The 57,671-nt window shown below is 39.5% G+C and carries 60 protein-coding genes and 1 other annotated feature (1 of these 61 only partly in view); of the genes, 53 read left to right on the top strand and 7 right to left on the bottom strand.

What is annotated here, in order from left to right; translation table 11 throughout:
* Together CLV38_RS01845 and CLV38_RS01840 are read left to right on the top strand one after the other, a co-directional pair.
* Positions 1 to 572: the 3' portion of an NAD kinase gene (locus CLV38_RS01845; RefSeq protein ID WP_106190735.1), read on the top strand. It extends 241 nt beyond the left edge of the window; the window shows 572 of its 813 coding nt (coding positions 242-813); its start codon lies beyond the left edge, outside the window; the stop codon is at positions 570 to 572.
* Positions 562 to 1,461 (top strand): RluA family pseudouridine synthase, encoded by a 900-nt coding sequence (locus CLV38_RS01840; protein ID WP_106190733.1) that lies wholly within the window; start codon positions 562 to 564, stop codon positions 1,459 to 1,461. The genes CLV38_RS01845 and CLV38_RS01840 overlap by 11 nt, the downstream gene beginning before the upstream one ends.
* A gap of 9 nt (positions 1,462 to 1,470) precedes the next feature.
* Here the strand turns inward: CLV38_RS01840 and CLV38_RS01835 are convergent, their stop codons facing one another.
* Positions 1,471 to 1,914 (bottom strand): GNAT family N-acetyltransferase, encoded by a 444-nt coding sequence (locus tag CLV38_RS01835; RefSeq protein ID WP_106190731.1) that lies wholly within the window; start codon positions 1,912 to 1,914, stop codon positions 1,471 to 1,473.
* A gap of 143 nt (positions 1,915 to 2,057) precedes the next feature.
* Between CLV38_RS01835 and CLV38_RS01830 the strand changes: the two genes are divergently transcribed.
* Together CLV38_RS01830 and CLV38_RS01825 are read left to right on the top strand one after the other, a co-directional pair.
* Positions 2,058 to 3,158, top strand: coding sequence for an AI-2E family transporter (locus CLV38_RS01830; protein WP_146128981.1), 1,101 nt, complete (start codon positions 2,058 to 2,060; stop codon positions 3,156 to 3,158).
* 36 nt (positions 3,159 to 3,194) lie between these two features.
* Complete coding sequence (locus tag CLV38_RS01825) at positions 3,195 to 4,778, top strand: peptide chain release factor 3 (protein ID WP_106190824.1); 1,584 nt, start codon at positions 3,195 to 3,197, stop codon at positions 4,776 to 4,778.
* A 67-nt stretch (positions 4,779 to 4,845) separates the two neighbouring features.
* Here the strand turns inward: CLV38_RS01825 and CLV38_RS01820 are convergent, their stop codons facing one another.
* Positions 4,846 to 7,098, bottom strand: coding sequence for an ATP-dependent Clp protease ATP-binding subunit (locus CLV38_RS01820; protein WP_106190726.1), 2,253 nt, complete (start codon positions 7,096 to 7,098; stop codon positions 4,846 to 4,848).
* Positions 7,099 to 7,429: 331 nt separating this feature from the next.
* On the opposite strand from CLV38_RS01820, the gene CLV38_RS01815 reads away from it, so the two are divergent.
* The 3 genes from CLV38_RS01815 to CLV38_RS01805 all read left to right on the top strand — a co-directional run bounded on the left by CLV38_RS01815 (position 7,430) and on the right by CLV38_RS01805 (position 10,357).
* The gene (locus tag CLV38_RS01815) at positions 7,430 to 7,696 is read left to right on the top strand and encodes a phosphocarrier protein HPr (protein ID WP_106190724.1); all 267 of its coding nucleotides are present in this window, start codon (positions 7,430 to 7,432) and stop codon (positions 7,694 to 7,696) included.
* Positions 7,696 to 9,417, top strand: coding sequence for a phosphoenolpyruvate--protein phosphotransferase (gene ptsP, locus CLV38_RS01810; RefSeq protein ID WP_106190721.1), 1,722 nt, complete (start codon positions 7,696 to 7,698; stop codon positions 9,415 to 9,417). Before CLV38_RS01815 ends, ptsP begins: the two co-directional genes overlap by 1 nt.
* 70 nt (positions 9,418 to 9,487) lie before the next feature.
* Positions 9,488 to 10,357, top strand: a complete 870-nt coding sequence (locus tag CLV38_RS01805; RefSeq protein ID WP_281260030.1) for an NAD(P)-dependent oxidoreductase — start codon at positions 9,488 to 9,490, stop codon at positions 10,355 to 10,357.
* A 152-nt stretch (positions 10,358 to 10,509) separates the two neighbouring features.
* On the opposite strand, the gene CLV38_RS01800 is transcribed toward CLV38_RS01805, so the two are convergent.
* Positions 10,510 to 11,679, bottom strand: a complete 1,170-nt coding sequence (locus CLV38_RS01800; protein WP_342751963.1) for an aminotransferase class I/II-fold pyridoxal phosphate-dependent enzyme — start codon at positions 11,677 to 11,679, stop codon at positions 10,510 to 10,512.
* Positions 11,680 to 11,874: 195 nt separating this feature from the next.
* On the opposite strand from CLV38_RS01800, the gene CLV38_RS01795 reads away from it, so the two are divergent.
* From CLV38_RS01795 to CLV38_RS01660, 28 genes are all read left to right on the top strand, one after another.
* Complete coding sequence (locus tag CLV38_RS01795) at positions 11,875 to 12,126, top strand: YkuJ family protein (protein WP_106190713.1); 252 nt, start codon at positions 11,875 to 11,877, stop codon at positions 12,124 to 12,126.
* Positions 12,127 to 12,218: 92 nt separating this feature from the next.
* Positions 12,219 to 12,761 (top strand): YqeG family HAD IIIA-type phosphatase, encoded by a 543-nt coding sequence (locus CLV38_RS01790; protein ID WP_106190710.1) that lies wholly within the window; start codon positions 12,219 to 12,221, stop codon positions 12,759 to 12,761.
* Entirely contained in the window at positions 12,742 to 13,866 is a 1,125-nt protein-coding gene (gene yqeH, locus CLV38_RS01785) for a ribosome biogenesis GTPase YqeH (RefSeq protein WP_106190708.1), read from the top strand. Before CLV38_RS01790 ends, yqeH begins: the two co-directional genes overlap by 20 nt.
* A gap of 18 nt (positions 13,867 to 13,884) precedes the next feature.
* A complete protein-coding gene (gene yhbY / locus CLV38_RS01780) occupies positions 13,885 to 14,199 on the top strand; it encodes a ribosome assembly RNA-binding protein YhbY (RefSeq protein WP_106190706.1) in 315 nt (104 codons plus the stop codon).
* Between the two features lie 15 nt (positions 14,200 to 14,214).
* A complete protein-coding gene (locus CLV38_RS01775; protein WP_106190703.1) occupies positions 14,215 to 14,862 on the top strand; it encodes a nicotinate-nucleotide adenylyltransferase in 648 nt (215 codons plus the stop codon).
* Positions 14,852 to 15,484 (top strand): bis(5'-nucleosyl)-tetraphosphatase (symmetrical) YqeK, encoded by a 633-nt coding sequence (yqeK, locus tag CLV38_RS01770; protein ID WP_106190701.1) that lies wholly within the window; start codon positions 14,852 to 14,854, stop codon positions 15,482 to 15,484. Before CLV38_RS01775 ends, yqeK begins: the two co-directional genes overlap by 11 nt.
* On the top strand, positions 15,465 to 15,824 hold the full coding sequence (rsfS, locus tag CLV38_RS01765; RefSeq protein WP_106190698.1) for a ribosome silencing factor: 360 nt from the start codon (positions 15,465 to 15,467) through the stop codon (positions 15,822 to 15,824). Before yqeK ends, rsfS begins: the two co-directional genes overlap by 20 nt.
* A complete protein-coding gene (locus CLV38_RS01760) occupies positions 15,824 to 16,546 on the top strand; it encodes a class I SAM-dependent DNA methyltransferase (protein ID WP_106190696.1) in 723 nt (240 codons plus the stop codon). The genes rsfS and CLV38_RS01760 overlap by 1 nt, the downstream gene beginning before the upstream one ends.
* Positions 16,547 to 16,556: 10 nt before the next feature.
* Positions 16,557 to 17,762: a nucleotidyltransferase gene (locus tag CLV38_RS01755; protein WP_106190693.1), complete on the top strand. Its 1,206-nt coding sequence runs from the start codon at positions 16,557 to 16,559 to the stop codon at positions 17,760 to 17,762.
* A 106-nt stretch (positions 17,763 to 17,868) separates the two neighbouring features.
* Positions 17,869 to 18,432: a YceD family protein gene (locus CLV38_RS01750; protein ID WP_106190690.1), complete on the top strand. Its 564-nt coding sequence runs from the start codon at positions 17,869 to 17,871 to the stop codon at positions 18,430 to 18,432.
* 45 nt (positions 18,433 to 18,477) lie between these two features.
* A complete protein-coding gene (gene rpmF / locus CLV38_RS01745; RefSeq protein ID WP_106190688.1) occupies positions 18,478 to 18,657 on the top strand; it encodes a 50S ribosomal protein L32 in 180 nt (59 codons plus the stop codon).
* 110 nt (positions 18,658 to 18,767) lie between these two features.
* Positions 18,768 to 19,151 carry a DUF3397 family protein gene (locus CLV38_RS14165; protein ID WP_106190685.1) on the top strand — a complete coding sequence of 128 codons (384 nt, stop codon included), beginning with the start codon at positions 18,768 to 18,770 and terminating at the stop codon, positions 19,149 to 19,151.
* A 190-nt stretch (positions 19,152 to 19,341) separates the two neighbouring features.
* A complete protein-coding gene (mraZ, locus tag CLV38_RS01735) occupies positions 19,342 to 19,773 on the top strand; it encodes a division/cell wall cluster transcriptional repressor MraZ (protein ID WP_106190683.1) in 432 nt (143 codons plus the stop codon).
* Positions 19,774 to 19,788: 15 nt separating this feature from the next.
* Positions 19,789 to 20,739 carry a 16S rRNA (cytosine(1402)-N(4))-methyltransferase RsmH gene (gene rsmH / locus CLV38_RS01730; protein ID WP_106190681.1) on the top strand — a complete coding sequence of 317 codons (951 nt, stop codon included), beginning with the start codon at positions 19,789 to 19,791 and terminating at the stop codon, positions 20,737 to 20,739.
* Between the two features lie 36 nt (positions 20,740 to 20,775).
* Positions 20,776 to 21,156 carry a cell division protein FtsL gene (ftsL, locus tag CLV38_RS01725; protein WP_106190678.1) on the top strand — a complete coding sequence of 127 codons (381 nt, stop codon included), beginning with the start codon at positions 20,776 to 20,778 and terminating at the stop codon, positions 21,154 to 21,156.
* Positions 21,153 to 23,303 (top strand): penicillin-binding transpeptidase domain-containing protein, encoded by a 2,151-nt coding sequence (locus CLV38_RS01720; protein WP_106190675.1) that lies wholly within the window; start codon positions 21,153 to 21,155, stop codon positions 23,301 to 23,303. The genes ftsL and CLV38_RS01720 overlap by 4 nt, the downstream gene beginning before the upstream one ends.
* A 23-nt stretch (positions 23,304 to 23,326) precedes the next feature.
* Positions 23,327 to 24,289 carry a phospho-N-acetylmuramoyl-pentapeptide-transferase gene (mraY, locus tag CLV38_RS01715; RefSeq protein WP_106190673.1) on the top strand — a complete coding sequence of 321 codons (963 nt, stop codon included), beginning with the start codon at positions 23,327 to 23,329 and terminating at the stop codon, positions 24,287 to 24,289.
* A 94-nt stretch (positions 24,290 to 24,383) separates the two neighbouring features.
* Positions 24,384 to 25,769: a UDP-N-acetylmuramoyl-L-alanine--D-glutamate ligase gene (gene murD / locus CLV38_RS01710; protein WP_106190672.1), complete on the top strand. Its 1,386-nt coding sequence runs from the start codon at positions 24,384 to 24,386 to the stop codon at positions 25,767 to 25,769.
* Between the two features lie 18 nt (positions 25,770 to 25,787).
* Complete coding sequence (gene murG / locus CLV38_RS01705; RefSeq protein WP_106190670.1) at positions 25,788 to 26,918, top strand: undecaprenyldiphospho-muramoylpentapeptide beta-N-acetylglucosaminyltransferase; 1,131 nt, start codon at positions 25,788 to 25,790, stop codon at positions 26,916 to 26,918.
* A 16-nt stretch (positions 26,919 to 26,934) separates the two neighbouring features.
* Complete coding sequence (locus tag CLV38_RS01700) at positions 26,935 to 27,753, top strand: cell division protein FtsQ/DivIB (protein ID WP_106190668.1); 819 nt, start codon at positions 26,935 to 26,937, stop codon at positions 27,751 to 27,753.
* Between the two features lie 252 nt (positions 27,754 to 28,005).
* Complete coding sequence (gene ftsA, locus CLV38_RS01695; RefSeq protein ID WP_106190665.1) at positions 28,006 to 29,313, top strand: cell division protein FtsA; 1,308 nt, start codon at positions 28,006 to 28,008, stop codon at positions 29,311 to 29,313.
* 31 nt (positions 29,314 to 29,344) lie between these two features.
* Positions 29,345 to 30,562 (top strand): cell division protein FtsZ, encoded by a 1,218-nt coding sequence (gene ftsZ, locus CLV38_RS01690; RefSeq protein ID WP_106190663.1) that lies wholly within the window; start codon positions 29,345 to 29,347, stop codon positions 30,560 to 30,562.
* Between the two features lie 24 nt (positions 30,563 to 30,586).
* Positions 30,587 to 31,057, top strand: coding sequence for a cell division protein SepF (locus tag CLV38_RS01685; protein ID WP_106190660.1), 471 nt, complete (start codon positions 30,587 to 30,589; stop codon positions 31,055 to 31,057).
* 24 nt (positions 31,058 to 31,081) lie between these two features.
* Positions 31,082 to 31,381, top strand: coding sequence for a YggT family protein (locus tag CLV38_RS01680; protein WP_106190658.1), 300 nt, complete (start codon positions 31,082 to 31,084; stop codon positions 31,379 to 31,381).
* 7 nt (positions 31,382 to 31,388) lie between these two features.
* On the top strand, positions 31,389 to 32,174 hold the full coding sequence (locus tag CLV38_RS01675) for a YlmH family RNA-binding protein (protein WP_106190655.1): 786 nt from the start codon (positions 31,389 to 31,391) through the stop codon (positions 32,172 to 32,174).
* A gap of 76 nt (positions 32,175 to 32,250) precedes the next feature.
* Positions 32,251 to 32,913, top strand: coding sequence for a DivIVA domain-containing protein (locus CLV38_RS01670; protein WP_106190653.1), 663 nt, complete (start codon positions 32,251 to 32,253; stop codon positions 32,911 to 32,913).
* Positions 32,914 to 33,165: 252 nt separating this feature from the next.
* On the top strand, positions 33,166 to 35,943 hold the full coding sequence (ileS, locus tag CLV38_RS01665; protein WP_106190651.1) for an isoleucine--tRNA ligase: 2,778 nt from the start codon (positions 33,166 to 33,168) through the stop codon (positions 35,941 to 35,943).
* A gap of 212 nt (positions 35,944 to 36,155) precedes the next feature.
* On the top strand, positions 36,156 to 36,356 hold the full coding sequence (locus CLV38_RS01660) for a cold-shock protein (RefSeq protein ID WP_106190649.1): 201 nt from the start codon (positions 36,156 to 36,158) through the stop codon (positions 36,354 to 36,356).
* Positions 36,357 to 36,412: 56 nt separating this feature from the next.
* Here the strand turns inward: CLV38_RS01660 and CLV38_RS01655 are convergent, their stop codons facing one another.
* The 3 genes from CLV38_RS01655 to CLV38_RS01645 all read right to left on the bottom strand — a co-directional run bounded on the left by CLV38_RS01655 (position 36,413) and on the right by CLV38_RS01645 (position 38,664).
* Positions 36,413 to 36,655: a GlsB/YeaQ/YmgE family stress response membrane protein gene (locus CLV38_RS01655; protein ID WP_106190646.1), complete on the bottom strand. Its 243-nt coding sequence runs from the start codon at positions 36,653 to 36,655 to the stop codon at positions 36,413 to 36,415.
* A gap of 103 nt (positions 36,656 to 36,758) precedes the next feature.
* Positions 36,759 to 37,967 carry a toxic anion resistance protein gene (locus CLV38_RS01650; protein ID WP_106190644.1) on the bottom strand — a complete coding sequence of 403 codons (1,209 nt, stop codon included), beginning with the start codon at positions 37,965 to 37,967 and terminating at the stop codon, positions 36,759 to 36,761.
* Between the two features lie 28 nt (positions 37,968 to 37,995).
* Entirely contained in the window at positions 37,996 to 38,664 is a 669-nt protein-coding gene (locus tag CLV38_RS01645; RefSeq protein ID WP_106190641.1) for a 5-bromo-4-chloroindolyl phosphate hydrolysis family protein, read from the bottom strand.
* A 174-nt stretch (positions 38,665 to 38,838) separates the two neighbouring features.
* On the opposite strand from CLV38_RS01645, the gene CLV38_RS01640 reads away from it, so the two are divergent.
* From CLV38_RS01640 to rpsD, 11 genes are all read left to right on the top strand, one after another.
* Positions 38,839 to 39,393 carry an NUDIX hydrolase gene (locus CLV38_RS01640; RefSeq protein ID WP_106190639.1) on the top strand — a complete coding sequence of 185 codons (555 nt, stop codon included), beginning with the start codon at positions 38,839 to 38,841 and terminating at the stop codon, positions 39,391 to 39,393.
* Positions 39,394 to 39,403: 10 nt separating this feature from the next.
* A complete protein-coding gene (locus CLV38_RS01635; RefSeq protein ID WP_106190637.1) occupies positions 39,404 to 39,649 on the top strand; it encodes a hypothetical protein in 246 nt (81 codons plus the stop codon).
* A gap of 36 nt (positions 39,650 to 39,685) precedes the next feature.
* On the top strand, positions 39,686 to 40,384 hold the full coding sequence (locus CLV38_RS01630; protein WP_106190634.1) for a 5'-methylthioadenosine/adenosylhomocysteine nucleosidase: 699 nt from the start codon (positions 39,686 to 39,688) through the stop codon (positions 40,382 to 40,384).
* Positions 40,385 to 40,695: 311 nt separating this feature from the next.
* Entirely contained in the window at positions 40,696 to 41,643 is a 948-nt protein-coding gene (locus CLV38_RS01625) for an ABC transporter permease (RefSeq protein ID WP_106190822.1), read from the top strand.
* The gene (locus CLV38_RS01620; protein ID WP_106190632.1) at positions 41,640 to 42,599 is read left to right on the top strand and encodes an iron chelate uptake ABC transporter family permease subunit; all 960 of its coding nucleotides are present in this window, start codon (positions 41,640 to 41,642) and stop codon (positions 42,597 to 42,599) included. Before CLV38_RS01625 ends, CLV38_RS01620 begins: the two co-directional genes overlap by 4 nt.
* The gene (locus CLV38_RS01615) at positions 42,599 to 43,363 is read left to right on the top strand and encodes an iron ABC transporter ATP-binding protein (protein ID WP_106190629.1); all 765 of its coding nucleotides are present in this window, start codon (positions 42,599 to 42,601) and stop codon (positions 43,361 to 43,363) included. Before CLV38_RS01620 ends, CLV38_RS01615 begins: the two co-directional genes overlap by 1 nt.
* Positions 43,364 to 43,384: 21 nt before the next feature.
* Positions 43,385 to 44,353 (top strand): siderophore ABC transporter substrate-binding protein, encoded by a 969-nt coding sequence (locus CLV38_RS01610; protein WP_106190627.1) that lies wholly within the window; start codon positions 43,385 to 43,387, stop codon positions 44,351 to 44,353.
* Positions 44,354 to 44,441: 88 nt separating this feature from the next.
* Positions 44,442 to 45,074: a DUF1054 family protein gene (locus CLV38_RS01605; RefSeq protein ID WP_106190624.1), complete on the top strand. Its 633-nt coding sequence runs from the start codon at positions 44,442 to 44,444 to the stop codon at positions 45,072 to 45,074.
* 18 nt (positions 45,075 to 45,092) lie between these two features.
* Entirely contained in the window at positions 45,093 to 45,644 is a 552-nt protein-coding gene (locus CLV38_RS01600; RefSeq protein ID WP_106190622.1) for a sugar O-acetyltransferase, read from the top strand.
* Positions 45,645 to 45,813: 169 nt separating this feature from the next.
* A complete protein-coding gene (locus CLV38_RS01595) occupies positions 45,814 to 46,953 on the top strand; it encodes a baeRF6 domain-containing protein (protein WP_106190620.1) in 1,140 nt (379 codons plus the stop codon).
* Between the two features lie 315 nt (positions 46,954 to 47,268).
* The gene (gene rpsD, locus CLV38_RS01590) at positions 47,269 to 47,874 is read left to right on the top strand and encodes a 30S ribosomal protein S4 (RefSeq protein ID WP_106190617.1); all 606 of its coding nucleotides are present in this window, start codon (positions 47,269 to 47,271) and stop codon (positions 47,872 to 47,874) included.
* Between the two features lie 83 nt (positions 47,875 to 47,957).
* On the opposite strand, the gene CLV38_RS01585 is transcribed toward rpsD, so the two are convergent.
* A complete protein-coding gene (locus CLV38_RS01585) occupies positions 47,958 to 48,419 on the bottom strand; it encodes a GAF domain-containing protein (protein ID WP_106190614.1) in 462 nt (153 codons plus the stop codon).
* 131 nt (positions 48,420 to 48,550) lie between these two features.
* Between CLV38_RS01585 and CLV38_RS01580 the strand changes: the two genes are divergently transcribed.
* From CLV38_RS01580 to radC, 7 genes are all read left to right on the top strand, one after another.
* Positions 48,551 to 50,269, top strand: a complete 1,719-nt coding sequence (locus CLV38_RS01580; RefSeq protein WP_106190612.1) for a septation ring formation regulator EzrA — start codon at positions 48,551 to 48,553, stop codon at positions 50,267 to 50,269.
* 143 nt (positions 50,270 to 50,412) lie between these two features.
* The gene (locus tag CLV38_RS01575; RefSeq protein WP_106190609.1) at positions 50,413 to 51,549 is read left to right on the top strand and encodes a cysteine desulfurase family protein; all 1,137 of its coding nucleotides are present in this window, start codon (positions 50,413 to 50,415) and stop codon (positions 51,547 to 51,549) included.
* Between the two features lie 11 nt (positions 51,550 to 51,560).
* Positions 51,561 to 52,778: a tRNA uracil 4-sulfurtransferase ThiI gene (thiI, locus tag CLV38_RS01570; RefSeq protein ID WP_106190607.1), complete on the top strand. Its 1,218-nt coding sequence runs from the start codon at positions 51,561 to 51,563 to the stop codon at positions 52,776 to 52,778.
* 67 nt (positions 52,779 to 52,845) lie between these two features.
* Positions 52,846 to 53,349 (top strand): thiol peroxidase, encoded by a 504-nt coding sequence (locus CLV38_RS01565; protein ID WP_106190605.1) that lies wholly within the window; start codon positions 52,846 to 52,848, stop codon positions 53,347 to 53,349.
* 4 nt (positions 53,350 to 53,353) lie between these two features.
* Positions 53,354 to 53,585: a binding site (T-box leader), on the top strand.
* A 54-nt stretch (positions 53,586 to 53,639) separates the two neighbouring features.
* Positions 53,640 to 56,294: a valine--tRNA ligase gene (locus tag CLV38_RS01560; protein ID WP_106190603.1), complete on the top strand. Its 2,655-nt coding sequence runs from the start codon at positions 53,640 to 53,642 to the stop codon at positions 56,292 to 56,294.
* Entirely contained in the window at positions 56,291 to 56,947 is a 657-nt protein-coding gene (locus CLV38_RS01555) for an HAD family hydrolase (RefSeq protein ID WP_106190600.1), read from the top strand. Before CLV38_RS01560 ends, CLV38_RS01555 begins: the two co-directional genes overlap by 4 nt.
* A 66-nt stretch (positions 56,948 to 57,013) precedes the next feature.
* Complete coding sequence (gene radC / locus CLV38_RS01550) at positions 57,014 to 57,565, top strand: RadC family protein (protein WP_106190597.1); 552 nt, start codon at positions 57,014 to 57,016, stop codon at positions 57,563 to 57,565.
* Positions 57,566 to 57,671 lie beyond the last annotated feature (106 nt).

The raw sequence follows: 57,671 nt of genomic DNA, 5'->3' as shown, positions 1-57,671 counted from the left end.
ATAATATTGAAGAGCTGGTCACTAGTCTTGAAAATGATAATGGAGAATATATCCAGTATCCGCTGCTTGACGTAGAAGTTACTTATGAGAACGGTGAAAAGGCTAAACATTTTCTGGCGCTGAATGAATCGACGATCAAACGGGTAGATGGAACATTAGTCTGTGACGTCTATATAAAAAACGAACATTTTGAACGCTTCAGAGGGGATGGATTATGTATCTCTACACCAACGGGGTCTACTGGATACAATAAATCTGTAGGTGGAGCAGTTTTACACCCCCGCCTTGAAGCCTTGCAATTGACAGAGATGGCCTCACTAAATAACAGAGTATTTAGAACACTCAGTTCTCCTCTTGTGATAGCACCAGATGAATGGATCAAAATCAAACCGATTGAACCGACTAATTTCACATTGACTGTGGACCAGTTGGTATCAGATGAAGAAAAAATTGAGTTCCTGAAATTTCGCATAGCTGATGAACGGATCCGTTTTGCGCAGTATCAGCATACCCATTTCTGGAACAGGGTAGAAGACGCATTTCTGGGAGCTAAAAAGAATAATGGAAATTGAATGGACCGTAACTAAAGAAGAAAATGAAACACTTCTTTTGAAATCTTTTCTTAAACAGCAGCATATTTCTAAGCGAATTCTGAGCAAAGTTAAGTTTCAGGGTGGAAGCTTAAAAGTAAATGATCAAGCAGTTAGAGTGCGTGAAGAGTTGAACCAGGGGGATAGAGTATCCCTGGTTCTTCCTAAAGAAGATGGAAGCCAGCAGTTGAATTCATCTCATGAAAATTTAGATATCATCTACGAAGATGAGCACTATATTTTTATCAATAAGATAAGCAATGTTGCTTCTGTACCGTCTTCTCTTTATCCTGATCACACAGTTGCGAACAGGATTAAAGGCTACATTGAGAGAAAAGATTATTTTCATCAGACGATTCATACTGTCAGCAGGCTCGATAAAGACACATCAGGTGTGATGATTTTTGCCAAGCATACACTAGCTCATTCCTTTATGGATCAGCTGTTTAAAGAAAAGAAAGTCTACAAAGAATATATTGCTTTTGCTGAAGGCACCATAGAATCGCTGCATGGTTTAATAGATGAACCGATTACCAGAGCCGAGGATTCAATTATCAAACGGGAAGTTCATCCTGATGGTAAAGTTTCCAGAACAGAATACTGGGTGATGGACCGGTTTGAAAAAGCGACTAAAATTAAGATTCAGCTTCATACAGGGCGAACACATCAAATCAGAGTGCACTTCGCCCATATCGGTCACCCGCTTTTAGGTGATTCGCTTTATGGCAATGAAAAGCAGGAGCTGATAAAAAGACAGGCACTTCATTGTCACAAAATCAGATTTATGCATCCATTTTTTAAAAAAGAAGTAACGGTACATGCACCGCTGCCGCAGGACATGGAGCAATTACAGTTGACCTTAAAGAAATAGACAAGCGTTTTACCGCTTGTCTATTTCTTTTTGCATAAAGTGATGGGGAATGTTTGCATCTAGGAATCCATCACCTTGAACTGTGAACTGACACTTTTCATAAAAAGGAATAGCATGGTCTTGAGAATCCAGTACTAGTCTCTTGCCCTGAAGATCTGTTTTAGCAATCTGCTCAATCTTAGCCATAAGGAGGTGACCCGTGCCCTGATTCCGATAAGCTTTTAATACAGCAACGCGTTGAACCTTAATGTCACCGTCCTCTTTTTTATAGAGACGGGCTGTACAAGCTGGAGAATCATTCAGGTACCCGACGATATGTAAGGTGAATTCCTCCAGTTCATCTATTTCAAGAGATTCGTCTACATGCTGCTCTTCAATGAAAATAGTCTTTCTTATACTTAGTGCATCTGAGTAGATAGCGCTCGAAGTATCGGTAGTGGTTTTAAATATCATTGACAGTCAACTCCCTCTAAAAGTAGATTTAACTATATCAATTCTTAATAAATTCGTCAATTTAATGGTGAAACTAGCCTTTCATTATATAGAGGAGTAACCTATAATAAGAAGGAAAGCTAAATGAAAGGAAGAATAATGTGGTGGATTGGAAGAAATCTAAATTAATGTTCTGGACCATTTGGTTGCTAGCTGTTTCTGTACTGATATTTGTTCTTCAACAGATTGATTTTATTTTAAACTCACTAGTCGGTATTTTAACTGCTTTGTTTATGCCGCTGCTGATAGCTGGATTCCTTTATTATTTATTGAATCCTGTTGTCAAAGTTTTAGAGAAAATGAGAGTTAAACGCATAGTTGGAATAGCTATTGTCATGATTCTGCTTATGGGCGTGCTGGTTATAACTGTTCTGATGGGTATCCCGATGCTTATTGAACAGACTACGAACCTCGTTTCCGGCATACCTGATTTTGTGAGAGAATTAGAAACGTATTCTTTAAGGTTGGCGGAGGAACCATGGATGCAGCAAATTGATATCCAGGCAGCTCTAAACAATCTAGAAGTGTGGTTAAGGGAAATCACTTCTCAGTTTCTTACAGGTATAGTCTCCAGTGTCGGCGGAGCCATCGCAATGTTTACTGAAATTGCATTTATTTCAATTACAGTTCCTGTTATTCTATTTTATATGCTCTATGACGGAAAGAAATTCCTGCCATTTGTAGTGGATCTAACACCAGCGAAATTTAAAGAAAATGTCAGTGAAATGATCGTTCAGACAGATGCAACAATCTCGAGCTATGTCTCTGGAAAAGGGATGGCCTCACTTTTAGTCGGTATTTTATTGTTTATTCTGTATTCAATTGTTCGAATGCCATCTGCTTTTTTACTGTCAGTATTTGCTGCTATAACGAACTTTATACCCTACGTTGGACCGTTTATTGGGGCTGGGCCAGCTGTGATAGTTGGATTGATCGAATCACCTGGAAGGGCAGTCCTGGCTGCTGTTTTTGTGCTCATTGTCCAGCAGCTGGACAGCAATTTTTTTACGCCGTTTTTAGTCGGGAAATCTCTGTCAATCCATCCGCTAACGGTTATACTGGTCTTGCTGGCATCAGCTAACATAGCCGGACTGGTGGGGATGCTTATCGGGGTCCCATTGTTTGCCATAATCAAAACAATTGTCACTTACAGCATTAAAATGGTCAAACAGCATAAATTGACAAAAGTATCATTAGAAAAATAAAGAAATACTATATTAGAATAAGGAAGTATACGTGTGATAAATAAAAAAGATTTAGCAAAAGAAGTTAATAGAAGAAGAACATTTGCCATTATTTCCCATCCGGATGCCGGTAAAACAACCATCACTGAACAGTTGCTGTTATTTGGTGGGGCAATCAGACAGGCTGGGACAGTAAAAGCGAAGAAAAGTGGTAAATTTGCCAAGTCAGACTGGATGGAAATTGAAAAACAGAGAGGAATCTCTGTAACAAGTTCGGTTATGCAGTTCGAATATGATGATAAGCGAATCAATATATTGGATACGCCCGGGCACGAAGACTTCTCAGAAGATACCTATAGAACCCTTATGGCAGTGGATGCTGCAGTAATGGTTGTTGATAGTGCAAAGGGGATAGAAGAACAGACGAAAAAATTATTTAAAGTCTGTCGGATGAGAGGCATCCCTATCTTCACGTTCATGAATAAATTGGACAGAGACGGAAGAGAACCGCTTGAACTAATCGAAGAGCTGGAAGAAGTGCTTGAAATCGATGCTTATCCATTGAACTGGCCTATCGGTTCGGGTAAGAATTTAAAGGGACTTTACGATTTGTATCATAATCGTATCGAATTGTTCAGACCGGAAGAAATGAACAGTGGAGAGCGGTTCATTCACTTAAACGATGAAGGCGAAATAGAAGGCGAGCATGAACTGAAAAATGAAAGTTTATATGATCAGGTTCTGGAAGAAGCCCTGCTCCTTAAAGAAGCGGGTAATGAGTTCTCTGAAGAAGCAATCAGTAGAGGGAAACTGACTCCGGTATTTTTCGGATCTGCTTTGACGAATTTTGGGGTTCAGACATTCCTGGAAACGTTCCTCCAATTTGCTCCTGAACCTTCGACACAAGAAACGAAAGAGGATAAAATCATTCAGCCGACCGATGAAGAATTTTCTGGATTTATCTTCAAGATACAGGCTAATATGGATCCAAATCATAGAGACAGAATAGCTTTCCTTAGAATATGTTCAGGTAAGTTTGAGAAAGGGATAGATGTTACCCTCTCCAGATCAAACAAGAAAATGCGTCTATCCAATTCTACTCAGTTTTTGGCTGAAAGTAGAGAGGCCGTTACAGATGCTGTAGCCGGAGATATCATCGGACTTTATGACACAGGTAATTTTCAGATCGGAGATACAATTTATTCCGGTAAAACAGATGTTACATTTAAAGATCTTCCTCAGTTCACACCAGAACTATTTGTAAGAGTAGAAGCTAAAAATGTCATGAAACAGAAGTCGTTTCATAAAGGGATCAATCAGCTGGTACAAGAAGGTGCTATCCAATTGTATAAGTCTTATCATACCGAAACGTATATTATTGGCGCAGTGGGACAATTACAGTTTGAAGTGTTCCAGCACAGAATGAATAATGAATATAATTCAGAAGTAGTTATGACTTCAATAGGCAGTCGTATAGCAAGATGGGTCGACCCGAAACAATTGGATGAAAATATGGGCTCAAGCAGGAATATGCTAGTTAGAGATCGCTTTGATAACCCGTTGTTCTTATTCGAGAATCAGTTTGCAATGAGATGGTTCAGTGACAAATATCCTGAAGTTGAATTAACTGCATTACTATAAAAAAAGAAGCCTTCAATGCTGCACTTTCAGCATTGAAGGCTTGTTTTATGTGATCTGACGAATGGACTTAGTCGCCGTCTTCTGAAGAAGTGTCTTCATTTTTTGGTGAATTTCCTTCTTTTTCTGTTGTTTCTTCTCTTTGAATCTGTATTAAGCCATCATCATCTACTGTGGCAATAATATGACCAGGTTCAGGATTATTCAGATAGAATTCTGCGATCTTATCTTCAATCTGTTCTTCTATGACTCTTCGTAATGGACGAGCTCCCATTTTAGGGTCATACCCCAAATCTACCAGTTTTTCTTTAGCTGACTGATCCACTGTCAGACTGATGGAATGAAGATTTAGCGCCTCATTAACGTCTTTCAACATTAATTCGATAATATTCAGAAGATTTTCTTTAGTCAATGAGTGGAACTCAACAATCCCATCGAAACGATTCAGAAATTCAGGTTTGAAGTAGTCGCCTAAATGGTTCAAAATCGATTGCTGCTGACCGCTCATTTGAGCACCGAACCCAACACTCGCTTCCACATTAGTCGTGCCGGCGTTGCTGGTCATGATAATGATTGTTTCTTTAAAGTTGACTGTACGTCCTTGGGCATCTGTTAATCTACCGTCATCCAATATCTGAAGGAACATATGGAGAACGTCAGGGTGAGCTTTTTCAACTTCATCGACTAGAATCAGGCTATATGGATTTCTTCTCACTTTTTCAGTCAGCTGACCAGCTTCTTCGTATCCAACGTAGCCGGGAGGAGATCCAATCAGTTTTGACGTGCTGTGTTTTTCCATGTATTCACTCATATCTAATCGGACATAGGACTCTTTGCTTCCAAATAGTTCAAGAGCCAGTGTTTTAGCCAATTCTGTTTTCCCTACACCAGTAGGGCCGACAAACATGAAGGACCCTATTGGACGATTTTTCTGTCTCAGTCCAATTCTGTTTCTTCTGATGGCTTTAGCTACTTTGGTGACTGCCTCATCCTGACCAATAACATGCTGTCGGAGAGATTGATCGAGGTCTTTCAGCTGTTTCTGTTCTTTTTCTTTTAAATCTCCAACTGGAATCCCGGTTTTTATTTCGATTATATTAATTATATCCTGCTCAGTCACTTCAGGTTCTTCAGAATCTGAAGTCTGCTGTTCAATCATTTCCTTATATTTAACCGATTGATCGCGGTAAAAAGCAGCTTTTTCATAATCTTCCTCATCTAAAGCAGATTGTTTCATCTCTTCGACTTCTTTAATTTTTTCCTCCAGAGCGGCAGGGTCTACTGTCTGAATGGTCAGGTTTTTCTTGGACCCGGACTCATCTAACAGGTCTATTGCTTTATCCGGTAAAAAACGGTCCTGGATATAGCGATGCGACAATTCGACTGCTGCATTGATTGCCGCTTCAGTGAAATGGACATGGTGATAATTTTCATACTGCTTTTGGATTCCTTTTAAAATAGTCAAGGTTTCTTCAAGTGTGGGTTCGTCTACACGGACTGGTTGAAGTCGTCTTTCCAGTGCGGGATCTTTTTCAATTTTTCTGTACTCATTTATAGTAGTCGCACCAACCATTTGCAGTTCGCCTCTAGCCAATGCGGGTTTCAAAATATTCCCTGCATCCATACTGCTTCCTTCGGCAGTGCCTGCTCCGACCAGTTCGTGCACCTCATCAATGAAGAGGATAATGTCTCTGTTGTCTTTCAGTTCATTCATCAACTGCTGCATTCTTTCTTCAAACTGCCCGCGAATACCGGTGCCCTGAACCAGTGAAGCAACGTCCAGGCGAATGACTTCTTTGTCTTGAAGTTTCTGCGGTACATTTCCTTCGATAATCTTCAAGGCAAGTCCTTCAACTATTGCAGTCTTACCCACACCGGCTTCACCTGTAAGGACGGGGTTATTCTTTTTACGCCTGTTTAAGATTTCGATGACGCGTTCAATTTCTTTATCTCGACCTATGACTGGATCGATTTTACCTTCTTTAGCCATTAGTGTCAGATCTACTCCATATTCACCTAAGAGGCCTCCACGTTTGCCACCGTTGTGAGGGGGTTGGTTTCCGCCAGCCACATTCTGATTTCTATTAGGATTCTGCTGTGTGCCTTGAGGAGTCATTCCTTGAGACAGTGCTTTGAAAAAATCATCAAATTGATTAAAGCCAAATGGATCTGGCTGGTTTGCCTGATTGGAAAGGCCTCTTTGTTCCTGAAGTTTGATTTCTCGGTAACATTTTTGACATAGATTGATTTCTCGTCGTTGACCATTCACACTAGTGGTTAAGTGAATGGTAGCATTTCGTTCCATACATCGTTGACATATCATAAATAGAACCTACCTTTCGTTTATCTATACGTTTATTATACAAAGTAATTAGCAAAAGGTCAGTTGAAACACTTACCTGATTACAGCAAGTTTTTGACCAATACTGACTATTACATCTAACAGTATACTCTGACCTATTTTGACTTTCAAGTATGAAATCATTAATTAGTAAAAAATAGTTGTAGCTATAGGAAAAAAATGGTAATCTGTATAGGAAGAAAGGGCAGTGTGTTGAGCTATGAACATTTTGGTGCAGCGATCTGATGTTCATGAAGCGCTTACGCATTATTGTTTTCTACCATATTAACTTTTATCAAAAGGAGAATTCATAATGGAAAAAAGAGATTACAGCGTAACAGCAGAAACAGGAATTCACGCAAGACCAGCTACACTATTGGTGCAGACTGCAAGCAAATACAACTCAGATATTACACTGGAATATAAAGGTAAATCTGTTAACTTGAAATCAATCATGGGTGTTATGTCACTTGGTGTTGGTAAAGGTGCAGACGTTTCTATCACTGCTGAAGGCGCAGACGAAGCTGAAGCAATCGAAGGAATCGAACAGACTATTAAAAACGAGGGAATGGCTGAATAATGACCTCTAAAGTATCTGGAATTGCAGCGAGCGACGGAATTGCTCAAGCTAAGGCCTACTTACTTATCGAGCCAGACTTAACTGTTGAAAAAACTAGCGTTACAGATACAGATGTTGAAAAAAAGCGTCTGTCTAAAGCAATCGATGAATCTAAAGAACAGTTAGCTAAGATTCGTGCTATTGCAGCTGAATCATTAGGTGAAGAAGAAGCACAAGTATTTGATGCACATACCATGGTACTGTCAGACCCTGATCTGATTGACCAGACTCATGCCGTTATCGACAATGAAAAGGTTAACGCCGACTTTGCTTTTAAACAAGTAACGGATACATTTATTGCGATGTTTGAAGGCATGGAAGATAATGCGTATATGCAGGAACGTGCAGCAGATATCAGAGATGTCAGAAAACGTGTATTAGCGCGTTTACTGAATGTAACTCTTCCCTCACCAGCTACCATTGAAGAAGAAGTCATCATCATTGCTGAAGATTTGACACCTAGTGATACTGCACAGTTGAACAAAAAATATGTTAAAGCATTTGTAACTAACATTGGGGGAAGAACATCTCATTCTGCTATCATGGCACGGTCTCTTGAGATTCCTGCAATCGTTGGAACAAAGAACATTACTGAGCTCGTGACTGAAGAGGACTATTTAATTGTTGACGGTATAGAAGGAGAAGTATTCATCAATCCTTCAGAACAGGATACTGCAGCATTTAATAAAAAAGCTGAGGAATTTTCACAGTTAAAACAGGAATGGGATCGTCTGAAAGACGAACCAAGTGTTACTAAAGATGGTAAACATGTTGAATTGGCTGCCAATATTGGAACGCCCAAAGATTTAGAGGGTGTGAACAGTAATGGTGGAGAAGCTGTCGGGTTGTACCGTACAGAGTTCTTGTACATGGACTCAAGCGAGTTGCCTTCTGAAGATGATCAGTATGAAGCATATAAAAAAGTTCTTGAAGGAATGGGAGAAAGACCTGTAGTTGTTCGTACAATGGATATTGGTGGAGATAAAGAGCTGCCATATCTGGAACTGCCAAAGGAAATGAATCCTTTCCTGGGATACCGTGCTATTCGTGTCAGTCTGGATCAGGATGGTATTTTCAGGACGCAGTTAAGAGCTTTATTAAGAGCATCTGTTCACGGAACCCTACGTATCATGTTCCCGATGATTGCTACTTTACCTGAATTCAGAGAAGCAAAAGCGATACTGGAAGAAGAGAAAGCAAAATTGATCGAAGAAGGAACAGCTGTTTCTGATTCTATTCAAGTGGGGATCATGATCGAAATACCAGCAGCAGCGGTATTAGCTGATCAGTTCGCCAAAGAAGTAGATTTCTTCAGTATTGGAACAAATGACTTGATTCAATACACAATGGCTGCAGATCGTATGAATGAGAGAGTTTCCTATCTGTATCAACCATATAACCCATCTATTTTACGCCTGATCAAAGGTGTAATTGATGCTGCACATAACGAAGGCAAATGGGCTGGAATGTGTGGAGAAATGGCAGGCGATCAAATTGCCGTTCCATTACTTGTTGGTCTGGGACTGGATGAATTCTCAATGAGTGCGACAAGCATCCTTAAAACAAGAAGTTTACTGAAAACATTGGATTCAAACAAAATGAAAGAATTATCGGCCAAAGCTCTTTCGGAGTGTTCAACTTCAGAAGAAGTAGTTGACTTGGTCAATCAATACCTAGCTTAATATCAAACAGACTGGACTGGTAACTTAGGTTCAGTCTGTTTTTAATATATAAGCATATAATACGAGGAGGATCACTATGAAACGCGTCGGGTTTATAGGAACGGGTGTAATGGGTAGCTCTATCGTTGAGCATTTGCTTCAAAATGACTATGAAGTGACTGTCTTCAATCGGACAAAAAAGAAAACGGATCACTTGGTTCAATTGGGGGCTGAATGGAAAGAGTCGCCAAAAGAGGTAGCAAGGGACTCTGATGTGATCTTTACGATGGTTGGGTACCCTTCGGATGTGGAAGAAGTTTATTATGGTGAAAGAGGCGTATTTCAAAATGACATGAAAGGCAAAATTCTGATAGACTTGACTACGAGCACCCCCTCACTGGCTGAAAAGATATACAATACCGCCGCTGAAAAAGGGGGGAGTGCATTGGATGCTCCTGTTTCAGGGGGAGATTTAGGAGCCAGGAATGGGACCTTGACTATAATGGTCGGGGGAGACGAGCAGACATTCACTGAAGCTGAAAAAATCATGTCTCTTTTTTCGAAAACGCTCGAACGACATGGGCCTGCTGGTAGTGGACAGCATACTAAAATGGCCAACCAGATAATGGTAGCCGGTACAATGACTGGAATGACAGAAATGCTGGTCTATGCACAAAAAGCTGGACTGGATTTGGAAAAAGTCATCAGGACATTAAATGGTGGTGCTGCCGCTAACTGGTCTCTGGCTAATTACAGGCCGAGAATTTTAAAAGAAGAGTATTCTCCAGGATTCTTTGTAAAGCATTTCATAAAAGATTTGAAAATTGTTCTGGAAGAAGCAGAGAAAATGGCTATTGATTTGCCAGGAACTAAAAAAGCCAAAGCGCTATATGATCAACTTCAGGATAATGGATTTGAGAATGACGGAACCCAGGCCTTGATCAGGTTATGGTGGGAATGAAAAAGAGGTTGTGGAAATAGAATAGTTTAGCAAATTTTATACCCACATACACTAAAAAAATAATTAAAAAATGCATTCCCCACTATATTCCTATAAATAGGAAATGGAAAGGGAATGCATTTTTATTGGAGACTTTTGTCTCATCCTCTTTTTTATCTTTTACTGTTTACGTAATGGGTTATTCGATCCATAGCTTCAGTAATGTTTTCCAGACTGGCAGCATAACTTATTCTGACATACCCTTCTCCAGCTGCACCGAAAGCACTACCGGGAATGATGGCTACTTTTGTTTCTTTAGCTAGGGCGTAACAAAAGTCAAAACTAGTTTGAGCGAATGCTTCTGGAATTTTAGCAAATATATAGAAGGCGCCGGTTGGTTCAGCAATCTCAAAATCCAGGGACCGCAATGCTTTAATCACAACGTCTCTTCTTATCTGATACTGTTCCTTCATAGGAAGTGCGTCATCTTTACCAACCGTCAATGCCTCTATACCCGCGAACTGCGTAATACTGGAGGCGCTCGTGACGAGTGACTGGTGGGTTTTGACGATCTGCTCTGTGAGGTAACGAGGAGCAAATATCAGTCCCAATCTCCAGCCAGTCATGGCGTGTGACTTAGACAATCCATTAATGACGATGGTCTGTTCTCTCAAGTGCTCTCCAAGAGAAACGAATGGCTGATCATAAACGATTTCGCTATAAATTTCATCACTGATGGCAATTGTCTCAGGGTACTTTTCAAAGATAGTGGAAATGCGTTCAACAGTCTCTTTATTCCACGTCGTACCTGTAGGGTTATTCGGGTAATTGAAAATAACGGCCTTCAGGTTATCCCTATGTTCATGCATAGTGGCGTCCAAAACGTCAGGATCTACTATAAACCCACTATCCGATGTGTCAATGAATATGGGTTCGGCTTTTGCATAGCGGACTAGTGACTCATACAGTGAGAAAAAGGGAGATGGAATAATGACTTTATCTCCAGGATTAAGTAACGTTAATAAAACAGCAGCCAGTGCTTCGGTAGCACCAACCGTTGCGAGAATTTCGTCTTTCGGATCATAAGATAAATTGTATTTTTCTTTGACAAAATCGGCAGCAGCTTCTCTCAGCAGCATATAACCCGCGGTCTGGGTGTAAAATGAAAAATCATCATCTATGGCACGTTTGGCAGCTTCTTTAACGTGATAAGGCGTTGGGAAATCTGGTTGTCCCAAGGTAAGTCTGATTAAATCACCGAATTCAGACACTTGTTCGTCAAATTGTCTGATCTGCGAGATTTCAGATTTTAGTACTTCAGTATTGAAAAGCGATTTGCTCATAGTCATCATCCTTTTTTCGATTTGTTCCAGTTTATCATAAATTCTTAACAGATTTTAATAAAACTTCGCTTTTTTCTCTGTGAGTATACTAGGGCTCCTCTAATTTTCGAAACCCTAACACAATTACTGTAATTCGCGGTGAATTCTGGTAAAATAGGGAAGTAAAGATTAAAAGAAGCAGGAAGGGGAAAGCATATGAAACCATCCCAATTAATACCTATAATTCGTAGATTAGAAGCGATGCGTGAAGATCAGTCGGATGAGGTACAAGTACGCCGGTTTGAAAAAGATGGAAAAGAACAGTGTATCGTGCGTTATGATGCAAAATCAAAGATGTATGAACTGGAAGATCGCACAGCTCAGCAGACATATGAATTTGACAACATTGACTATGTTGCTGTAGAAATATTAGAACTTGTTCAACCTGCTACATCTACTGAAGATTAAGAAGTGCACAAAAGGAAGTGCTTTGTGTGCTTCCTTTTTTTTAGAATAGAACACCGGCTAATATATCAAGGCTCAGGGACAGGAGGAAGTGAATGCTAAAAAGCTTTAAACCGACATGGATGGTTGAATCCATATACCAGATATCGCCAGAACAGCTTAGACAGGAAAATATTAAAGCCGTTTTGACAGATTTGGATAATACATTGATAGCCTGGAATAATCCGCAGGCAACTGAAGAAACGATCGAGTGGATTGAGTTAATGAAGGAGAATAATATTAAAGTCATTATCCTTTCAAACAATACGAGAAAACGTGTAGGTAAAGTAGCCAGCATTTTAGAATTGGAGTTTGTTCCTAATGCAGTAAAGCCATTCCAGAGAGGGTTTAATAAAGCTCTGGATGAATTCGGTCTAAAAAAAGACGAAGTGCTGATGGTCGGAGATCAGATCATTACTGATATAAAAGGCGCTAATCATGCAGGGATCGCAAGTGTCCTTGTGAAACCTATCCTTGATTCAGATGCATGGAATACCCGTCTGAACCGGTTTGTTGAATTGAAGATAATGAATTATCTGATTAAAAAAAATCCCGATATGAAGTGGAGAGGGAGCTTACATGACAGAGAAACAACATGATGAAGCGTTGCAATGCATCGGATGCGGAGCAGTGCTTCAAGACATTGATGAAAAAAAATCAGGTTTTGCACCCGCAAAGACCCTGGAAAAAGCTGCAAATGAAGAAGCCGTCTACTGCAAGAGATGTTTTCGTCTAAGGCACTACAATGAAGTGCAGGATGTTGAACTGACAGATGCGGACTTTTTGAATATGCTGCATGAGCTGAGTCATAAAGATGCATTGATCGTTAATATGGTCGATATTTTTGATTTCAATGGAAGTATTATCTCGGGTATTCAGCGATTTGCTGGAAGTAATCCGTTAGTGATCGTGGGGAATAAAGTCGATTTACTGCCCAAATCACTAAAGCAATCAAAAATGAAGCAGTGGATTACTGAGCAAGCCCATTTAGTAGGGTTAAGACCAAAAAGTGTTTACCTGATCAGTGCGCTTGATAAAGAAGCAGTCAGTAATCTGATGACTGAACTTGAAAAAGAGAGAAAAGGGAAAGACATTTATATTGTCGGTACGACGAATGTGGGGAAATCGACACTTGTCAACCAGATTATCAGTATTGCAACAGATGAAGAAAATGTAGTGACAACGTCCTACTTCCCGGGCACAACATTAGGTAAAATTGAAATACCGTTAGATGACAAACGTGTGCTTGTCGATACCCCAGGAGTGATCCAGCCGGCACAATTGTCCTATTATCTGTCTCCTGAAGACATTAAGAAAGTCACACCGAAAAAAGAAATCAAGCCTAAAACGTATCAGCTGAATGAACAGCAGACCTTATTCCTTGGAGGGTTGGCAAGATTTGATTATTTAGCAGGAAGCGGTAATCAGTCTTTTGTGTCATATGTATCAAATGACATTTACATTCACCGTACTAAAACAGATAAAGCTGACGAGCTTTATGCGAATCAAAAAGGGGAATTGCTGTCTCCACCATCTCACAGCAGTGATCTGCAGGAATTAAGAAGAGTTGAATTTTCAACTTCTGGACCTGCTGATATCGTCTTCTCAGGATTAGGATGGATATCAGTCGACGAAGCGAATACTAAAATAGCGGCATGGGCACCTAAGGGTGTAGATGTACTAATGAGAAAAAGACTAATTTAATCTGGAAAGAGGGAAATTATGAAATTAACAGGTAAACAAAAGCGATTCTTAAGAGCTAGTGCTAATGAGATGTCACCACTTTTCCAAATAGGAAAAAATGGGTTGACGGTAGAAATGGTCAAAGAATTTGAAGAATCTTTAGAAAATAAAGAGCTGATGAAAGTTCAGCTGCTGCAAAACACTGAATGGACAACTGCTGAAGCAAAAGAATTTATTGAAGAACACTCTGACATCACTGTTGTTCAGACAATCGGGAAAGTACTGGTTCTCTTTATGCCGGCAGATGAAGAAAAGTATCAGTATTATTCCTCAAAACTACCTAAATCAAATTAAAGGCAGGTGTTTATAGTGAGTAACCTTGTTTCCAAGACAATTGAACCTGAACTGCTCACTGAAGCTGAGGTATTGCAAGCCAATCCATCTGAGAAAGTGGGTCTGTTAGGAGGGACGTTCAATCCTCCGCATATAGGCCATCTAATCATAGCCGAACATGTGAGGGATCAGCTTGGCCTTGAGAAGATTGTCTTTTTACCTTCACACACCCCCCCTCACAAGACTAAGAAAAACACGCTCGACTCTAAACATCGTGTTGCTATGCTGAAAGGTACCCTGGATGGGAATAGGCATTTTGAAATCGACTTGAGGGAGATTGAGCGTAAAGGAAAAAGCTACACTTATGATACCATTAAGCAGTTAAAAGAAACTGACCCGGATACAGAGTTCTATTTTATAATTGGTGCCGATATGGTTGAAGATCTGCCCAACTGGTATAAGATCGATGAGCTGGTTAAGCTGGTTCAATTTGTTGCTGTAAACAGACCAGGATACAGTAACATTACACATTATCCTGTTATCATGATCGATGTGCCTGATATTAACATCAGTTCCAGTCTGATAAGACAGAAAGTTGCAGATGGATGCTCCATCAGGTATCTAGTGACTTCAGAAACTGAGAAGTATATTGAAAGCGAAGGTCTTTATAAGAATGAAGAATAATAAACTTATTTACTCTCAAAATTACAGTGAACTTACAAGAAGTCAACTCATTGATATTATGGAGCAGACGCTTAGTAAGAGGCGGTTCAAACACATTTTAAGAGTTGAAAAAACGGCGCTCAAACTGGCGGAACGATATGAAGCAGATTATGAGAAGGTCAGCATCGCTGCACTTGCTCATGATTATGCGAAAGAAAAGCCGGATGAAGAAATGCGTGATCTTATTATCAGTGAGAATCTGGACCTGGACATGCTTCAATATGGAAGCAATATATGGCATGGACCTCTCGGAGCTGTACTAATGAAAAATGAATACAATATTGAAGATGATGAGATTTTAGAAGCAATCAGATACCATACGGTTGGTTCCCCGCGGATGAGCAAAGTGGCACAGATCATTTACGTCGCTGATTTTATAGAACCCAATCGGTCATTCAAGGGAGTAGAGGATGCTCGTGAACTGGCTGAAACTGATATAAAGAGTGCAGTCGCCTATATATCACGACACACGATAAGTAGTTTAGTTAAACGAAATACTAGAATATACCCCAAGTCTATTGAAACTTACAATGCCTGGGCTGTAAAAAACAAGGAGGACCAAGATGACTCGTTCGTCAATTGAAGTATTAGAATACGTAGTAAAAGCAGCAGATGCAAAATTTGCAGAAGATATTTTGGCACTGGATATGAAAGATGTATCGTTATTAGCGGATTATTTTGTCATTATGCACGCCAATAACAACCGACAATTAGATGCTATCGCCAAAGGCATACTTGATGCTGCAGGAGAAAATGGTCAGCCAATCAAGCGTATAGAAGGTAAAGATGATTCAAAATGGATATTGATCGATTTAGGGGATGTAATCATCCATCTGTTTAGTCAGGAAGAAAGAGATTTCTACAGACTCGAACGTCTATGGTCAGATGCTGAGCAAGTCGATGTCAGTGAATGGATCAGCTAATGAGTTATAATTGGTTTGCAAAAGTGTATGATCAGTTGATGGATGATACTCTGTACGATAATTGGCTGGATTATACGGTGAAAAATGTTCCAACGGATAAATCTCTGCTGGAACTGGGCTGTGGGACTGGGATACTGGGAATCATGTTGAAAGAAAAAGGGTATCCCATTACAGGCCTGGATCTTTCTGAAGAAATGCTCAGTCTCGCTTATGACAGGCAGCTGCAGAGTGATGTTGTGTTTCCATTAATTCAAAGGGACATGATGGATTTAAGTGATTTACCTGAGTATGACTCAGTCGTCTGTTACAGTGATGCTCTTTGCTATATGAAGGATAAAGAAGCGCTGTTGAAGGTGTTTAAAGAAGTCCATAGTGTTTTAAGCGCTGAAGGTGTCTTCTTGTTTGACGTGCACGCTCCTGCCCAAATAGATGTGTTCATGGACACCTCTTATCATGCTGAAGTGGATACTATTGTATTTCTTTGGGATAGTTATGAGGGAGAACACGATTTGTCAATTGAGCACCATTTGACTTTTTTTGTAGAAACTGAAGAAAATAAATATGAACGGTTTGAGGAAGTTCATAAAGAACGTACGTATCCTCTGGAAGACTATACCGATCTGCTTCAACTGGCCGGATTTGAATCGGTTAATGTAACGGGTGATTTCCAGGACAATTTACCTGCAGACAGCAGACGCTGGTTCTTTGAAGTGCGAAAATAGGGAGATAACCATGAAAATATGCGGTGTAATAGCTGAATACAATCCTTTTCATAATGGTCATTTATATCACCTTAAGGAAGCACGAAAACAAACAGGCGCTGATGTCATTATAGTAGTAATGAGCGGCAATTTCCTTCAGAGAGGGGAACCGGCTATTTCAGATAAATGGTCGAGAGCTAAAGTTGCTCTGCAAAATGGAGCTGATATCGTTATTGAGCTTCCTGTGGATTTCAGTGTACAGCCGGCAGACTATTTTGCTGAAGGAGCTGTTTCAATACTGAACAGCCTCAATTGTGATGTGCTGTGTTTTGGGAGTGAGGATGGCGATAGTCAAGCCTTTGAAAAAGCAGCCGATCTGTATGTTAAACATGAAAGTGAATTGGATAAATTGTTTAAAACGACTCACCAGAAGAATCAGACATATGCACATAACTTTAATGAGGTACTTAGCACTTACTTCAGTAATTTCCCATTGGATCTTTCATTACCTAATAATATACTCGGCTTCGCTTATGCAAAGGAAATCAGAAAACATAAGTATCCTATGGCAATCAAAACGGTATCACGCTTAAACAGTCAGTATCATGACAGGGATCTTGATTCTCAGCAGTCTATTGCCAGTGCCACAGCCATTCGGGCAGCCTTAATCAAACAGGACAGCACTGTGCAGGAACTGAAGCGATTCGCTCCAGCAGGGACGATAGACTCTCTTGAGAGCCGTCCAGTAGTGTCATGGAATGATTTCTTTCCCTATTTAAATTATCAGATTACACTGTTGCCCACCGAAGAGCTCAGGAATATGTATATGATGGAAACAGGTCTGGAATACCGGTTCAAAGAAAAAATAAGTACGGCATTTAATATGGAAGAACTGCTTGAGAAAGTGAAGACAAAACAGTTGACCTGGGTCAGTCTGCAGCGGATATGTTTTCATATACTGATGAATAACTCCAGGGAAAGCATGTCTGTTAGAATGGGTAAAATCGATGCGGTCAGGTTATTGGGGTTCACCAGCGCAGGACAAGCCTATATCAACCAGTCCAAAAGTAAATTTACTGTGCAGTTGATATCAAATGTAAATAAGAAAACAGCAACTATGCTGGCTCAAGATATCAGAGCTGGAAATCTATACCGGCTGGCGGAAAAAAGCAGAATTGATGATCAAGACTTTTATACAAAACCTATTAATTTTATTGACATTAAAGACTTAAACTAGTATAATTATTTTTGTTGTCCAAGTATCAGGATGAACCTTTGGTTTATGAGCAGTTACTCTGATGAAAGTCAGCAGAAATTACCGACAAACACTGAGGTGAAAGTCAATGAAAACCAAATGGGCACTAAACGAATTAAAAAAATATCAGGATCATCCACTACAATTGGATGGATCGGTTGATTTTGAACAGTCATTGAAAAATAGAGATAAAGAAATTCTTTCAGTGGAGTCTATTCAAGTAAAAGGATCGCTTGCAAACGAAAAAAATGAAGTGTTTTACGTTGATTTGGTACTTACCGCTTTATTAACGCTTCCTTCATCCCGTTCGCTGGAACCTGTCGATGTTACATTGACCATTCCTTTTTCTGAAATTTACTTACCACAGGATTCACCAGTTTCTATTGAATCATTCACAGAGGGTGAAATAGTCGAAGAATTGACTACTGACACTCTTGACTTACAGAAACCAATCGAAGATGCTATTTTAACTAATAAACCTACTCAGGTTTATACTGAAGAAGAACGTCAGTCAGATACAATGCCTAGTGGTAAGGACTGGGATGTTCTAGGCGAAGAACAATATCACAATCAGCCACATAGTGGAAACGATAGTGAAGGAGACCCTAGATTTGCTGCATTGAAAGATCTTTTTAAAGATAAAGATGAGTAGAATTTGAATCTAGAAATGAAACCTTTTAAGGAGGTGTGTTGGAAAATGGCAGTACCTAAAAGAAGAACATCTACTAGCAGAAAAGCAAAAAGACGTACTCATATCAAATTGGATCTTCCAAACATGAGCGATTGTCCAAATTGTGGTGAAGTTAAACGTAACCACCATGTATGCTCATCTTGCGGATTTTACGCAGGCAAAGAGGTTATTAGTAAAGACGCATAATCTTTATCACTAATTTCAGATAAGAATAGAAGAGTATAGGAAAAAGCGTTTATGAGAATACTCATGAGCGCTTTTTCTGATATCGTCTTCAATCAATCTAATGAGGGGAAGTGAGCGCTATAGGTTCTGTGACAATTGATACATCGTTGATTCTTTTTTATATCTCGCCATTTGCAGTACTTTTTTTCTCGAGAAGATTAAATGCGCAGTTCAAACTAGTCAGTATCCCGATTAAGGTAGTCGATTTGTTGATACCCTATCTCGTCATACTTATTTATGCGTTTGGAAGAATGGTACTGCAGTTCAACATTGTTCCCTACATTATAATCCTTGTTTCTGTTCTGGGTATTGCATTAGTTACACAACAGACATTTGTTAAGCGCTCTTTGAGCGTTTATCTCTTTTTCAGGTTGTGGTGGAGATATGTCTTTCTCATCTTAATGGTCACACATGTAGCTGTTGGCCTCATAGCTCTTTATCAGATAACTGTGTAGTGTCTTCATACTACCTCAATAAAGCTCCAATCAGTAGGGATGCCCTGCTGATGGGGCTTTTTTTATTTTGTCTAAAATGAAAGGGATTTTATGCTCAGATTACAATTGTGTATTTTTTTTTAAATGAGGTGGTGGAAAGTGGGGCATTGTGGTAGACTTAGCCTTATAAGTGGGGAGAGGGGGTAATGAAATGTTATTAGGCGAATACAAGCACAATGTCGATGCGAAAGGTCGTTTGATAATTCCATCCAAATTCCGAGAGGATCTGGGGGAACGTTTCATTGTTACCCGGGGCTTAGATGGGTGTTTATTTGGCTATCCTATGGCTGAATGGACTACTTTGGAGTCTAAGCTGAAACAATTGCCACTTGCAAAAAAAGAATCAAGAGCATTTACGCGGTTTTTATACTCCGCAGCTACTGAATGTTCATTAGATAAGCAAGGACGCATTAATCTCCCTAATCCTTTGATAAATCATGCTTCACTGGAAAAAGCCTGCTACGTAATTGGTGTTTCAGATAGGATAGAAATCTGGAGCGAAGAAAGATGGGATGCTTTTTCTCAAGAAGCCAATGAATCGTTTGAAGAGATTGCTGAGGTAATGATCGATTTTGGGTTTTAATAATGGGGGATCAACATGACAGAATTTAAACACGATACAGTATTACTTAAAGAAACAGTTGAGGGACTAAATATAAAGCCTGACGGAATATATGTGGATTGCACACTAGGTGGGGCCGGTCACACTCGTTTGATTTTAGACCAGTTAAATGACCAGGGTCACTTATTTGCTTTTGATCAGGATCAGACGGCTATCGCACATGCTGAAGATGTATTAAGTGATGAGATCAGCCAGGGGAAAATTACATTTATTCACTCGAATTTCAGAAATATTAAAGCAGCACTTGAAGCTAAAGGCGTAAACAAAGTTGACGGCATTCTGTACGATTTGGGTGTATCGTCTCCACAGTTAGATGTGACGGAAAGAGGTTTTAGTTACCATAATGATGCTCAACTGGACATGAGAATGGATCAGACACAAGAGTTGACGGCTCATGAGATTGTCAACCATTGGGACTTTAATGATCTAGTCAGGATATTTTTCAGATATGGAGAAGAAAAATTTTCTAAACAGATTGCCCGTAAAATAGAAGCAGCGCGCGAAGAAAGAACAATTAATACCACACAGGAACTCGTAGATATTATTAAAGAGGGGATACCTGCTCCTGCACGAAGAAAAGGAGGGCATCCTGCAAAACGCATCTTTCAGGCTCTCAGGATTGCTGTGAATGATGAATTAGGCTCCCTGGAGGACTCGCTTGAAGCCGCTGTAGAGGTGTTGAATATAAACGGACGAATCAGCATCATTACCTTCCATTCACTTGAAGACAGGATCGTCAAGCAACTGTTCAAAGGGTATTCGAAGATGCCGGACTTGCCACGTGGGTTACCGGTGATTCCTGATCACGAACAGCCAAAATTGAAACTGATCAATAAAAAACCGATTATTCCATCAGAAGAAGAGTTGTCAGAGAATAATCGTGCGCGAAGTGCCAAATTAAGAATTGCAGAAAAACAAACGGATTAATTACTAGAGAAAATTTAGAAAGGAGAAGTGAGTGCAATGATGAATGATAACCTTGCCAGACAACCGGAAACCGAACACCAGCCACTAGTGCAGCCACAACCACAACAGGAACCGAAAAAAGTACATAAACTAAATCCTCAGACAAAAGGTGTTACGCGACTTGAATCAGCTGTTATGAGCTTTTTTGGTATAATCTTATTTGGACTGGCAGTTGCTCATATCGCATTATCTATGCAGGTGTCAACAGTCAATCGATCTATTCAGGACGTTCAGTCGCAGTCTGTCGTTACTCAGATCGAAAATGAGAATTACGAGCAGAAAGTTCAGGAACTGTCTAGATATGACAGAGTTTACTCTATTGCAAATGATTTTGATCTGGAAATGAATGAAGACCAAATCAGGAATGTATTCAGATGAAGCAGTTTAAAAGAAAAGTCAGAGAAAACAGTCCGTTCAGAAACAGAAAATCGATAGCTGTTTTCATGTATGTTCTATGCTTTGTTCTCTTCTGTTCATTGTTTTTCAGGTTTACCTGGATAATGGTAAGGGGAGAAGTGAATGGTGAAGATCTTCGTCTTAACGTAGAGAGACTGTACACTAGAAATAATGTGCTTCAGGCCCGAAGAGGGACTATATATGACAGAAATGGGAATCCAATTGCTTCGGATGCAACTACATACAAAATGGTAGCTGTTTTAACTGATGAATGGTCTACACCGAACAGACCACAGCATGTTGAAGATCCGAGAACTGTTTCTCAAGTCTTATCCAGACATATAGCTATGGGAGAAGAAGATATCTATAATCGGTTGATTCTTGATAATAAACAGGTGGAGTTTGGTAATGCAGGCACGAATTTAACATATGAAACGATGAGTGCCATCGAAAATGAACTGACAGAAGCTGAGTTGACTGGGATCACTTTCGAGGAAAGTAGAAGCAGACTTTATCCTAATGGGACTTTTGCCTCTCACACTATCGGTTTGGCGCAAAAAAATGATGAAGAAGATAATGAGGTTCAAGGTGTATTAGGTATCGAAAGACAATTTGACGATCTTTTAAGTGGAGAAAACGGCTGGATAAGAAATCAGCGCGACCGTTTCGGTTACATCATTCCTGATCAGGAAGTAGAAGAAGTCCTGCCGGAGGATGGTGAAGATATTACACTGACAATCGACCGCCGAATTCAAATATTTTTAGAAAGCATAGTTGAAGAAGTTAATCAGGAACATAATCCAGAGTATATAACGGCTAACCTTATGAATGCTAAGACAGGTGAAATTTTAGCCACTTCACAGCGTCCAACTTTCAACGCAACAACCAAGGAAGGAATAGATCAATCCTGGCAGAATCTGCTCGTCGAGTATACTTTCGAACCTGGTTCAACGTTCAAAGTAATGACTTTGGCTGCATCGATTCAGGAAGGAACTTTCCATCCTAATGACTACTACAAATCAGGTCAGATTCAAGTGGGCGGCGGAACAGTTAGAGATGTCAGACGAGAAGGCTGGGGAACGATCAGCCATCTGGAAGGTTTGGCACGTTCCAGTAATGTCTCCTTTGTTCATCAAGTTGAAGAAATGGGGCATGACACCTGGAAAACGTATTTGGACAACTATGGTTTTGGAACGCGGACTGGTATTGAACTGCCGAGTGAAGCCAGCGGGAGCAATCCATACGAATGGCCCCTTCAAAAAATAAACACAGCTTTTGGACAAGGGATAGCCGTTACGCCGATTCAAATGCTTAAAGCTTTCTCAGCTGTTACGAATGGCGGAGTGATGGTCGACCCACACCTTGTTATGAATGGAGAAGAGGGACAAGCAGATGAAACGTCACAGGTCTTAACACCTGAAACTGCTGAACAAACTTTACATTATTTGAAAGAAACAGTATACAATGAAAATGGAACGGCGAGAGGCTATGACATTGATGGATTTGAGATAGCTGCTAAGACAGGGACAGCTCAAATTTCGGATCCAGACACTGGAAGATACTTGACTGGTGCTGAAAACCATGTCTTCTCAGTTGTAGGAATGGCTCCTGCGGATGATCCGGAACTGATTTTTTATGTGACGGTTCAGCAACCTGAATTGAATACTATTACTCATGGGAGTCAGGCAGTACAGAAAATATTCAATCCCGTTATGAAACGCGCATTGGAGTACTATTCTGCTGAAGATACGTCCTTAGATGAAACTGAGTTAGAACAGACTAAAATGAGCAGTTATATCGATGAAAATACGCAGTCTGCTCTAGCGGAGTTAAGTGATGCATTTGTTGAACATAGTATTATAGGGACTGGCGACCGGATTGTTCAGCAGTCCCCAGCTGTGGACTCTCAAATCGATGAATCTCAAAGAATTCTGCTTCTGACAAACGGGGCTATGACACTACCCGACCTGACCGGCTGGTCCAGAAATGATTTGTTGAGGCTGGCAGAACTGACTGGTGTAAATTTGTCCATTAATGGTGAAGGATTTGTGACAGAGCAAAGTTTAACTGCCGGGTCGTTTATTGAAACGGGAACTGAAATAGTGGTACAATTAGCATCGAATCAATAAAGACTTAGGAGTGGACATAAAAAGTGGAGAGTGTAAGTTTAATACTGCCGTTGATCATCAGTAGTGTAATCGCAGTTGTTTTAATGCCGGCAGTAATCAATTATTTCAAAAAGAAACAGTTAGGTCAGACAACTAGAGAAGAAGGACCGTCCTGGCATGAAGCTAAATCAGGGACCCCAACTATGGGCGGAGTTTCAATACTGATATCCGTGGTGGCGACATCATTAGTGTTCAGTTTGATTTATGATGTAAATCTTGGGCTGAATGCACTACTGGTTTTCATTTTTCTAGTATTTGCAGTAATTGGATTCGTTGATGATTATATCAAAGTAGTTATGAAACGAAATCTGGGACTCACAAGCCTACAGAAATTACTTGCTCAAATAGCAGGGGCTATTCTGTTCTACCTAGGCGTTAACAGCCTTATTTCAGTAAATGTAATCCAGCTGCCTTTTGGTATCAGCATAGATCTTGGATTGATTTACGGTTTATTCGTTCTATTCTGGCTTGTTGGGTTTTCGAATGCAACAAACCTGACAGATGGAATAGATGGGCTCCTTGCAACCACTGGAACCATTGCATATATTACTTATACACTCATTGCAGTGTGGCAGAACCAGTGGGAAGTAGCATTGTTCACTGTATCTATAGTAGGTGCGCTGATTGGATTCTTTCTTTTCAACAAAAAACCAGCTAAAATCTTTATGGGCGATGTTGGTTCTCTGGCTTTAGGAGCAGGATTGGCCGGGACGTCGATCATTTTAAATCAGGAGTGGACACTCCTGTTGATCGGTCTGATATTCGTTATCGAAACAGCAAGCGTCATGCTTCAAGTAACATCTTTCAAAACAAGAGGAAAACGAATTTTCAAAATGAGTCCAATCCATCATCACTTTGAAATGAGTGGATGGGGAGAATGGAAAATTGTCATTATCTTTTCCGCAATCACGTTGATTATGAGTGTAGTAGCGTTAATTATGATTTGAATGCTGGAACTGGTAGTAGATTTCTACTTCCAGTTTTTTTACATTCAGTGTAAAATCAGTACGGGTGACTAACTTTTGAATGAGGAGTAGTTTAATGACTATAAGAGATGACTATAAAAACAAGAACATATTAGTATTGGGACTGGCAGTCAGTGGATACAGTGCAGCCAAAGTTCTGCATCAATTAGGGGCATCTGTCATTGTAAATGACTATAAACATCTAAAAGACAATAAAGAAGCAGATGAATTGTCATCCTTGGGAATCAAGGTCGTGACCGGGGGACACCCTTTAAGTTTACTGGACGATACGCCTGACATGATCGTTAAAAATCCTGGCATTCCGTACTCCAATCCTTTGCTCGTGGAGGCATTGAAAAGAGGAATACCGATCATTACTGATGTTGAGATCGCGTATACGATCAGCGAGTCCCCTATAGTAGCCATCACAGGCACAAATGGCAAAACAACCACTACAAAAATGATTGAGTCATTGTTAAAAGCTGATTATGAAAACGGCCATATTTATTCAGTCGGCAATATTGGAACGCCAGCGGCGAGTGTAGCTTTAAATTCCGGTACAGAAGACACTCTAATCATGGAGGTATCAAGTTTTCAGTTGATGGGGACTTCTGAGTTTAAGCCGAAAATAGCTGTCATAACTAATATTCACTCAGCTCACTTGGACTACCATGGATCTCGAAATGAGTATGTAATGGCTAAAATGAACATAACCAAAAAGCAGACAAAAGAAGATTATCTAATTTATAATCACGATCAGTTCGAACTGACTGAACTGGTTACAAGTGAAAGCAAAGCCACATTTATTCCTTTTTCCAGAAAAAAACGGCTGGATAAAGGCGTTTATTTAGATAATGGCACCATTTACTTCAATAATGAAAAAGTAATGGATAGCGCATCTATCATTATGCCGGGCAAGCATAATCTGGAAAATGCACTGGCTGCCATCGCTGTAGCCAAACTTTATAAAGTAAGCAACGAGGCAATCGAGAAAGTATTTAGTAAATTTAACGGTGTTCCTCATCGACTGCAGTTTGTCGACGAGTTCAATCATCGCAAGTTTTATAACGATTCTAAAGCAACCAATTCATTAGCAGCAATAAATGCTTTGGAAGGTTTTAATCAAAAAGTGATTTTACTGGCAGGTGGACTGGATCGTGGTGATAGCTTTGAAGACCTTATTCCTGCTTTTAGAAAGCATGTAAAGTACTTATTTACATTTGGAGAGACTGCTCAGAAATTGTCTGAGGTAGGAGCTGAAGCAGGTGTTGAGATGGCCACTGCTTATGACAAGCTGTCTGACGCCGTAGCAAAGGCTTATTTAGAAAGTAAAGAAGGAGACATTGTTCTCCTGTCTCCTTCTTGCGCAAGCTGGGATGCTTATTCCAATTTCGAGGCTAGAGGACAGGACTTTATAGATAATGTTGAATTGATCAAAAAAGGCTATTTAAAAGGAGAGTAAGCACTAGGTGCGTTTTTTATGAGGATATTAGTAACCGGCGGAGGAACTGGGGGACATATTTACCCGGCTTTAGCCCTGATCAAAAGAATAAAAGAATTGCACTCTGATGCTGAATTCTTGTATGTTGGGACGTTCAGGGGATTGGAAAGTACTATTGTACCTGAGCAGTCGATCAATTTTGAGCCCTTAAAAGTTGAAGGGTTTAAAAGAAGTTTAAATATGCAGGGGATCGTTTATAATGTTAAAACGGTCGGCTATTTTATCAAAGCTATCAGAAAGTCAAAGAAAATAATTAAAGAATTCGAACCAGATGTCGTTATAGGAACTGGTGGGTATGTGAGTGCACCTGTCTGCTATGCCGCAGCAAAAAGTCATATTCCGACAATTATTCATGAACAAAATAGTGTAGCTGGAATCACGAATAAGTTTTTGGCTAAATATGTTTCTGCCATCGCTATCTGTTTTGAAGATGCCCGGGCACAATTTCAGGGACATGAGGAGAAGGTTCATTTTACAGGTAATCCTAGAGCGCAGGAAGTGGCCTATATAGAAAAAAACAGCAGTTTAACAGAGTATGGTCTAAAGGCTGAAACACCTACAGTTCTTATATTTGGAGGCAGCAGAGGCGCATATGCTATTAACGAAGCAGTGATTAAAAACGGGAAAGCTCTGGAGCAAGGGGATTATCAGGTGCTGTTTGTAACGGGCAGAGACCACTATGAATCAATACTAAGCAAATGGAAAGAAATGAATGGGGAGCTAAGCGAGCAGTCATCGGTCAAAGTGGTTCCTTATATTGATGATTTACCCAATGTTTTTGCATCAGTATCATTAGTTGTATCTAGAAGTGGAGCTACAACTTTAGCGGAGTTGACATCGTTGGGGGTCCCAAGTATATTGATTCCCAGTCCGAATGTCACTGAGGATCACCAGACACGCAATGCCAGAAGCCTCTCGGACGCAGATGCAGCAGTATTGATAAAAGAGACTGAGTTGAATGGGCAGATGTTCATCGATAGTATCAATAAACTGATGACAGATGAGTCAAAAAGAAGCATAATGACTCGGAACGCTAAAGCCTTAGGGGTTCCAGATGCTTCTGACAGACTAATTCATCTTATGTTAGAGCTGATAAGTAAAGAGGATTGAAATAGGAGAAGTGACTATGACACTGAAAGAGGAAACTGAGGAAGTGAAAAATGACGGAGGTAAAGCATCCTCTTTTTCACGGCTGACATCATTTAACAGGCTATATATAAAATGGGGTATGCTTGTATTACTTTTTATGTTTAGTATTATTCTGTCAGCATATAGCATAAGTCCGTATAGCGAAGTGAACGGAGTCTCTGTTGAAGGGACTAATGAAGTTTACGACCAGGCCGTCTATCAAGGCAGTACGATCCAGATGGGTGATTCCATAGTGACTGTTTTAAGAAATAGAAGTGAAATTGAAGAGGCAATTGAAAGCAGCATTCCACAAATTTCTGAAGCCAGTGTTAGCTTAAGCGGATTACAGACAGTCAACATAACGGTAAGTGAATATGAAACCGTCGCCTATCTTTTAAATGAGGACCAGTATTATAAAATCCTTGAGAATGGAGTCATATTAGATGAATTCCTTCCACGAATCACTTCGAACCAGCCGGTACTGCTGAATTTTTCACAAGGGTCAGTTTTAGATCGGATGCTGGTGGAGTATGAAGAAGTAGAAGAGTCAATCAAGGCTATCGTTTCTGAAATAGAGCTCATGGATAGTGATCGAAATGACATGCTGGTACGTATTTTTATGAATGATGGAAATGAAGTGCTGGCATCAATACCTACTTTAGCTGAACGCCTTAATTATTATCTTCAGATGAGAGAAACTGTCGGTAGTGAAAAGGGACTGTTTGATTTGGAAGCAGGTGCTTATTTTATACCGTTTACTTCAGATGAGTATGAAGAATTTGAAGAGACTGATGAAATTTTAGAAGTAGAGGAATAACCAAATAGCGAAAGCAAAATGATTATAAAAGAGTGTCTTATCATCAGAGATAAGGCACTCTTTTTAACTAATACAAAACAGCTAGTGACATAGGTGAGATACTGTTACACAAAAGTAATCAAAAATACTGATAAATCAATAAATAGACTTCATTATGGCGTTCGGTTTATGGTAGAATAAAAAGTATCAATAGTTTGAAATTAGTTAGTTTAGGCTGGTTTTAGTTATTGAAGAATGGGAGGTTTCAATAAAGTGAAGGATGGAATTTATTCAAGTTTAGATATTGGAACCACTTCAATAAAAGTCATTGTATCTGAAGTGCTAAATAGCAAGATGAATGTTATTGGAGTTGGAAGTGAAAAATGTAACGGGATTAACAAAGGATTAATTATAGATATTGATGAAACTGCTCAATCTGTAAAGAAAGCAGTCAAACAAGCCGAAGAAAAATCCGGTATACAGATCGGATCATTAATAGTAGGAGTTCCTGCAACAAATGTTGAAATCAATCCTTTTCACGTTACGGTTTCTGTAGAAAATGCGTCACAGGAAATCAATAACTCGTTATTAAAAAAGATTATAGAATTAATTAAATCAAAAAAAGTGCCTAATGATAAGACGTTATTATCAATTATGGTAGAAGAGTTTTTAGTAGACGGATTTGATGGAATTAAGGATCCGCGTAAAATGGTCGGCGAACAAGTTGAACTTTACGGAACACTTTTAGCTGTATCGAAAACAGTCCTGCACAACATTAAAAAAAGTGTGAACAATGCTGGTTTCGAAATAAGTGATATGATATTCCAGCCGCACGCAATGTCGGAGCTGGTCATGTCTGAAGATGAACGTCGCTTTGGGACCATTCAAATCGATTTGGGTGGAGGACAGACCTCTGCTTCTGCTGTTCATGACGAGCAGGTTAAGTTTGCCACTATTATTCAAGAAGGTGGCGAAAATATCACTAAAGATATATCAGTGGTGTTGAACACCTCTCTCAGAAACGCTGAAAAACTTAAAAGGGAAGTTGGATATGCTTTTCGTGACGACAACCAGGAAAAAGATCAGCTGATCTCAGTTGATGTCGTTGGACAGGAAGGCAATATCGAAGTCAAGGAGTCATACATTGCTGAGATAATTGAAGCCAGACTCTCTCAGATATTTGAGAAAGTTCGGGAAGAGCTTGAAGAAATCGGCGCATTCGATCTGCCTGGCGGGATAATCATGACCGGTGGAACTGCTGCCATTCCTGGAGTAGAAGAACTTGCAGAAGACATTTTTGAAGTGAACGTTAAGACGTATATACCAGATTTTATGGGCGTCCGTTATCCGTCCTTTTCAAATGCAATTGGGCTGGTTCACTCTAAAGCTAAGATGGATGAGTTGTCCAAAGTTATAAATCACATGATTTTAAATAAAGAATATGCTCTGTCCGAAACTGGACCCCAGGAAACTCAGCCAGCTGTTTCGACTACTCAAAAAAACAGTCATCAGCAGGATAACAAAGATAATGAATCAGTAATCGAAAAAATAAAAAGTATCTTTTCAAATTTTTTTGAATAATTAATGAGAAGGATATACAGGAGGAAAAAGAATGGAATTAGGATTTGATTCTGCAATATCTAATGGAGCACTTATAAAAGTTATTGGTGTCGGTGGAGCCGGCGGTAATGCTGTAAACCGAATGATTGAAGACGATGTACAAGGTGTAGAATTTATAGTAGCCAACACAGATCTGCAGGCACTTGACATGATGAGTGCTGAAACTAAAATTCAACTCGGACCCAAACTGACAAGAGGTCTAGGGGCAGGTGCTAATCCAGAAGTTGGAAGAAAATCGGCTGAAGAGAGTGAAGAAGCACTAGCAGAAGCCTTAAAAGGCGCAGACATGGTATTCGTAACTGCAGGAATGGGTGGCGGTACTGGAACTGGAGCTGCAGGAATTGTAGCTAGAATAGCTAAAGAGCAGGGTGCACTGACCGTTGGTGTTATTACCAGACCGTTTACTTTCGAAGGCCCGAAAAAAGGTCGTTTTGCTGCTGAAGGAATAGCTTCAATGCGCGAACACGTTGATACTTTAGTGACTATATCCAATAACCGCCTGCTTGAAATCGTTGATAAAAAAACACCGATGATGGAAGCTTTCAGAGAAGCAGACAATGTTTTAAGACAAGGTGTGCAGGGTATTTCTGATTTGATTACTAACCCTGGATATGTAAACCTGGACTTTGCGGATGTTAAAACCGTTATGGAAAACCAGGGATCTGCATTAATGGGTATCGGTACTGCAACTGGTGAGAACAGAACAGCCGAAGCGACTAAAAAGGCGATTTCTTCTCCTTTATTAGAAATTTCACTGGATGGTGCTGAAAATGTACTGCTAAATATAACAGGTGGATCTGACCTGACTTTATTCGAAGCACAAGATGCATCCGACATTGTCTCAGCAGCAGCAACTAATGATGTAAACATCATTTTTGGTACTTCTGTCAATGAAGAACTGGGTGACGAAGTAGTCGTGACTGTTATTGCAACAGGTATCGATGCAGAAAGTAAAACGCAGCAGAAGCCAGCTCCTGCTAAAAAAAATCTTAAATCCGCTACAACCAAAGACAGCGAGAACGATCCTTTTGGGAACTGGGATATTAGAAAAGAACCGAACCTGAGAGACAGACACAACGCTGATTTAGATGAAAAAGCTGAAAAGAAAAAAGATAATTCATCTAATAATCTGTTTTCCAGAGATGAAGAGTCAGAAAATACTAACGAAGAAATGGATACACCACCTTTCTTCAGACGACGACGTAAATAATAGTCACTGGAAAGGAAGAGTATTGTGAGTATAAAGGAAAAATTGAATGATTACTTTTCTCTGAATGACTCGGACAACGATAATCAAGAAGCATTATCTGAGAAAAAGTCTGTTAAGGAAATGAATAAAAGTACGAATGCTGTTGCTCCTCAAAGATCAGAAAATAATGAAATGAGAAAATCATCTCATCAGAATATTGTAGCGATCAATCATCAGCAAGCCTTAAAAAAGCCTAAGATCAAAGTAATGGAACCGAGACTATATTCTGATGTCCAGTCTATTGCAGATATATTATTAAACAACCAGTCAGTTATTCTGAACTTCAGGCGAATGGAAAAAGGTCAAGCGACTAAAATGATTGATTTTTTAATGGGGACAACCTATGCGATCAAAGGTGATATTCAACGATTAGGTGAGGAAATATTCATCTGTACGCCTCAGTCTTTTGAAGTTGATGGAGCTGAATTACAGGCACTAAAAAATAATGAGTACTAAAGAGAATGGAGCTTCATAAAACAGATGTTAGTTCAATTAATACCAGCTTTATACAGATTAATAATGCAGGGGTTACAGATTTACAGAATAGCACTGGTCGTTTACTTTCTATTATCTTGGATGCCGGGAGGTTACCAGTCCGGTTTGGGTCAATTCCTTATCCGGATATGTGAACCATATGTTGGGATATTCAGACGATTTGTTCCGCCGATCGGTATGTTGAGTTTAGCGGGAATCGTTGCATTCTTTTCACTGAATTTTATCGAATACGGCATTACGGCTCTATTTCAATTAGTTTTAACCCTAATACAACAGGTTGGATGAGGTAGCGATGGAGAATATTTATCAGCACTTTAGAGAAGAAGAAAAACGGTTTATTGATCAGACTCTGGACTGGGCTCAGCAAGTTGATATGCAGTATACTCCTTATCTGACTCCATTTCTGGATCCCAGAGAACAGTATATAGTAGAGTCAGTTATTGGACAGTACGAAGAGGTTCAGATTAATGAGTATGGTGGGTACGAGGCGGCTGAACGCAAGCGCCTCTATCTTTCACCGTCATACTTCGAACCGGAACAGAAAGATTTTGATATTAAACTGGCAGAAATCAGGTACCCCAAAAAGTTCGCAGACTTATCACACGGAAAAATACTAGGAACGTTGATGGGATCAGGCATTGAACGGAACAAGATAGGGGATATCATAACAGATGGAGAACGCTGGCAGTTTTTTGCAGAAGGAGCCATTATGGACTTTCTGTTGTCTTCTATAGATAAAGTGGGAAATATTTCCATTCAACTGGAAGAAACTGCATATACAGATATTATTAGGCCAAAGGATACCTGGGAAGACAGAGATGTAATTGTCTCCTCTCTTAGGTTGGATGTTGTCCTCGCAAGTGCATTCAACTTCTCCAGACAAAAATCAAAGGAACTGATTTCATCCGGAAAAGTTAAAGTCAACTGGAACGAAACGGAACGCCCCGATAGTGTTCTTGGTATTTATGATGTTATTTCTATAAGAGGATACCGTAGAATAAGACTGCAATCGATAGAAGGAAAGACTAAGAAAGAGAAAATTAGACTTTCTCTAGGCGTCTTGGATAGAAACAGCTAATTATTTCTTGAGTTAATGAGTCAGTTTTATTATACTAAAGGCACTGAGGCCTTAATAATTATTGGAGGTATTTTTCATGGCATTAACACCATTGGATATACATAATAAGGAATTCCCTGTCAAAATGAGAGGGTATGATCAGGATGAAGTAAATGACTATCTTGATCAGATTATTAAAGATTATGAAATGCTTCTGAAACAAAAAAAAGAAGCAGAAAAGAAATTAAGTTTTGCTGAGGAAAAACTGGCGAATTACGATCAGATGCATGACTCATTGAATAAATCGATCCTTGTTGCTCAAGATGCTGCAGATCGACTGAAGAAGAATGCTGAAAAAGAAGCGGAAATGATTACGAAAGAAGCTAAGACAGAAGCTGGAAACGTGCAGCATGAAGCTGAAAACCATGCGGATGAATTGCTTAAAGATGCCGTTTATAAAGCGAGACGCATTGAGCAGGAAACAGAAGAGTTGAGGAAACAGAGTCGTATTTTCAGACAGAGATTGCAATTAATGATCGAATCTCAACTTGAATTAGTAAAAAAGGACGAATGGAATGATATTCTGCAGCCACCTACCTCAGAACAACCAGATACTGATACACTAAATGAGGTAAAAGAAGAACTTGACAGTAAAAGTGAAGTAGAAGATACTGATTCATCAGCTGAGCTGGAAGAGTCTGATTCTCAAGAGTATGAAGAAGGCATGATACCGGCTGTTGAATTACCGGAAGTAAAATAGTAAATGTGACTTGAAACACGAGTTTAATGGATACTTTACAGAGAGTCAATGAACGCTGAAACATTGACAAGTGGAAGTTAACCTTATCCTTCAAGCAAACTGTAGCTGAATGAAGTAAGCGGCAGCGTTACTCTGCGTTAAAGAGACCAAGGAAAGGCACAATTCATTGCTTTTCAAATTAAGGTGGTACCACGAAGATTTCGTCCTTTAGGATGAGGTCTTTTTTTATTATAAAAAAGGCAGGGTGATAAAATGGAAATCAAAGAAACATTAAATTTATTAAAAACTGAATTCCCCATGAGGGCAAATCTTCCGAACAAAGAACCTGAAAGACAGAAAGAATGGGAAGAATCAGATATATACAATAAAAGACAAGCGTTAAACAAGGACAAGCCCTCATTTATTTTGCACGATGGACCTCCCTATGCTAATGGGAATATCCACATTGGTCATGCGCTGAATAAAATTTCAAAAGATATTATAGTAAGGTACAAATCAATGTCTGGATATAGGGCACCTTATGTACCAGGGTGGGATACTCATGGTTTACCGATTGAACAGGCGCTGACAAACACAGGCGTTGACAGAAAATCGATGTCAGTTGTAGAATTCAGAAAATTATGTGAAGACTATGCATGGAAACAGATTGAAAAACAACGCACCGATTTCAAGAGATTAGGTGTAGCTGGAGAATGGGATAATCCATATGTGACGTTGACTAAAGATTACGAAGCAGAACAAATTCGTGTATTTGGTAAAATGGCAGAAAAAGATTATATCTATCGTGGGTTAAAACCGATTTACTGGTCTCCTTCCAGCGAATCTGCTTTAGCAGAAGCTGAGATTGAATATCATGATGTTCGCTCACCTAATATCTATGTTGCGTTCAAAGTTAAAGATGGAAAATCCCTATTAGATACTGATACTTCATTTGTTATTTGGACGACTACACCGTGGACATTACCCGCCAATCTCGCGATTGCAGTAAAACCAGATGCTCAATATGCTGTTGTTGAAGCGGATGGCAGAAAATTTGTAGTTGCTTCTGAGATGGTTGAGGATATAGCCGAGACATTAGAGTGGGAAAATGTCACGCTTATCAATGAAATCGAAGGGAAAGAACTGGAAGGCATTACTGCACAACACCCATTCTATGATCGTGAATCCCTGCTTATTCTGGGAGATCACGTTACTTTAGAAGACGGAACTGGACTCGTCCATACAGCACCAGGACATGGTGAAGATGACTTTATTGTGTGTCAGAAGTATCAATTGCCTGTATTATCACCAGTTGATGCAAAAGGGCTTTTCACTGCTGAAGCACCAGGACTTGAAGGTGTTTTTTACGATAAAGCAAATAAAACAATCACAGAGTGGCTGGAAGAGAATGATGCACTATTAAAACTGGATTTCTTCACCCACAGCTATCCTCATGACTGGCGTACGAAAAAACCGGTTATCTTTAGGGCAACACCTCAATGGTTTGCTTCTATCAACAACTTTAGAGAAGAAATCCTTAAAGCTGTTCAGGACGTTGACTGGCTTCAGCCATGGGGAATGCAGAGAATATTTAACATGGTCAGAGATCGTGGAGATTGGGTAATATCCCGTCAGCGTGCATGGGGCGTGCCACTTCCTATCTTTTACGGTGAAAATGGAGATGCTATCATCACACCGGAAACGACAGAACATGTGGCACAGCTATTTGAAGAACACGGGTCAAATATCTGGTTTGAAAAAGAAACTGTAGAGTTGCTTCCAGAAGGATTCACCCATCCATCAAGTCCTAATGGTGTCTTTACAAAAGAAACAGACATCATGGATGTATGGTTTGACTCTGGATCATCTCATCATGCGGTACTTCGCAAAAGAGAGAACCTGTCATTCCCTGCTGACTTGTACCTGGAAGGATCAGATCAATATAGAGGCTGGTTCAACTCAAGTATTACAACCTCTGTAGCCATTAACGGAGTATCTCCGTACAAAGCAGTTCTGTCTCAGGGTATGGTTTTAGACGGCAACGGTAAGAAAATGAGTAAATCCATCGGAAATGTTATCGATCCTAATAAAGTGATCAAACAGATGGGAGCAGATTTGATTCGTCTCTGGGTTTCCAGTGTCGATACACAAGCTGACGTTAGAGTAAGTATGGATATTCTGAAACAGGTTTCCGAGATTTACCGTAAAATCAGAAATACGATTCGTTTCCTTATCCAGAACACAGAGGACTTTGACATCAATAAGGATGGCGTAGCTTATGAAGAACTGCGTCCAGTAGATCAGTATCTGATGAACCGTTTGAATCAGACGGTTAAAAATGTGACCGATGGCTATGAGCGTCATGTTTTTTCTGATATTTTTAAAGAAATCAATCAGTTCTGTACAGTAGATGTTTCCAATTTCTATGCTAACTTTTCAAAAGATGTATTATATATTGATGCACCGGATGATTATAATAGAAGAGCGATGCAGACTGTGTTTTATCATATCATAAGAGACCTGACTAAATTGCTGGCGCCTATTTTACCTCATTCAGCTGAAGAGATGTGGACATACCTGCAGGAAGAAGAAGACTATGTTCAACTAGCTGAGTTTCCTGAAGTGAGATCATATGATAACGAAGCTGAGGTACTGGATAAATGGAATGCATTCATGAAGTTCCGTGATAAGGTGCTGAAAGCTAATGAAGTAGCCAGAGAAAATAAAATTATCGGGAAAGATTTTGAAGCCAAAACCACTATTTATGCATCCAACCAGGTCAAAGAGCTGCTCGAGTCACTGAACAGCGATATTAGACAAATACTGATTGCTTCTGATCTGATCATAAAAGACCTGTCCGAAAAACCAGAAGATGAATCTATACTGGAGTTTGAGGGCGTATCTATTAAAGTAGAACACATGTCTGGAGAAGTGTGCACACGCTGTCGTATCACATCAGAAAACACAGTTCAAATCTCTGATGAAGAGTACTTGTGTCAACGGTGTCATGAGATATGCGAGAAGCATTATCCTGAAGTTTTAGCTAAATAAAAGTAAAAATAACCTGATGATTAGTCAGTGTAGAAATCATACACTGATTAATCATCAGTTTTTTTATAAAAAAGAATCTGATACCTTGATTTGAAGCGTTTTCTTTTGTATAATTTTATGTGTAATAGAGGTTTGATTTAAAGCTTACTAAACAAATAAGTCTTAAATGCATTAGATTTCTGTTGCAAGTATAAAGTAGGAGGAATAAGCAAATGGTACAAGGGAAAGTAAAATGGTTCAATGCAGAAAAAGGATTCGGGTTTATCGAAGTAGAAGGACATGAAGATGTGTTTGTACATTTCAGTTCAATCGACAGTGAAGGATACAAATCTTTAGATGATGGACAAGAAGTTGAATTTGAAATCGTCGATGGAGACAGAGGTCCTCAGGCAGCTAACGTAACTAAACTATAAAAAAACATCCTCAAGTCAAATCTTGAGGATGTTTTTATTTTATTCTTCAGGCTATATTATAATCTGCTGGCAATTAAATCATAAATAAATACGATCAGAATTGCACCAACAATAGCAGGAACGATAAAGAATCCACCTAATTCAGGACCCCATTGGAATAGAGCATGACCAGCCCACGCTCCGATAAAGCCGATTATAATATTACCAATAATTCCGCCAGGTACGTCTGTACCGACAATCGCTTGTCCGATTGCTCCAATAACGCCACCAACAACTAGTGACCAAATAAATCCTAACATAAATATCTCTCCTCTTTCTTATAAATTACTTACAAACCTAGTATAGGAAAAAGTCACAGATTATTCAAACAATAGCACTTACGAACAGATAAGATACTACTAATTAGGAACGATTATCTTTTTGCGGCTCGGTTAATTGAAGCAACTGATCTTTCAGGCGGCTTTCCAGCTGCTGCAGCTGAACTTCAGCCTCTTTGCGTTTTGATCGACCCTCACGTTGAATAGTCAATGTTTCCTCGAGAGTTTCAACCAGATCCGCTTGAGTTTTTTCGAGTGTTTCGATATCGATGATACCTCGCTCATTTTCATGCGCTGTTTCAATTGAGGACTGTTTTAACATTTCAGAATTTTTAGTTAAAAGATCGTTAGTTGTTTCAGAAACTTGTCTTTGCGCAGTAACTGCTTCTTTTTGACGTAACAAGGTCAAGGCTACAACTATCTGGTTTTTCCATAGCGGGATAGCCGTATTGATAGACGTTTGGATTTTTTCGCTTAATGCCTGATTTGTATTTTGAATCAGACGAATCTGTGGTGCCTGTTGAATAGTCATCTGTCGAGCTGTTTTAAGATCGTATACGCGTTTGTCCAGTCTGTTGAGAAACTGATTCAAGTCATTGACCTTTTGAACTTCCATCTGATTTCCGCTTGTTTCAGCATGCTTAACGGCCTGTGGAATGACTTCATTAGAGAGTTCTTCAATTTTTACTTCTCCAGCTGCTATATAAACATTCAAAGCTTCGAAATAATCATAATTCTTCTCATAGAGGTCTTCAAGCATCACATTATCTTTCAGTAACAGCTCACGTTCTTTATCTAATTTAACCGCAATTTTATCGACCTGTGCACCGATTTTCTGATACTTGGCGGTTGTTTCATATATAGAGCGATTTATTTTACGGAACATTTTCTTGAAGATGTTTTTATTTTCTGCTTTCAGTTCATTTGGATCTGCTTCATTTAAACGAAACATCAGGTCATTCAGTGTTTCACCGATGTGATTAGTTTCCTGATTTTGCACATGATTCAACACAGAGTGAGAAAAATCGCCCAGTTTCTGTTGAGCCTGGGCTCCGTAGTTGAGTAAAGCATCTGTATTTGACGTATCAATTTGTTTTGCAAGCTCGTAGGCCTGTTTTTTTCGGGTTTCATTTAAACTATCGATCATTTTTTTCACTTCAACTTGCTTTTCAATACCCGTTTCATTTTCTGACACTTGTTTTTCAAGTGAGGTCTGTCCGAAAGGGTTGGATAATAAGTCATCTATTTCGGCAGTTTTATTTGAATCAAAGTTTTCGGTTTCCTTGTTCGACATGTTAACAGCTCCTTCAAATCACATTATATTATAAATTTTTGTCTAAAGTACGTTTTGCCAGTTCGATTTCAACATCCAGATCTTGAATATCGTCTTCTTTAAACATTACATAATCTTCTACAATCTGACCGCACATTTTATCAATAGTGGCAGACGATTTATCTAATATGTCATAAGTCGCTTTACTTTTAGCTTTATGATTTTCAATTTCGACATATTTGACAACTAAATCAGCAAGGGAAGGTAAGTGAACATACAAAAACTGATCCACTTCGTGCAAACGGTCAGGTTCATTAGCTATTTCCTTAAACAATGCCTTAGATAAGCCGACAGTGTTGTTTCTGTTTTCAATCGCTTTTAGCTTGCCGGATTTAGCCATGTTTGTTTCAATAGTCATGACCTGTTCTTTAGCTTTATGCATTGTTTTTCTGAAGTACTGGATATCTTCTTTAGAAAGACCTTTTGATGTATAAAAGGCTTCTTTTTCCTGGCTGAGGCGAGGCAGTTTAGAACCGCCGGACTTGCTGCTTGAAGACCTGCTGTTATATTTTTTTAACATAAAGACACCGGCTCCTATACTGAGTAATAGTGCTGCAAACCCATTTAAATCGAATCCTAAGAGTAAGACAAATAGGAAAAGGGTAGTGAATAATGTGACGATATACGTTAATGATTTATTAAGTGTTGAGTGTTTCATTTGTAATCCTCCATTCTTATGAAACAATGACTTATTCTACCTATATAGTATCACAAATCATAAAATAATTAACATGGGACCTAAGATGGATTTACTGCTTTGGACTAATTAAGCATGAGGGTGAAAAATACAGTAAAATGAGGTATGATAAACTCATAAGTTAGGGGTGAATGTATGGAATTTTATGAAGAAACTGTTGAAGAAACTTCAATTTACAAAGGAAATGTAACAGAATATACTGTACAGAAAGTGAAATTGCCTAATGGAGAATTAGCTCAGAGGGAGATTGTCAGACATGCGGGAGCAGCCGCTATTATTCCCTTTACTGAAGATGGCCGGCTGATACTGGTCAAGCAATATCGAAAAGCAATTGAGAGCGAGAGTATTGAAATCCCAGCAGGATTGAAAGATGCAGATGATGAATCGGGATTGAACACGGCAAAAAGAGAATTGGAAGAAGAAACAGGGTACAAAGCGAGACAATGGGATTTTGTAACGTCTTTCTATAGTACACCCGGTTTTACAGATGAATTTCTGGAGATTTATGAAGCATCGGATCTTTACTTAGTAGACGATCCGTTGCCTCAAGATGAGGATGAGAATGTAGAGATGATCATCGCTACATACGATGAAGCATGGGCCTTTTATGAGAAAGGACTACTGAGGGATTCAAAAACAGTATTTGCTTTATTTTACTGGAAAATGAAAAAGCAGATGACGACAGAATAGGATGAGTAGCATGTCTTCTAGAAGCGAACTTAAAAAGCAGAAAGAACTGGAAATGAAAAAAGAGAGAAAAGAACAGAGAATTGAAAAAAATCAAAATAGGAAAAAGGAGCGAAAGCTTTCAAAGGTTGGACGTACATCTAAAAAAAGACTAAATGAAATGGAGAAGTATAGAAAGATTGAAAAACAATTGACATTAGCGATCGTGATCGTTTTATTACTATTGATTATTGTGCTGTCTTTTGTCTTCTTTATCTAATACTTTTGATACTTCAACTAATAAAAGGGGAATAGTATGAAATTAGGGATTATTGCTGCAATGGAGCAGGAACTGAAAGTACTGACTGATCAGCTAGATAATATGACACAGACAACAATCGCCAATCAGCATTTCTACGAAGGACAGATCGAGCAAGTACAAGTTGTTCTTGTTCAATCAGGAATAGGAAAAGTGAATGCGGCAATTGCCACGACATTATTGATTAATTCTTTTAAAGCTGACAGTATTATAAACACAGGCTCTGCAGGAGGAATTGGCAATGGTCTTAAAGTGGGGGACTTGGTAATTGCTACGGAATTGACTTATAATGATGCAGATGCGAGAGCGTTTGGTTATTCATTTGGACAAATCCCTCAAATGCCGGAACTGTATGATGCAGATGCTCATATGATAGGGATAATAGGTGAAGCAGCAGAGGCCAGCAATTGGCGTGTGAAGAATGGACTGATTGTAACAGGAGATTCATTTATAAGCAGTAAAGATAAAATAAACGAAATCCGCCAGCATTTCTCTGAAGCACTGGTAACAGAAATGGAAGGAACTGCTGTTGCTCAGACATGTTATCAGTTCAACATTCCCTTTGCTGTCGTCAGGGCAGTTTCAGATGTGGCGGATGAAGAGGCTTCACTTTCATTTAATGACTTTATTGATCTGGCAGGTCAAAAATCGGCTGATATGGTCATTCAGTTCCTGAAGCTTGTGAAAAAAGAATAATTCATTGAATGTGTATAAAAGTCATTATCAAGTGATCCGTCTATTAACTACTCAACCAAATGATTGCTAAATGGCGCCACAAAGCTATTGTTGTTTCTTCAGCGTAAAACACTGAGAACAGCAATAGCTTATTTTTTGTCGCCATAGAATCAAGTTCTAGTATTATTTTGTGAAACATTGCATTTGTATAATTATTCCGATATAATCTTTATTGAGAATGATAATCATTATCAATTAAAGGTGTGTTAGAACTATATTTAATGAGGAAATGGGTTGAGGAAAAGATGTCTTTGAAACTGAAAACTCCCTTGATGAGAAATAGTTTAATGGTAATCTTGCTTGTGCTTTTTTCACTAGTATCCATTTTTACTGGTGTGCAGGAAGTATCTTTCATGAATCTATTTCAATTATCAGAGGTTCAAAGACTCGTTCTGATATCGACTCGGATTCCCCGTACGATTAGTCTTATTTTATCCGGGAGCACGTTAGCGATCTGCGGTCTCCTTATGCAGCAGCTGACACAAAATAAGTTTGTGTCGCCCACGACTGCCGGTACTATGGCTAGTGCAAGATTAGGCATCGTTGTGTCGATGATTTATTTTTCACAGTCATCTCTGGCTCAAAAAACAGGCTTGGCATTTGCATTCTCATTAACGGGAACATTCATCTTCATCCTGTTCATTCGAACGATTAAAAATAAAAAAGCTGTGATGATTCCTTTGGTAGGATTAATGTTTGGTAACATTATCAATTCTCTCAGCAGTTACCTTGCCATTCAGTTTGAAGTTGTTCAAAATACATCGTCCTGGCTGCAGGGAAATTTCGCACTGATATCTTCTTCAAATTACCAGTTGCTGTTTTTATCCTTTCCTTTGTTTGGTGTGATTTACCTGCTGGCACACTATTTCACAGTCATGGGTCTAGGTAAAGATGTATCAACTGAGCTAGGTATACCTTACGCTACGCTTGAAATCATTGGTATAGCATTAGTAGCTTTAGCCACTTCAGCTATTATCCTGACGGTCGGCAGCATCCCTTTTGTTGGAATCGTCATTCCTAATCTAGTGTCTTTGAAACAAGGTGATCATTTCGGAAAAATTCTAATGCCAACAGCATTTTTTGGTGCATTGTTTCTGCTTTTTTCAGATGTCTTATCACGGACGCTTATTTACCCCTATGAAATACCAATCAGTGTCATTATTGGGGTAATAGGGAGTGTACTCTTTTTATATTTACTTCTTCGAGGAGAATCAAAATGAAGGTTCAAAAAAACAGACTGATTTTTTTTATGCTCACCGTTGCAATAGGTTTGTTTCTTTTTTTATACCTGACCTATAATACTCGTGGGAACATCGAATTTGCACTACGGCTTCGAAGTCAACGGATTATTCCGTTTTTTATAGTCGGGTTCAGTTCAACGATTGCCACAATCGTTTTTCAGACAATGACTCAAAATGTCATACTGACACCCAATATTATCGGACTTGATTCGCTTTATATACTATCTCAGACGGTCATCTTCTTTTTTCTTGGTATTAATCATCTGCTGGTGACTAATCAACAATTAAATTTTTTCTTTAGTCTAATTCTAATGGTTGGAAGCAGTCTTGGGTTGTTTTGGCTATTTTTTAAAAAGTACCCCGGGAAAATTTACTTGATGCTGATGACTGGTTTGATTTTGGGAACATTTTTCAGCAGCTTCACAAATTTTTTACAAGTGATGATTGATCCGAATGAATTTAACAGCTTGTTTGCCAGCACAATTGCAAGTTTTAACAGGGTAGACACATCGTTAGTCACTTTCTCACTATTTCTGACACTGCCAATCCTTCTCTATTTATTCAGCCAAAGTTCTAAACTCGATGTTTTACATCTGGGCAGGGCGTATGCATTAGGACTAGGGATAAATGTGGATGTCTATTTTCTAAAACTGTTTATATTAGTGAGTGTCTTAACATCTGTTTCTACTGCATTAGTAGGACCAGTCTCCTTTCTTGGATTTATTGGGGCTAATATCGCTTATCGCTTATTCAATACATACAGACACTCGGTTCTGTTCATAGGAGGAGGGATGATATCCGTTCTTTTCATCCTTTCAGGTCAGTTGTTTGTTGAGCATGTATTTGCTCTTCAAACGACCCTGGGTGTCATTATTCAATTTATCGGTGGTATTTATTTCTTGTTCATACTATTGAAAGAAAGGAGCAGCACATAATGATGGAAGTAAAAAGAGTTACTAAAAGTTACGGAGAATCGATCGTGGTCAATAATGTGAGTCTTCCAATCGAAAAAGGAAAGTTAACAGCCTGTATCGGTCCAAATGGAGCCGGAAAAAGCACCTTGCTTGAGATGGTCAGTCGTTTGATTCCCCAAGATACAGGTGATATTTATATAGATGGAAACGAGGTGAAAACCTGGAAGCGCGGCGATTTTGCCAAAAGACTGTCCGTTTTAAAGCAGACCAACCAGATGAATGTCCGTTTGACAGTCAGAGAACTGGTTTCATTTGGACGTTTCCCTTATACAAAAGGAAGATTGAATGCACATTGTCATGAGATGATTAATGAGTCACTGGAATACTTGGGACTGACCGCTTTGCAGGAAAGATACATTGATACTTTATCAGGAGGACAACTCCAGAGAGCCTTGATTGCAATGGTCTTATGTCAGGATACTGACTACATACTGCTCGATGAACCTTTGAATAATCTGGATATGAGTTTCGGGGTTCAGATGATGAAGACGCTGCGCCGACTGGTTGATGAGTTAGGTAAAACGGTTATTACGATCGTTCATGACATTAATTTTGCAGCTAGTTATGCAGATAATATCGTCGCTATGAAAGATGGGAAATTGTTCGCCTCTGGAACTGTTGATGAAATGATCAATAAAACGGTCCTGGATGATCTATACGATATGGATGTTAAAATTATTGAAAGCAATGGGACAAAATACTGCCTGTACTATACAACAAATTAAACAAAAAGAGGAGATAGCAGAATGATAAATAGACAATTAGTTAGATGGACAATGGTGTTGAGCTCGCTGGCATTAGTTGGGTGCGGTCAAACGGAGGGGGAGACTTCAGCTCCGTCAACAGGTCAACTGGAGCAGGAGGTACCGGAAGAAACGGTCGTTTTAATCGAAGATGCTGCTGGCAACAGTGTGGAAGTACCAAAAAACCCACAGCGTGTAGCCGTCTTTGATAATGGACAGCTGGATAATATGGCATCTATCGGGATGGAGGACAGAGTAGTGCTGACAGCTTCTCCGAATCTTCCAGAGCATTTATCGAATTATGAGGCTATTGAAGCAGCAGGCAGTTTCTTCGAAATCGATCTTGAGGTTACCAATGCTGCTGAACCGGATCTGATTATTGTGGCTGGACGTTCCAGCTCCGCCTATGACGATTTGAGTGACATTGCCCCAACAATAGATTTAAGTAATGATTCTACTCAGTATATTGACTCGATCAGCGCTAACTTAAATCGTCTGGCTGCCATTTTTGAAACGGAAGAAGAAGTAGATTCACTGATTAGTGAACTGGAAAGTGAACTGGACGAATTAAATAGACGAGCTGAAGAATCTGATATGACGACATTGATGGCTATGTATAATGAAGGATCATTATCTGCCTACGGACCGGGTTCGCGTTTTGGAGTCGTACATGATGCATTCGGATTTATGCCGGTGGACAATGAAATAGAAGAATCAAATCATGGGATGGAAATATCTTATGAGTATGTCTTATCGATGGATCCAGACATTCTATTCCTCATCGACCGTACAGCTGCTATTGGTGGAGATACATCTGCAGCACCTGTGGAGGAAAATCCGATTATCCAGGAAACACAAGCTTATCAGACTGATTCCATTCACTATTTATCCCCATCTGCCTGGTATTTGGCTGAGGGCGGAGTCGGAACATTCAGAATTATGATGCAGGAAGTTAGCGAAGCTATCGAATAATGTCACGGGCGAATAGCGGTCATTCTATTATCGAACTCTTTGCCCTTTTTTGCTACAATAGTAATCAAGTATCTGTGAGGAGGACCCTATGGACGATTATTTCAAAAAAGAAGATTTTACTCTATTTCAAGTTGATGGACTTGAAGACAGAATGCAGCTGATTAGAGATAGAATTCAACCTGTGTTTCAAACAATTGGTGACACATTTATTGAGAAGGTCAACAAAAAAACAGATTTTGAAGGAGCATTTCATATTGCTCAACACAGAAGACGAACTACTAACCCACCGGAATCTACCTGGTCGGCATTTGGCGGGAATAAACGCGGGTATAAGAAGTATCCTCATATACAAGTGGGGATCAATCAGGATTACGTGTTTATGTTTTTGTCATTAATAGATAATCCAAAACATGAAAAAGCAATGGGGACCTATCTGATTGAGAATAGTAGTGTGTTCAATCACCTCTCTGAGGATTACTACATATCTAAAGATCACACAAAGCCGGATATTGATAAAGCAACTAAAGAGAACATCGATTTAACATTAGACCGACTGATTAGCGTTAAAAAAGGAGAATTTCTTATCGGTAGAATACTGAAACCTCAAAACAAGGAAATCGGTGACTTGAAATGCCAGAAGTTTTTCTTTGAAAAAACGCTTGATGATTTGTTGCCTATTTATTCTCGATTATTGCAAGTCCATTTTAAAAATGAAGAGTGAAAATCAAAGGGGTAGCCTATGATATCTAATAAAAATAAAATGATTGCCGGAGAACTTTACGATCCTATAGATCCCCAGCTTTTGGAAGAACGGAAGAGGGGACATGATACGGCTGAACGATTCAATAGGGCCGATTCAGATGACGAAAGAAAAGGGATCATAAAAACTCTTTTCGGCTCGACAGGACAGAATATAACCGTCGAACCTGCTTTGCGCGTAGATTACGGCTACAATATACATGTGGGGGAAAATTTTTATGCTAATTTCAACTGTGTGTTTCTAGATGTCTGTCCTATTACGATTGGGGATAATGCCATGCTTGGACCCGGCGTCAGCATCGTTACGGCTGAACACCCGCTACCTTCTGAAGAAAGAAACTCCGGGATGGAATTTGGCAGAGCCATTACTATTGGCGATAATTGCTGGGTCGGTACGCATGCGACAATCGTGGGTGGCGTGACGCTGGGGAATAACTGTGTTGTGGCTGCTGGCGCTGTTGTCACTGAATCCTTCTCTGATAATGTCGTTATTGGTGGAGTACCCGCTCGAATCATTAAGAGAATTGAGTAGAAATGGGTGAGCTGAGGATAAAAAGGAAGCGCGTATTATTATCTAACCATCTGCATATCTTTAGACATTTATAGGTCTATTAGCTATGATATGTATATAGCACTCTTAGTTAAGGGGTAATCAATGTAACCGCCTTAATTAAGAAAATAATGAATGGAAGGTGAAGCATATGCAAGAACTTTTAACATTCCCGACGGACGAACTGCTTAAGGAACACGAGGTAGTAGTATCACTATCTTTGAACTCGGAATCAAATGCTGTCGAAACAGAGGCAAACCAGATTCAATTTCAAAATTTACTGAAAGAAGCTAAATTAAAATTAAGTGAACAATATGATGATAAGTATGCCAGTAAATTGCTTGATAAAGTGAAATCATTGGTTGATCATTCCGACTTCTGGAGAGAGATGACTCAGAGTGCGGTCTTTTATGTAACGCCAGAAGAAGCCTATTATTATAGACTGAGTGTTCCTATTCATACAGGGACAGTGGTTTCCAATAAACCGTATGTTCTTCCATTGATTGCCAACTTCCAGTATGTCAGTTACTATCATTTGCTGGCACTGAATCACGATAAATTTAGTATATATAATGGTAGAGGTAATAAAGTTCAGCCAGTCGATTTGCCCGAAGAGGCACCTGACACATTGACTAAAGCCTTGGGAGAAGAACTAACAGGCGGCGAACTTAATGTTGATTCTTATAATGGTGGAGAAGTAAGCGGAGGAGCTCCAGGGGCATTCCATGGTCATAATGAGAAAAGTAATGAAGTTCAAATAGACCAGGAAAACTATTTCCGAGTAGTGGATAAATATGTCTTTGAACACTTCTCTAAACCAACAAAATTGCCTTTAGTATTATTTGCGCTAAAAGAAAACATTGCTGATTTTGATAAATTATCCAAAAATGAGTACTTGGATGAAACACGTGTTGAAGCATCTCCATCTCAACTCTCATTCAATCAGATACAAGATCAGACGCAGGAAGTGGTCGATCAGATCGCCAATCGCCGATACAAGAATCTTGTAGAAAAATTTAATGAGACCACCCCTGAATTCAGACTGGAAGCCCAGTATCATGACTTGGCAATGGCCAGTATTCAAGGTAAAGTTGAGGTTCTTCTAATTGAAGATGACTATCAGGTTAATGGAACGATCGATGAGAACGGTCAGTATCATGAAGGAACTGAAACGAATGTTTACGTCAATCAACTCGTTCACAATATAATGAAAACTAACGGCAAGGTATATGTTCTGGATAAAGCCAGTATGCCGTCAGATACAGGTATTGCAGCAATTTTGAGATATTAAAAGACTGAATAGCTTTAGAAACCCGGCAGTCTTTATGACTGTCGGGTTTTCTCCGTTCTTTATTTTAAAAACATTGACTTCGAACACATAAAAAGGTATACTTGAATTTGTGTAAAATACCGCAGCAGGAAGTGGTAATCGCGTCAACAGTTCCTTGCCATATAAACGTATGAGCGCAATTGTGTAACCAGCGGCTGCATTGGTGAAGATTGAAAAGCAACTGCACGTACTACTGAACTTCCAAACGTTATTTTACTCCATAGTCATTCCGATTAAAAAGGGATGAAAAATCATATTTAATGGAGGAATTCAATAATGTCAAGATATACAGGACCATCATGGAAAAAATCAAGACGTTTAGGCATCTCTTTAACTGGAAGCGGTAAAGAATTAGCTCGACGTCCTTACGTACCGGGTCAACACGGACCGACTGGCCGTATCAAATTATCAGAATACGGATTACAACTTAAAGAGAAACAAAAACTGCGTTTCATGTATGGATTAAATGAACGTCAATTCTTCAATTTATTCAACAAAGCTGGTAAAATGCGTGAAGGTAAACACGGTGTTAACTTCATGGTCTTACTTGAACAACGTCTGGATAATATTGTTTACAGATTGGGTCTTGCGACTACTCGTCGTCAAGCTCGTCAATTAGTTAACCACGGCCACATCACTGTTAACGGTAAACGTGTTGATATTCCATCATTCAGCGTTTCTGTTGGAGATGTTGTTGGTGTTCGTGAAAAATCTAAAGATCTTAAGATCATCAAAGAATCAGTAGAATCTATTTTTGGTCGTCCTGACTTCGTGTCATTTGACGATGAAAAACTTGAAGGAACTCTTACACGCTTACCATTACGTGAAGAAATGCCTGCTGAAATCGATGAAGCCTTTATCGTTGAGTACTACAACAGATAATAGGAACATTAATTGCCTTTTGAATGGACTTAAACGAAAAGACCCTTATCACATTGTGATAAGGGTCTTTTCGTAGAGGGAACTTAAATGATTGCCTGCAGTAATACTGCTGCTAACTCTTCAAGGACTTCTTTATCTTTTTCAGAAAAGCGGTCTTTAACGGGTGCATCTATATCTAACACTCCTATTTTTTTCCCGTTCTTCACTAACGGTACTACAATCTCTGATTGACTGGCAGCATCGCAGGCGATGTGACCGGGGAATAGGTGGACATCAGGAACGATTATAGTCCGTTCCTCATTAAAGGCTGTTCCACACACACCTGATCCGTTTTTGATGCGAACACAGGCTACCTTTCCTTGAAAAGGACCGAGAACAAGCTCATCCTGTTCTTCATCCCATAAATAAAATCCTGCCCAGTTGATATCATCAAACTGTTCATTGATCAAAGCAGACGCATTACTCAAAATGGCTATTAAGTTAGGTTCATCTGCTATTAGTGCGTGTAATTGTTTGCTGATCATATAGTTTAGTTCCGTAGTCATCAAACTGTCCTCTCATGTTCATTATTATTTAATATAATTTGCTTGCTAGTATAACATAATTGATATAAGTTTGATATACTATATAAGAGAGAGATAGTTAAGCATACGCAACTATAGTTGGAGGGAAAAAAATGACAATTGAAGTTGTCGTAATATTAAGCATCATTATACTTGCGATCATTGTATATTTGACTACATATTACTTGAAAAAGACACACTATACTGACATTGATCGATTAGATAATAAGAAAAAAGAGGTATTGGATTTCTTGCCTTCGGATAAGTCTGAAAAGTTAAACAAAATGACAATAACCGGACAGTCTAAGGCGGCTGCTGATCTGGCTGTCAAAAAGGTGAACGAAATCGAACAGACAAGGCTGACCGAGGTAGAAGCCGTTTTGTTTGAAGCAGAACAGGCCACTGACCGTTACCGGTTCAAACAGGCAAGCACATACCAAGAGAAAGCCAATGCAGCTCTTTTAGAGATCGAGAATGATTCAAAAGAACTGATCAGTACAATCGATGAGCTTCTTCAGCGAGAAGAAGCAAACTTGAAAAAAGTGGATTTAATAAAAAAACGATACCACAAAATCAGGAAAGAATTACTGACAAGCAGTTTCACATTTGGAGACAGCATTAACAGCCTTGAAGATAAATTAGGCGAGGTAGAAAACAAATTCACGTCGTTCTCCGACTTGACTGCTTCGGGAGATCATGAAGAAGCCAAAGTAATAGTCAATAAACTGGATAAAGATATATCTGAAATGGAAGAACTGATGGCACGTATACCAAAAGTGATTAAACTGATCAATTCAGATTATGTTCAGCAAAAAGAAGAAATAGAAGAAGGGTATAGCACATTGATCGATCAAGGTTATCTATTCCCTGAAACAATCGGCATGGAAAAGGAAATGGATGCTTTAGATAATGAAATCAATCAGTTGAAGTCATATGTCGAACGTCTTGAGATTAAGGAAGCTGATCAGAAGATTGAAGATGTTGAACAACTGATCAATCAGCTTTATGATTATATGGAGGTCGAGATAGAAGCAAAAAGCAAGGTCACTAAATTAGTAAAAAAACTGAAGAAAATAGCCCTGCATATACACGATCAAAATAGAGAAATGAGCTTTGAAATCGACCGGATCAATCAGAGTTATACGCTTTATCAAAATGAAGAGCAGTCATTTAAGCAATTAAGAACCGCTCTGAATGAACAAAGCACACTGATCAATGACATTGAAACCAAATTGTCTAATAATAAAATACCGTATTCAACTGCGAACGACCTGCTTGAAGAGAGTTTTGAACAATTAGAAAAGATTTCCGATTCATTCAAGGAGTTATCTCAAAATCTTTACTCTTACCGTGAAAAAGAAATGGAAATCAAAACTGATATTGAAGAAATGGAATATGCCCTTAGAGAAATGAAACGCTACCTTGAGAGCAAACATCTTCCAGGTCTGCCAAAAGAGTATTTAAATTTATTTTTCTATACAACAGATCACTTAGAAAGCCTCTCTAAAGAACTGGCAAGACCAAGATTGAATTTGAAAGAAGTTATGGCACTGCATAAGATGTGTGAAGATGATATCGAAAATCTGGCAGAACAGACAGATTCAATTGTTGATAATGCATTACTGACTGAATTAACAAGTCAGAGGCTTTACCGTCACAGAGAAGAACATCCGGAGGTCATAGAAACAATCAAGTACAGTGAATTGCTGTTTCTTGAAGAATATGATTTCGAAACGGCACTTAAGATGGTTAGGGAAAAACTGGAGTCAATTGAGTCTGGAGCGTACCCGGAGTTGCTGGATAGCTATAAGAAAGACAAGTCTTACGATTAATATAATAGAACGCTGAAAGTCAGTCTAAGACTGGCTTTTTTAGCGGTTAAAAGAAGAAATACTAGAGATACGTTTTGCTCTCAATAGAAGTTTGTTATAATAAGAAAATGTGTAAAAGTCTATTATCGCAGAGAGGGTTTATTATGATCTATTTTGACAATGCAGCTACTACTGAATTAAATGAGTCTGTCCTTGATTCTTATCTGCAGGTCAGCAGAAAGTATTATGGAAATCCGTCCAGCTTGCACTCTAAAGGAGAAGAAGCAAACAGTCTTTTGAAACAATCAAGAAAGCAGATTGCCTCTCTCATGGCTGTCGAACCTGAAGAGATTTTCTTCACCAGTGGGGGAACAGAAGGCGACAATTGGGCAATTAAAGGAACTGCAATTGAAAAAGTCGAATTTGGGAAGCATATAATATCCACAGTAATCGAACACCCTGCAGTCATCAAATCTCTCGATCAACTGGAAAAGCTGGGATGGGATGTGACCTATCTGTCGGTTGATGCAGAGGGGCGAATAGATATAGAGGAACTGAAAGAATCCATTAGAAAAGATACGGTCCTTGTTTCGATCATGGCGGTGAATAATGAAATGGGCAGTATCCAGCCTTTAACTGAAATAGGGAAGGTACTGGAGGCCTACCCGACTATTCATTTTCATGTCGATGCTGTGCAGGCGGTTGGTAAACTTGATTTACACTTAGCAGAATCAAGAATCGATATTGCGGTATTCTCCGGTCATAAGTTTCATGCTCCTAAAGGCACTGGCTTTGTCTATCTGAAAAAAGGAAGACAGCTCGCGCCTCTCATGAGTGGTGGAGGACAGGAAAACGGGATGCGCAGTGGGACAGAGAATGTTCCGGGCAATGTAGCATTGGCTAAAGCACTTAGGATACTGCTGGATCAAAGTGCTGAAAAAAGAAGAGAGTTAAACAGACTGAAAAGGGAACTAACAGATTACTTGTCCATTTTTGATAAAGTAACATTATTTACTCCTGAAAATAGTGCCCCACATATAGTCTGTTTCGGTGTTCATAATATTCGAGGAGAAATCATTGTACATGCTCTGGAAAAAGTGGGCATATTCGTTTCGACGACTAGTGCCTGTTCGAGTAAACGGAAAACCAAAACGCCTACAGTACAGGATATGGGCTATTCAAAAAATGAAGCAGAGTCCGCAGTGAGAATCAGTCTGAGTCACTATAATACTCTGGAAGAAGTAGAACAGTTTAAAGACGTGTTTAATGCAGTGTATCATCAGATGAAAGAAATAGAGTGAAGGAGTCAAGCATGGAAATTACTGAAATACTGGTCAGATATGGCGAACTATCGACAAAGGGAAAAAATAGAAAGTACTTTATAAAAAAACTGCATGGCAATGTTCGATTGAAACTCACAGCCTTTAAAAAAATAAACATAGTAGCGAATAGAGATCGGCTCCACATCACGTTGAATGGTGAAAATGGAGAAGCAGTTATGGAAGAACTAAAAGACGTTTTCGGGATCAGTTCATTCTCTCCCGTAATCAGAGTGGATAAATCAGTTGAAGAAGCTAAGCATGCAGTGGTCCAGCTGATAAAGAAACAGTTCAAAGAAAATATGACATTCAGGATCAATACAAAACGGGCAGATCACGATTTCGAATATGACACGAATGATTTAAATCGTATTTTGGGAACAGAGGTTGAACGGGCTGTTCAGCCTATCTCGGTCAGGATGAAAGAACCGGATGTAGATGTACGCGTTGAAGTCCGTCTGGATGGTATTTTCATTTCGGTGGAGACACTGTCAGGGGCTGGAGGTCTTCCAGTTGGGACAGCGGGAAAAGGGATGCTGATGATGTCAGGCGGGATCGATTCGCCTGTAGCCGGGTATTTATCTCTGAAAAGAGGAATGGAGATAGAAGCCGTTCATTTTCATAGTCCACCGTATACCTCACCGCAGGCTTTACAGAAAGCTATAGACTTAACGTCCAAGCTGGCAAACTATTCTGGTGAGATCACTTTTATTGAAGTGCCTTTCACAGAAATACAGGAAGCTATCAAAAAACAGATACCTGAAGATTACGCCATGACCATCACTAGGCGAATGATGCTCAGAATAACGGATAAAATACGAGGAAAACGAAGCGGACTGGCCATTATGAATGGTGAATCGCTGGGACAAGTGGCTTCACAGACACTTGAAAGCATGCTGGCGATTAATGAAGTGACGTCAACACCGATTCTGCGTCCTCTTATATCAATGGACAAAACGGACATCATATCAGTTGCAAGAAAAATCGACACCTTTGATCTTGCCATACAGCCTTATGAGGATTGTTGTACTGTCTTCGCACCTGCCAAGCCAAAGACGAAACCCAAGTTAAAGAAAGTACTGGAGATGGAAGAGAGTCTGGCTATTGATCAGTTGATTTCAGACACCTTAAGTAGGCTGAAAATCCAGACAATCACCCGGCACGATAATTCAGAAAGCACCGACCAAACTACTTTTGATTCTTTATTTTAATGTTTTGGTTGCAATACGCTCCTTTGAAAAGTACACTATAGTTAACCTATAGGAAAGAAGGAATAGCATGGACGTTACATTAAAAGGCGAAAAATTCCAGACGAATGGGCAACCCCCTAAAGTAGGAGAAGACGCTCCTTCCTTTACTGTAAAGAATCTAGATGATCAGGATGTTAAGCTTTCTGAGTATATTGGTGATGTATTGATTATCAGTACAGTACCCGATATCGAAACAAGCACATGTTCAAGACAAACCAATAAGTTCAATGATGAAGCTAAGGAACTGACGGATACAAAAGTCATCTCTATTTCCACTAATACCCTTGATCAGCAAAGTGAATGGTCACAGTCAAAAGTGTTGTCATCTGATATACTGCATGACACTGATCGTACATTTGCAAAAGATTATGGCCTGTATATTGATGATTTGGATAAAATGGCTCGTACCGTTTTTGTTGTCAACCGTAAAGGTCAAATCGTTTACAGAGAAATCGTAGAAGAAATGTCTAAAGACCCGGATTACGAAGCGGCACTATCGGCAGCTCGTCATGAAGAAGCAGAATTAACTTAATAAACGACTAGTGAAGAACAAGAGGAGTAACGATTCGACTTATCCAAGAGAATGGGTGCCAGCTGAGAATCCCTGATAAGAAAAATCGTGAAGTAGCTTGTGAGCTATTATGGGGAATCAGAAAAGTACCTGTAATCGGATCAACGGACCGTTATAACTGTTACTGAGAGACGACTGTGCCTACACCGGTAGCGCAGTCGTAAAATAGGTGGTACCGCGAAGCATTCGTCCTAACAAATTTAGGAGGAATGCTTTTTTTATATAAAAAATTAAAAAAGAGGGGTAAAAAGATGGAAGAAATGAAGGATATGTCAAAGAAATACGACCCAACAGAAGTTGAAGAAGGAAGATATCAGAAATGGTTAGATAAAGACTTGTTTAAGCCAAGTGAATCCGGTGCAGAACCGTACTCAATCGTTATTCCGCCTCCGAACGTGACCGGAAAACTTCACTTAGGCCACGCATGGGATACAACGCTGCAGGATATCATCATCAGACAGAAACGCATGCAGGGGTACGATACATTATGGCTGCCGGGAATGGATCATGCTGGTATTGCTACACAGGCTAAAGTTGAAGAAAAACTGGCTCAGAATGGCATATCACGCCATGATCTTGGGAGAGAAAAATTCCTTGAAAAAGTGTGGGACTGGAAAGAAGAATATGCTGAAAACATCAGAGATCAATGGGCTAAAGTAGGTATTTCTGTCGACTATTCAAGAGAACGGTTTACTTTGGACGAAGGGCTTAATGAAGCAGTTAATAAAGTGTTTGTTGATCTATACAATAAAGGAATGATTTACCGAGGAGAGTACATCATCAACTGGGATCCTAAAGCACAGACTGCGCTCTCAGATATCGAAGTTGATCATAAGGAAGTTAATGGCGCTTTCTACCATATCCACTACCCAGTGATTGATGGGGAGGGGACAGTTGAGATAGCCACTACCAGACCTGAAACAATGCTAGGAGATACTGCTGTAGCGGTACACCCGGATGATGAACGCTACCAGCATTTAATAGGTAAAAAAGTTCTCCTTCCCATCATTAATAGAGAGCTTGAAGTGATCGCAGATGATTACGTAGATATGGAATTTGGGACAGGAGTCGTTAAAATTACTCCAGCACACGACCCTAATGACTTTGAAATCGGTAAACGTCATAATTTAGAACAAGTAAACGTGATGAATAATGACGGATCAATGAACCACCTGGCAGGTAAGTACGAAGGGATGGACCGTTTTGAAGCAAGAAAAGCGCTGGTGAAAGACCTGAAAGAAGATGGCTTGCTGATCAAGGTAGAAGAAATGCAGCACAGTGTAGGTCATTCTGAGCGAACAGGCGTCATAGTTGAACCGAGATTGTCCACACAGTGGTTCGTAAAAATGGACCAACTGTCGGACAAAGCACTGGCTAATCAGTTGACAGATGACAAAGTAAACTTTTTACCTGAACGATTTGAAAAAACATTCAACACCTGGATGGAAAATGTTCATGATTGGGTCATCTCCAGACAATTATGGTGGGGGCACAGGATACCAGCGTGGTATCATAAACAAACAGGTGAAGTGTATGTAGGTGAAACAGCTCCTGCTGATAGTGAAAACTGGGAGCAAGACAATGATGTACTGGATACGTGGTTCAGTTCAGCACTATGGCCTTTTTCTACAATGGGCTGGCCTGACGTTGAGAGCAGCGACTATAAAAAGTATTTCCCGACCAGTACGTTGGTAACAGGTTATGACATTATCTTTTTCTGGGTCAGTCGTATGATTTTCCAGAGTTTAGAATTCACTGGAAAAGCGCCATTTAAAAATGTCCTGATGCATGGACTGATCAGAGATGAACAGGGTAGAAAAATGAGCAAATCACTCGGTAACGGGATCGATCCGATGGATGTAATCGACAAGTATGGAGCAGATACTTTAAGATGGTTCCTGTCAAATGGGTCAGCACCTGGACAGGATGTTCGTTTCAGTTATGAAAAAATGGATGCATCATGGAATTTCATCAATAAAATCTGGAATGCAAGTCGATTCGTTATTATGAATGTCGGCGATTTTTCAATTGAAGAAAGTGATTTGACTAAAGAAAAATCAATCGCAGATAAGTGGATTCTGGCACGTTTAAATGAAACGATTACTCAAGTCACAGATTTGTTTGAACGCTTCGAATTTGGTGAAGCCGGAAGACAACTGTATAAATTTATATGGGATGACTATTGTGACTGGTATATTGAGATGACTAAAGAAGTGTTGACTCAGGGAACTGATGAACAGAAGCAGACCACGAAGTCTGTACTTATTCACGTCCTTGATCAGACATTGAAACTCCTTCACCCTATCATGCCTTTTGTAACTGAAGAAATTTGGGAACATATTCCTCATATAGGAGAATCATTAGTAAATGCCTCTTACCCAGAAGCAAATGAAGCCTTTGAAGATGAACAGGCAGTGAACAACATGGAAATGCTGATCGACCTGGTTCGCTCTGTAAGAACGATCCGTTCTGAAGCAAATAGACCCCTCTCTAAACCAATCGATTTGCTGATCAAAACTAAAAGCACGCAGGAAAAAGAGTTCCTTATAGAAAACCAGTCATTCCTGATTCGTTTCTGTAACCCGGACGAGCTGGTAATCGATACGGAAGTCACCGTGCCAAGTGAAGTGAAAACATCGGTCGTATCAGGAGCCGAAATTTTCATTCCCTTAGCCGGACTAGTTGACATCCAGGAAGAAATCGAGCGTCTTGAAAAAGAATTGACTAAATGGCAAAGTGAAATCGACCGTGTGGAGAAAAAATTGTCTAACGAACGATTCGTCAGCAATGCTCCAGATAAGATAGTTGAAGAAGAAAAAGCCAAAGAAAAAGATTATAAAGATAAGTATGAGTCAGTATCCAGACAACTTGAGAAAATGAAAACGATAAATGAGGGTAATGAATGACTAAACTGATTATTTTTGATATGGATGGGCTGATGTTTGACACAGAGCCCTTATATTACAAAGCGAATCAGCAGACTGCTGATAAAATAGGGATTCCTTTTGACTACTCTTTTTATGAAAAGTATATTGGTGCCAGCGAAAAGGATTTTTTCAGTGCCATGTATGATCACTTTGATGAATCAAAAGTAGACCAGTTCATTACAGACAGTGTAGAAGATCTGAAATCAGTACTGTTTTCGGCTCCACCCGTATTAAAAAAAGGGTTAGTCGATCTGTTAGACTTTTTAAAAGAGAATAAATACAAAACAGTTGTAGCCTCAAGTTCCGAAAAGAAAGTCGTGCTTGAGCTGCTGGAAAATGCTGGACTGACTCATTACTTTGATGGGGTGATTGGGGGAGATGAAGTCTCTCACTCAAAACCTCATCCGGAAATTTTTGAAAAGGCGCGCCAGCTGATCGATGGTCCGATATCAGATATATTAGTACTGGAAGATTCAATCAATGGAATCAAGGCAGCTAATGCAGCGAACTTTCCGGTCGTAATGGTTCCCGATCTAATCAAGCCAGATAGTCACATGAAGAAAATGACATTAGATATTTGCCATGATCTTCATGAAGTTCTTAACAAAATAAAAAGTGAGAAATTAATTTAAAAGGTAATGTTATAGAAGAGAAGGGGACTCCCTTTCTCTTCTTTTTTATAAGGAGGATTAGATAATATGCAGAATCAGAAATTTTCAGAAGTACCGACTCACTCAAGACCAAGGGAACGCATGGAGGAATTCGGACCATCTGCTTTAGCAAATCATGAACTACTGGCTATTTTACTCAGGACAGGAACACGCGATTACAATGTACTGCAGTTAAGCATGCAGGTATTTTCACACTTTGATGATTTGTACATGTTCAAGACGGCGTCACTTGAGGAGTTACTCACTATTCCTGGAATCGGAAAAGCGAAGGCAATCGAATTGCTCGCCTCTATCGAACTGGGGAAACGGATGGCTAAAACACCTCTACTTAAGGAAGGCGCGGTGACATCAAGTCAATACGTGGGGAAAATGCTGATGACGGAACTGAATGGACTTCAGCAGGAATTGGTAGTTGCTTTATTTCTGAATACAAAAAATGAGATTATAAAGAAGGAAACGATCTTTAAAGGATCACTCAATTCCAGTGTGGCGCATCCCAGAGAAATATATAAAGCTGCAATCAAATACTCATCAGCCCGTATCATCATTGCGCACAATCATCGTGTGACACGTTCGTAACTGAAAAGGTTACGCACACTGTCTGAAAGTCAAATGACTGGAAGAGAGTCGTGAACTCTTCGCTCGATAGGTAAAATGATAGGGTAACGCCTTGAAGTGCCTACTC

This window comes from Alkalibacterium olivapovliticus (assembly GCF_003003275.1).
GTDB classification, from domain to species: domain Bacteria; phylum Bacillota; class Bacilli; order Lactobacillales; family Carnobacteriaceae_A; genus Alkalibacterium; species Alkalibacterium olivapovliticum.
Note: the sequence above shows the minus strand (reverse complement) of the source record. Positions and strands in the feature narration are given on the sequence as shown.

Coding starts and splice junctions, on each gene's coding strand:
- CLV38_RS01840 (WP_106190733.1), top strand. CDS start 562: ATGGAAATTGAATGGACCGTAACTAAAGAAGAAAATGAAACACTTCTT.
- CLV38_RS01835 (WP_106190731.1), bottom strand. CDS start 1,914: ATGATATTTAAAACCACTACCGATACTTCGAGCGCTATCTACTCAGAT.
- CLV38_RS01820 (WP_106190726.1), bottom strand. CDS start 7,098: ATGATATGTCAACGATGTATGGAACGAAATGCTACCATTCACTTAACC.
- CLV38_RS01815 (WP_106190724.1), top strand. CDS start 7,430: ATGGAAAAAAGAGATTACAGCGTAACAGCAGAAACAGGAATTCACGCA.
- ptsP (WP_106190721.1), top strand. CDS start 7,696: ATGACCTCTAAAGTATCTGGAATTGCAGCGAGCGACGGAATTGCTCAA.
- CLV38_RS01800 (WP_342751963.1), bottom strand. CDS start 11,679: ATGAGCAAATCGCTTTTCAATACTGAAGTACTAAAATCTGAAATCTCG.
- CLV38_RS01795 (WP_106190713.1), top strand. CDS start 11,875: ATGAAACCATCCCAATTAATACCTATAATTCGTAGATTAGAAGCGATG.
- CLV38_RS01790 (WP_106190710.1), top strand. CDS start 12,219: ATGCTAAAAAGCTTTAAACCGACATGGATGGTTGAATCCATATACCAG.
- yqeH (WP_106190708.1), top strand. CDS start 12,742: ATGACAGAGAAACAACATGATGAAGCGTTGCAATGCATCGGATGCGGA.
- yhbY (WP_106190706.1), top strand. CDS start 13,885: ATGAAATTAACAGGTAAACAAAAGCGATTCTTAAGAGCTAGTGCTAAT.
- yqeK (WP_106190701.1), top strand. CDS start 14,852: ATGAAGAATAATAAACTTATTTACTCTCAAAATTACAGTGAACTTACA.
- rsfS (WP_106190698.1), top strand. CDS start 15,465: ATGACTCGTTCGTCAATTGAAGTATTAGAATACGTAGTAAAAGCAGCA.
- CLV38_RS01760 (WP_106190696.1), top strand. CDS start 15,824: ATGAGTTATAATTGGTTTGCAAAAGTGTATGATCAGTTGATGGATGAT.
- CLV38_RS01755 (WP_106190693.1), top strand. CDS start 16,557: ATGAAAATATGCGGTGTAATAGCTGAATACAATCCTTTTCATAATGGT.
- CLV38_RS01750 (WP_106190690.1), top strand. CDS start 17,869: ATGAAAACCAAATGGGCACTAAACGAATTAAAAAAATATCAGGATCAT.
- rpmF (WP_106190688.1), top strand. CDS start 18,478: ATGGCAGTACCTAAAAGAAGAACATCTACTAGCAGAAAAGCAAAAAGA.
- mraZ (WP_106190683.1), top strand. CDS start 19,342: ATGTTATTAGGCGAATACAAGCACAATGTCGATGCGAAAGGTCGTTTG.
- rsmH (WP_106190681.1), top strand. CDS start 19,789: ATGACAGAATTTAAACACGATACAGTATTACTTAAAGAAACAGTTGAG.
- ftsL (WP_106190678.1), top strand. CDS start 20,776: ATGATGAATGATAACCTTGCCAGACAACCGGAAACCGAACACCAGCCA.
- CLV38_RS01720 (WP_106190675.1), top strand. CDS start 21,153: ATGAAGCAGTTTAAAAGAAAAGTCAGAGAAAACAGTCCGTTCAGAAAC.
- murD (WP_106190672.1), top strand. CDS start 24,384: ATGACTATAAGAGATGACTATAAAAACAAGAACATATTAGTATTGGGA.
- murG (WP_106190670.1), top strand. CDS start 25,788: ATGAGGATATTAGTAACCGGCGGAGGAACTGGGGGACATATTTACCCG.
- CLV38_RS01700 (WP_106190668.1), top strand. CDS start 26,935: ATGACACTGAAAGAGGAAACTGAGGAAGTGAAAAATGACGGAGGTAAA.
- ftsZ (WP_106190663.1), top strand. CDS start 29,345: ATGGAATTAGGATTTGATTCTGCAATATCTAATGGAGCACTTATAAAA.
- CLV38_RS01680 (WP_106190658.1), top strand. CDS start 31,082: ATGTTAGTTCAATTAATACCAGCTTTATACAGATTAATAATGCAGGGG.
- CLV38_RS01675 (WP_106190655.1), top strand. CDS start 31,389: ATGGAGAATATTTATCAGCACTTTAGAGAAGAAGAAAAACGGTTTATT.
- CLV38_RS01670 (WP_106190653.1), top strand. CDS start 32,251: ATGGCATTAACACCATTGGATATACATAATAAGGAATTCCCTGTCAAA.
- ileS (WP_106190651.1), top strand. CDS start 33,166: ATGGAAATCAAAGAAACATTAAATTTATTAAAAACTGAATTCCCCATG.
- CLV38_RS01660 (WP_106190649.1), top strand. CDS start 36,156: ATGGTACAAGGGAAAGTAAAATGGTTCAATGCAGAAAAAGGATTCGGG.
- CLV38_RS01655 (WP_106190646.1), bottom strand. CDS start 36,655: ATGTTAGGATTTATTTGGTCACTAGTTGTTGGTGGCGTTATTGGAGCA.
- CLV38_RS01650 (WP_106190644.1), bottom strand. CDS start 37,967: ATGTCGAACAAGGAAACCGAAAACTTTGATTCAAATAAAACTGCCGAA.
- CLV38_RS01645 (WP_106190641.1), bottom strand. CDS start 38,664: ATGAAACACTCAACACTTAATAAATCATTAACGTATATCGTCACATTA.
- CLV38_RS01640 (WP_106190639.1), top strand. CDS start 38,839: ATGGAATTTTATGAAGAAACTGTTGAAGAAACTTCAATTTACAAAGGA.
- CLV38_RS01635 (WP_106190637.1), top strand. CDS start 39,404: ATGTCTTCTAGAAGCGAACTTAAAAAGCAGAAAGAACTGGAAATGAAA.
- CLV38_RS01630 (WP_106190634.1), top strand. CDS start 39,686: ATGAAATTAGGGATTATTGCTGCAATGGAGCAGGAACTGAAAGTACTG.
- CLV38_RS01625 (WP_106190822.1), top strand. CDS start 40,696: ATGAGAAATAGTTTAATGGTAATCTTGCTTGTGCTTTTTTCACTAGTA.
- CLV38_RS01620 (WP_106190632.1), top strand. CDS start 41,640: ATGAAGGTTCAAAAAAACAGACTGATTTTTTTTATGCTCACCGTTGCA.
- CLV38_RS01615 (WP_106190629.1), top strand. CDS start 42,599: ATGATGGAAGTAAAAAGAGTTACTAAAAGTTACGGAGAATCGATCGTG.
- CLV38_RS01610 (WP_106190627.1), top strand. CDS start 43,385: ATGATAAATAGACAATTAGTTAGATGGACAATGGTGTTGAGCTCGCTG.
- CLV38_RS01605 (WP_106190624.1), top strand. CDS start 44,442: ATGGACGATTATTTCAAAAAAGAAGATTTTACTCTATTTCAAGTTGAT.
- CLV38_RS01600 (WP_106190622.1), top strand. CDS start 45,093: ATGATATCTAATAAAAATAAAATGATTGCCGGAGAACTTTACGATCCT.
- CLV38_RS01595 (WP_106190620.1), top strand. CDS start 45,814: ATGCAAGAACTTTTAACATTCCCGACGGACGAACTGCTTAAGGAACAC.
- rpsD (WP_106190617.1), top strand. CDS start 47,269: ATGTCAAGATATACAGGACCATCATGGAAAAAATCAAGACGTTTAGGC.
- CLV38_RS01585 (WP_106190614.1), bottom strand. CDS start 48,419: ATGACTACGGAACTAAACTATATGATCAGCAAACAATTACACGCACTA.
- CLV38_RS01580 (WP_106190612.1), top strand. CDS start 48,551: ATGACAATTGAAGTTGTCGTAATATTAAGCATCATTATACTTGCGATC.
- CLV38_RS01575 (WP_106190609.1), top strand. CDS start 50,413: ATGATCTATTTTGACAATGCAGCTACTACTGAATTAAATGAGTCTGTC.
- thiI (WP_106190607.1), top strand. CDS start 51,561: ATGGAAATTACTGAAATACTGGTCAGATATGGCGAACTATCGACAAAG.
- CLV38_RS01565 (WP_106190605.1), top strand. CDS start 52,846: ATGGACGTTACATTAAAAGGCGAAAAATTCCAGACGAATGGGCAACCC.
- CLV38_RS01560 (WP_106190603.1), top strand. CDS start 53,640: ATGGAAGAAATGAAGGATATGTCAAAGAAATACGACCCAACAGAAGTT.
- CLV38_RS01555 (WP_106190600.1), top strand. CDS start 56,291: ATGACTAAACTGATTATTTTTGATATGGATGGGCTGATGTTTGACACA.
- radC (WP_106190597.1), top strand. CDS start 57,014: ATGCAGAATCAGAAATTTTCAGAAGTACCGACTCACTCAAGACCAAGG.